Source organism: Microbacterium sp. NPDC078814 (assembly GCF_040702645.1).
Classification (GTDB): domain Bacteria; phylum Actinomycetota; class Actinomycetes; order Actinomycetales; family Microbacteriaceae; genus Microbacterium.
Genome location: NZ_JBFBLT010000003.1, coordinates 56,174 through 113,684, shown reverse-complemented (window position 1 = coordinate 113,684; position 57,511 = coordinate 56,174). Strand labels below are relative to the sequence as shown.

Here is a 57,511-nt window from a genome sequence, read left to right as displayed (position 1 = left end):
TCGGAGGGCGCGCATGCGTCCAGCATCGTCGGAATCGGTGCGCACCGCCAGCATCCCCTTCCGACACCTGTGCTTAAGCGATATAGTCAGGCCGCGAGTCGCGACGTCGCGACCCGATCTCGACAACGACGCCGAAGGAGAAGATCCCGTCATGAGTTCCTCACCCGCACGATCGTCCCGCCTGAGAAGAGGTATCGCGGCAGCAGCGGCGTTCGCCGCCGCCGGAGCCGCCGCCCTCGCCGCCTCGACCGCGGCGGTCGCCGATGCCGCCGCTGCCGACCCGAAGCTCGCCGTCTACGTCGAGGTGAACTCGAACGATTTAGCGAACGTCGCGGACTACACGCTCGCCGAGTCGGGCCGTCCCGCGGTCGATCTGGCCATGATCTTCGCCGCGAACATCAACTACGACGGGGAGCAGGCGGTCCTCCACCTCAACGACCGGGTCACCGAGACGCTGCAGGATGCGCAGAACCAGATCCGTCCGCTGCAGGCCCAGGGCACCAAGGTGCTGCTGTCGGTGCTCGGAAACCACCAGGGGGCCGGCTTCGCGAACTTCACGTCGTACGCGGATGCCGACGCCTTCGCCGCGCAGCTCGCCGACACCGTGACCGCCTACGGCCTCGACGGCATCGACTTCGACGACGAGTGGAGCAACTACGGGGCGAACGGCACCCCGCAGCCGAACCCGCAGTCCTTCGGCTGGCTGGCCTCTGCGTTGCGCGACCGGCTCGGGCCGGACAAGCTCATCACGCTGTATGCAATCGGCCCGTCCTACACGACCACGGACTTCGGTCTCTTCGACGCCGGCAGCGTGCTCGATCACGCCTGGAACCCGTACTACCCGACCTACGACGCTCCCACCGTGCCGGGCCTGGACGACCGTGGTCGGCTCGGGGCCGCGGCCATCGACCTCGCGAACACGAGTGCCACGACGGCCGCCGACTTCGCTCAGCGCACGGTGGCCGACGGGTACGGCGTCTATGTCGCATACAACCTCACCGCGACGAACCAGTCGGCCTACCTCTCCGGCATCACCGAGGCGCTGAAGGGCGAGGCGACCGTCTACCGCGCAGCGGCGCAGTGAGTCAGTCCAGATCGAAGAGCTCGATCTGACGGAGCGTGACCTCGGCCTCCGCGCGCATGCGGACGGCCGAGGTCACGACCCGCGTCTCCAGAGCGAACGGCGTCGTGCGATCGGGCGCCAGGTCTTCGAGGTGCGTCGTGGTGAGCGGGCGCCAGCGACCGTCGGCCCCCTCCACCTCCCCGCGCAGCACACCGGCCGCGACGGGCTCGCGGCTCGTGAGGGTGATGTCGGTGAGGCCGCGGGGCGAGGGGAATCGCCAGCCCACCCACGAGCCTTCCGACAGCCGGACGCCCTCGTCACCCCGCGGGTCGCCATCGTCGAACAGGTGCCGCGCCTCGCGGACATCCGCGGAGGCGACGGCCTCTCCCTCTCCGCCCGTGAGGTCGCGGTGCCACGGCTCCGCGTCGAGCGCGTCCTCCCCGCTCTCCAGCGCGCGCGCCGGGTCCGTGCCGAACACGAGCTCAAGCACCGCATCTCCCTGGAGCGCGTCTATTGGCAGGTCGGCGGTGGGCAGAGGGCGTCCGTCCAGCCGGGCGTCCTCCAGCACGTGGGCTTCGGGGGAGCTCCGTCGCGAGCGGATGCGCAGCGACGAGCCGTCTCCGCGCGCGACCCGGATGTCTTCCGAGAGGGGCGATCCGATGCGCAGAGACCCCGCCGCGAGCTCCAGGGGATACAGGCCGAGCGCGGCCCAGAGCCACCAGGCGCTCATCTCTCCGTTGTCCTCGTCACCGGGGAATCCCTGGCCGATGTGCGCACCGGCGAAGAGACGGCGCGCGAGGCCGTGCACGAGGCGCGCGCTGTGCCACGGCCGGTCGCTGAAGGCATACATGAAGGGGATGTGGTGGGCCGGTTGATTCGACAGGGCGCACATGCCCGACCGCTGGGCGCGGGCTTCGCGCTGCTCGTGGATGACCGTGCCGTACGCACCGCCGAAGCGCTCGTCGGCGGTCTCCGGCTCCGCGAAGAGGGCGTCGAGGTGCCGGCCGAGTCCGGTCCGCCCGCCGTGCAGCGCCGCGAGTCCCGGCCCGTCGTGCACCGTGCCGACCGACATGCCCCAGGCGTTCGTCTCGACGTTGTCGCCACCCCAGACCCGAGGATCGAAATCCGGCGCGAACGAGCCGTCCGCCGCGCGACCGCGGAAGAATCCGGACGCCGGGTCGAAGAGCACGCGCGCCGCGCGGGAGCGATTCGCGAAGTACCGCGCGAAGGCCCGATAGCGCGCGGCCTGGTCCGTCGCTGATGCCGCGAGCCGGGCGGCGAACCGCCCGAGGGCGGCGTCGCTCACGGCGTTCTCGATGCTCCAGCTCATCCCCTCCGGCACGTCGGACGGGATGAAGCCGAGGAAGCGCCCGCGGCCGATGCCCTTGCGACCCCGTCGCGGATCGGGTCCCGGCTCGCACGCGTGGCGCCACCCGCTCTCGAACGCCGTCTCCCGGTCGAAGGGAACGTCCCACCGCGCGGCGTCGGCGTAGATCTGGTCGCTGGAGGTGCCGACCATGCTGTCGACGTACCCGGGGGCGCTCCAGCGGGCCATCCAGCCGCCGCGGCGATACTGGGTGAGCTGCCCGTCCAGCAGGCGTCCGGCCAGCGCGGGGTCGAGGAGCGCGAGCGCGGGCCACTCGGTGCGGTACGTGTCCCAGTAGCCGTTGTTGACGACGAGCTCGCCCTCCGCGACCGGCGCCCCGGTGGTGGTCTCTCCGAAGGTGGTCCGGGGCGCGAACACGTCGGCGAACAGCCATTCCGGCGCGTCTGCGGTGCCCGCGTTCTCCGCCGCCGTGTTCGGATACAGGTGCATCCGGTGGAGTGCGGCGGCGATCCGGGCGCGCTGCTCCTCGTCGGCCAGGCCGCGGAACGGACGCTCTGCCTCGGGGAGCGGGGGGATCGTCACGCGACCGAGCACGCGGTTCCACGCGGCGGCCGCGCGGGCGCGGAGCTCGTCGAAGGGGACGGCGGGAGGGGCCTCGAGGGCGAGGCTGTGCCGAGCCTGCGCGACGGAGAGGAACGAGACCCCGACCCGCACCTCGACAGCACCCCCGGCGCGGACGAAGCCCGCGACCCGGGCGCGTCCGTCGTCGTCCAGGGCGCCGCAAGCGACGTCCGAGGCGCTGGGCACGGTGCCGGCGAAGTAGCAGCGCGGCGCGTTCCCCCAGTCCTCGGGCCCCTCGGGGATCCAGCCCTCGAAGCCGGCGTCGGTGAAGGTGAGTCGGCCGTCGTCCGTGAGCTGGTCGATCACGAACCCCACGGCGGCGTGCGGGTCGTCGCACCGCACGCGGAACGCGGCGGCATGCGAGGTCGCGGTCATCTCGACCTGCAGCCCGTCGCCGAGGTCCGCGGTGTACTCGTGCGGGCGGGCCCGCTCGCTCTCGGGGACGATCCAGCGACGCCGGGCCGCCCTGTCCGACGTCGGCGTCCCCCGGAACGGCATGAGGTGGAGCACCGAGCGGTCGCCGATCCACGGGCTGGGCTGGTGCGAGAACTGCAGGGCTTCGAGACGCCGCCCCGGGGGATCGTCATGCACGAACGGGCGATAGGGCCAGCGCGGATCCGCCGCGTCGGTCGCGGGCGTGACGAAGGTGAATCCGTGCGGCACGGCGACCGCCGGGATCGTGTTCCCGCGGGAGAAGCGGGGGCCGGAGTGGGAGCCGCGCCGGGTGTCGACCCGCTCGACGGGCGGGAGATCGCCGGGGCCAGGGCGCTCCTCGACGCGGACCTGGACGAAGCCGCTGACCTCGGCGGGCACATCCGGCGCGGTCGCGAGATCGGCGGTACCGAAGACGAGCTCGACCGTGCCCGTGCCCCTCCCGACGGCGAGGGGCGCGAGGGCGACGCTGTCGGCGTTCCACTGCTCGGGCATGCTCCACCGGGCGGCGAACTGCCCCTCGGCCGTGAGCGGGAAGTCGTAGCGGTCGCGGACGGCGGCGATGTCGCTCAGCCGGCTGCCGTCGGCGCTCCGCACGTCGACGGCGACCGCGAGCGCGGCCCAGGGGGCGAGGGTCGCGGCGGGGCCGTCGGCGTAGAACGCCCAGTGCAGCACGGTGTCCGGGGTGAGGGCGATGCCGTCGAGGCCGGGGACATCGATCCGCTGCGCCCCGCGGGAGGGGTCGAACCTGTACGCGAAGACCGGGCCGGGGAGCACTCCGGCGTTCGCGCGCGACGACGGAGGATCCGCGGGACCGGAGGCCGGGCGGAGCAGCGGCGCGTTCACCCCTTCAGTGCACCCTCCTGCACGCCCTTGAAGAAGAAGCGCTGCGTGAACGAGAACATGATGACGATGGGCACGAGCGCGATCATGGTGCCGGCGGCGATGAGTCGCGGATCGACCGAGAAGCTGCTGTTGAGGTAGGCCATGCCGACGGTCAGGGTGTACTTCGCCGGGTCGGAGAGCACGATGAGCGGCCAGAGGTAGTCGTCCCACGCGCCGATGAAGGCGAAGATCGCCACGACCGAGACCATGCCGCGGATGTTCGGCCACACGATGTGCCGGATGCGCTGCCACGTGGTCGCACCGTCGACGGTGGCCGCGTCCAGCACGTCCTTCGGGATCATGCGGCACGCGGTGGCGACGAGCAGCACGTTCATGGCGCTGATCGCTCCGGGGAGGAACACGCCCCACAGGGTGTCGGCGAGCCCGAGCGCGCGGATGGTGAGGAAGTTGCTGGTGACCGTGACCTCGCCGGGGAACAGCAGCGTGGACAGCAGGATGCCCATGACGATCCACTTCCCGCGGAAGCGCATGCAGCCCAGGGCGTAGCCGGCGAACGTGGCCAGGATCACGTTGCTGAGCACGGTGCCGAGCGAGACGAGCAGCGAGTGCCAGGCGTAGAGGTAGACGGGGACGATGTCGGCGACCCTCGTGTAGTTCTGCAGCGTCGGATCGCGGGGGATGAGCTCGGGCGGGAAGGAGTAGATGTTCTCCTGCGGTCCCTTGAACGAGGTGGAGAGCTGCCAGACGAAGGGGCCGATGACGAGGAACAGGACGAACAGCAGCAGCGCGTACCGGCCGATGAGTCCGCCGAGCGTGGGCTTGCTGAAGTCGCCGGAACCGCGGCGGCGGAAGATGCGTTCGCGGCCGGGCCGCGGTGCCTCCTCCGCGGGCGGAGTGCTCTCCACCGGGGGCGTCGTCAGAGTCGTCATGCGGAGACCTTCGCCTTCTTCTCGCGGTTCATGAACGCGATCGCCGCGAGCGGCACGAGCGTGAGGAGGAACAGCGCCACGCTGATCGCGGACGCGTAGCCGATGTTGCCGTTCAGGCCCGAGCCCACCTGCCGGATGAGCATCACGAGCGACATGTCGTAGCCGCCCGGGCCGCCCGTGCTCTTGGAGAGCACGTCGAGCTCGGCGAACACGCGCATGGCGGACACCGCGATGAGGACGGCGATGAGGAGCATCGCCCCGCGCACCGACGGGATCGTGACGGAGAGGAAGCGGCGGAAGGAGCTCGCCCCGTCGAGCATCGCGGCCTCGTGCAGCTCCTTGCCCACGTTCCCCAGGGCGGCGAGGTACACCACCATGTAGTACCCGAGTCCCTTCCACACCGTCAGCAGGATCGCGCAGCCGAGCAGCAGCCAGCGGTCGACGAGGAAGGCCATCGGCTGGTCGATGACGCCGAGGAACTCCAGGGTCTGGTTGATGATGCCGCGGCTGTCGAACAGCCAGGTCCAGATGAGGGCGACCACGACGACCGAGGCGATGACAGGGAAGTAGAACGTGGTGCGGAAGAACGAGATGCCGGGGAGCTTCTTCTGCACGAGGAGGGCGAGGAGCAGCGGGAGGATCGTGAGCAGCGGCACGCACACGACCACGTAGATGAGGCAGGTGGTCAGCGCGTTCCAGAACATCTCGTCGCCGAACATGCGCTCGTAGTTCGCGCCGCCGACGAACTCCGGGGTCCGCAGGGGGCGGGCGTCCGTGAAGCTGAGCACGACGGTGTTCAGGAACGGCCAGAGCGCGAACACCAGCACCCAGATCACGGCGGGGGCGAGGAGCAGCCACGGGGTGAACCACTTGTGGGATCTCATCGTCGACCTCCGCTGCCGGGTGCCGGTGTCCGCGCGCATGCTCACTGGTCCACGCGGTTCGCGTTGGCGTACTCGACGATCTTGTCGAGCTGCGTCTTGGCGTCGGCCTCGCCGTTCACGGCCAGGGCGATCTGCTGGGTCATGTAGGTGGCCATGTCCGAGGTCCACTGGAACGGCAGCGCCTTGGCGTCCTTCATCGCGCCGAACACGGTGTCGATCGCGGCGAGCTGCTTCTCGTCCGTGACGGAGGAGGCGATGTTCTCGACCACCTGGTCGCCGCCGTCGGCCGTGCCGGGGGCGGTGCCGACCGCGAGGGAGGAGAACGCGACCTGGTTCTCCTCGTTCGTCGCGAACTCGGCGAACGCGAGTGCGGCTTCCTTGTTGTCGGAGTCGGCGGAGACGTTGAGGCCCTGCACGTAGAGCGGGGCGACACCGAGGCGCGGGGTGGCGACGGTGTTCTCCAGCAGTGCCGGGGCGTCCTTCTGCAGATCGGTCGTGAAGCCGGTGCCGCCGGTCGTGAAGGCGACCTTCTCCTGGATGTACGCCTCCGCGTTCCCGCCGTAGTCGCCGGTCAGTGCCTCGGCGGGCATCGCGCCCGCCGCGTAGGCGTCGGCGTACTGCTCGATGATCGCGGCGGCCTCATCGGTGTTGAAGTCGAACTCGCCCTCGTCGTTGATGACCTCCATGCCGGCGGCGGTGAAGGTGTCGAGCGCCGGGATCGAGGAGAGGAGCTGGACCTTGCCGCCGGACTCCGTGGCGACGTCCTTCGCGAGCGTGAGCAGCTCGTCGACCGTCGTCGGGAGGTTCTCCTCGGTGACGCCGTACGGGGCGAGCTGGGCGAGGTTCCACCAGGACGCGTCGCTGGAGAGGTACCAGGGCAGGCCGTAGGTGCCCTCGACGCCGGGGTACTGGCTGTACGCGTCCCAGGCGCCGGCGTTGTACGCCGCCTTCAGGTCCGGATCCGCGGTGTCGAGGTCGACGAGCTTCCCCGCCGCGACGAGGGGGTAGGCGATGTCCGGCGGCAGGTTGAGCACGTCGGGCAGCGTGTCGGCGTTCGCCTGGCTCAGGATCTTCTCCTGGTAGCCGTCGCCGGGCTGGTCGAGCCACTCGACGGTCACGTCCGGGTGCTCCTCCTCGAACGCGGCGATGAGGTCTTCGAAGTACGGGGTGAACTTCTCGTTCTTCAGCGACCAGGTCTGGAACTGGATGGTTCCGCTGAGCTCGCCGGAGGTGTCGATGGGGCCGGCACCGTCCGAGGCGGCGCCGCCTCCGGTGCAGCTCACGAGCGCCAGGGCGCCGATCGTGAAGGTTGCCAGAGCGACAATGCGTGCGGGAACTTTCATCGTGCTTCTTCCTCGAGGCGGGCGAATCGGCGCGGTCCGACGGAGGGACTACAGCGCTTTAGCAGATGAAACCATCGGATCCGGTCGGTGTCAAGACATCCCTATCGAGGCTGATGCTCAAGCGTTATAGTGGTGCGACATGTCCTCGCGGGAGGGCACGGTCCGAAAGGTGCACACATGACGCAGCGCGGCGCTCTCGACGCCCCACTCCGCTTCGGGGCGAACTACACGCCGTCGACGGACTGGATGCACTCCTGGCTCGACTTCACCCCGGACGACGTGCGCCGCGACTTCGCGGCCCTCGCCGCGCTCGGCCTCGACCACGTGCGCGTATTCCCGCTCTGGACCATCCTGCAGCCGAACCGCACCCTGATCCGGACGAAGGCGATCGATGACGTGCGCGCCATGGTCGACATCGCCGCCGAGTTCGGGCTGGACGCGAGCGTCGATGTCATCCAGGGGCATCTGTCGAGCTTCGACTTCGTCCCGTCCTGGCTGTACACCTGGCACGACCGGAACATGTTCACCGATCCGAGCGCCCTGGACGGCCAGGCGCAGCTCGTGGAGCGGCTGGCCGGCGCGCTGCGGGACGCCCCGAACTTCCTCGGGCTCACGCTCGGCAACGAGACGAACCAGTTCTCCGCGCACACCCACCCCTCGCCGTGGCCGGTCACGACGGATGAGGCGGGCGCCTGGATCGAGGCGCTGCTCGCTGCAGCGGACCGGGGCGCTCCCGGGCTGCCGCATGTGCACAGCGAGTACGACGCGGTCTGGTACATGGACGATCACGGGTTCACGCCGGCGCATGCCTCCCGCCTCGGCGCGATGACGACCATCCACTCCTGGATCTTCAACGGCACCGCCCAGCGCTACGGCGGGCGCTCCGTCGCGGCGGACCGTCATGCCGAGTACCTCATCGAGCTCTCCCGCGCCTTCGCGACGGATCCCGCCCGGCCCATCTGGCTGCAGGAGGTGGGTGCCCCCTCGAACTGCCTCGACGAGAGCGAGATGCCCGGATTCCTCGAGGCCACCGTGCGCTCGGCTCTCCGCACCGAGAACCTCTGGGGTGTGACCTGGTGGTGCTCGCACGACGTGAGCCGGGAGCTCGCCGACTTCCCGGAGCTGGAGTACTCCCTCGGGCTGATCGACCAGGAGGGGGCGGCGAAGCCCCTCGGCCGCCGGTTCGCGGAGCTCATCCCCGAGCTGCGTACCCGCACCGCGGCTCCGGACCGCCCCACGGCGATCGTCGTGGACGTCGACGAGCAGGAGGTGCCGGTGAGCCGGGCGGCGCTGAGCCCCGGCGGCGCGGTCTTCCAGGCCTGGGTCGACGCGTGCGCCGCCGGCGACGACCCCGCGCTGGTGACCTCCCGCACCGCACAGGACCCCGCGGCGCTGGAGGCACGCGGCATCCGCCGCCTCATCCACCCCGCCCCGTCCGCGTCCGACGTGACGCGCTACGCCTCCGTCAACACCGTCGTCTGAGTTTCTTCCCGTCTGAGGCCGAGACCCCGGGTTGTCGTCGAGACCCCGGGGTGCGTGCGTCGAGAGCCCGGGGTGTCGGCGGGGAGGCGGGGTCTCAGCGGGGCGGAGGTGCCGTGCTCTCGCGAGCGGTGAGCACCGGGGTCGGGCCCTGGACGCTCGGCAGCGTGGTGCCGGCCTCGATCTGCTGCAGCAGGAGCGTGGCCGCCTGCTCGCCGAGCTCGAACGTGTCGCGGGTCATCGCGGTGATCGACGGATTGATGAGTCCTGCGATGACGGAGTCGTCGAACGACGCGAGGGAGACGTCGCGGGGAACCGCCCGGCCCATCTCCTGCGCCACGCGGAGGCCGGCGACGGCCATCACGTCGTTGTCGTAGACGATCGCGGTCGGGCGCTGCCGGCCGGAGAGCAGCGCGCGCGTCACGGCGGAGGCGCGGGCGGGGGAGAAGTCCGTCGTGATGACCTCGCCGGCGATGCCGTCCGCCGCCATCCGCTCCAGCACCTCGGCGCGCAGGCGGGTGTGCTCCAGTTCGGCCGGACCGGCGACGTAGGCGATGCGCGTGTGACCGAGGGCGGCGAGGTAGGAGAACAGGGTCTCCGCGACGGTGTCGTCGCCGATCCACACGCTGGGCACCGCGCCGTCCGGGGAGGGCTTCGAGCCGATCATGACGGCGCGGGCGTCCAGGGCCGTGATGCGCGCGCCGCGCGGGTCGTCGTCGCGCGGGTCGATGAGGATGATGCCGTCGACCTGATTCGACGAGCGCCACTGCCGATGCACCTCCATCTCCTCGTCGATGTCGGCGACGAGGCGGAGCTGCAGACCGACCTTGCTCTCGGAGAGGCGGGACTCGATGCCGGCGATGAGGTCGGTGAAGAAGGCCTCGGAGCCGAGGGAGCGCGCCGGGCGGGCGAGGGCGAATCCGACCGCGTTGGCACGGGCGCCGACGAGGGCACGCGCGGCGGAGCTCGGCTGCCAGTGATGCTCCTCGATGATCGAGAGGATGCGCTGCCGCGTCTCCTCGCTCACGCCGGGGCGACCGTTGAGGGCGAACGAGACGGCGCCGGGGGAGACGCCGGCCATGCGCGCGATATCCGCGATGGTCACGCGTTTCCCCGGGGTCATAGGCATCACCCTACTTGATCGGTTTAGCCTCTCGAAAGCAGCGGAGAACGTGCCGTAGACTCCCGTGCTAGATCGTTTTAGTAGCGACGCGCATCGAACCCCATCCCTCACCGTCGAGCCCGGAGAACCCCATCATGCATGACGACACCTCGCTCACCGTCGGCCGCGTCAAGCGGGTCCTCGACGAGCGCATCCGCCCCGCAATCCACTCGGCCGCGGTTCCCCTCACGGTCGAGGCGCATCAGCTCCCCGGAGAGCCCATCGCCCCGGCGGACGGCCTGGCGCTCTCCTTCGCCCCGGCCGCGGTCGGCGAGCTGTGGGGCCCGGCCTGGGGGACCACGTGGTTCAAGCTCACCGGTCGGGTGCCCGCGGAGTGGGCCGGGCGCCGGGTCGAGGCGCTGATCGACCTGGGCTTCGACGTGAACATGACGGGGTTCCAGTGCGAGGCCCTCGCCTACCGGCCGGACGGCACGCCGATCAAGAGCATCAACCCGCGGAACCAGTGGGTGCCGATCGTGGAGACGGCGGCGGGCGATGAGCCCGTCGAGCTCTACCTGGAGGGCGCGTCCAACCCTGTGCTCCTCGACTACCACCCCTTCCTGCCGACCCAGGAGGGCGACGTCCTCACCTCCTCGAAGGAGCCGCTGTACCGGCTGCGGCGCCTCGACCTCGCGGTGTTCGAGCCCGAGGTGTTCGACCTGTCGCTCGACCTCGAGGTGCTGTTCGAGCTGCAGGCGGAGCTCCCTGCCACGTCGCCGCGCCGCATGCGCATCCTGCAGGCCCTGGACGACGCGCTCGACGTGCTCGACCTGCAGCACATCGTGGAGACCGCCGGCGACGCGCGGGCACGGCTCGCGGACGTGCTCGCCGCTCCGGCCGAGGCGAGTGCGCACCGGATCTCGGCCGTCGGCCACGCGCACATCGACTCCGCCTGGCTGTGGCCGGTGCGCGAGACGATCCGCAAGGTCGCGCGCACCACCTCGTCCATGACCACGCTCATCGAGGAGCAGCCCGACTTCCAGTACGGCATGTCGAGCGCGCAGCAGTACGCCTGGATCAAGGAGCACCGTCCCGAGGTGTGGGAGCGGGTCAAGGCCGCCGTCGCCGCCGGACGCTTCCTGCCCCTCGGCGGCATGTGGGTGGAGTCCGACACCGTGATGCCGACGGGGGAGTCGCTCGTGCGGCAGTTCTCGCAGGGGCAGCGGTTCTTCGAGCGGGAGTTCGGCCTCCGGTCGAAGGGCGTGTGGCTGCCGGACAGCTTCGGCTACTCGCCGGCCCTGCCGCAGCTCATGCGCCGTGCCGGGTTCGAGTGGTTCTTCACGCAGAAGATCTCCTGGAACCAGCAGAACGTCTTCCCGCACCACTCCTTCCTCTGGGAGGGCATCGACGGCTCGCAGGTATTCACGCACTTCCCGTCGATGGACACCTACAACTCGCAGCTGAGCGGCATGGAGGTCGCGAAGGCCTCGCGGCAGTTCAAGGAGAACCGCCTCAGCTCGCGGTCGATCGCCCCGGTCGGCTGGGGTGACGGCGGCGGCGGCACGACGCGCGAGATGACGGGCAAGGCCGAGCGGCTGCGCGACCTCGAGGGCAGCGCGCAGGTGGTGTGGGAGCACCCGGACGTGTTCTTCGACGCCGCCAAGGCCGAGCTGCCGAACCCCGCCGTGTGGGTCGGCGAGCTCTACCTCGAACTGCACCGCGGCACGCTCACGAGCCAGCACGCCACGAAGGCGCTGCACCGGTGGGCCGAGCACGCGCTGGTGGAGGCCGAGCTGTGGGCGGCGACCGACGCCGTGCGCACCGGCGCCGCGTACCCGCAGGCCGAGCTCGACCGGCTCTGGCAGGCCGTGCTGCTGCACGAGTTCCACGACATCCTGCCCGGCACCTCGATCGCGTGGGTGCACCGGGAGGCCGTCGCCGTGCTGTCCGACGTGCTGTCGGATGCGCGCGACATCGCCGACGCCGCGCGCCGGTCGCTTGCCGGGGAGGGCGACCGCGAGCTGCGGTTCGAGCCGACCTCGGTGGGTCGGGGGCGCGCGCTCGGCGCCTCGTGGGTCCCTGAACCCGTCGAAGGGCCGGTCTCGCTCGTCGAGGACTCTTCGGCAGGCTCAGCGACCCACCCGGGATGGCGCCTGGAGAACGAACTCGTGTCCGTGCTGGTCTCGGCCGAGGGGCTGATCGTCTCGGCCGTCGACAAGGCCACAGGGCGGGAGACGGTCGCGCCCGGCAAGGCTGCGAACCTGTTCCAGGTGCACCAGGACTTCCCGAACATGTGGGACGCGTGGGACATCGACCGCTACTACCGCAACAGCGTCGATGACCTCACCGCGGTCTCGTCCATCGAGGCATCACTCGTGAACGGTGTCGCGCAGATCGTCGTCGTGCGTCCCTTCTCGGAGTCGACGATCACGCAGACCATCCTCCTCGCGCCCGACTCGCGCACGGTGCTGCTGCGCAACGAGGTCGACTGGCACGAGACCGAGAAGCTGCTCAAGCTCGCGTTCCCGCTCGACATCCAGGCGTCGCATACCGAAGCCGAGACGCAGTTCGGCTACCAGGCGCGCGTCACCCACACGAACACGAGCTGGGAGGCGGCGAAGTTCGAGACCTCGATGCACCGCTTCGTGCTGGTGCGCGAGCAGGACTTCGGTGCGGCCCTCGTGAACGACTCGATCTACGGGTACGACACGACGCGCGAGGTCGGCGAGGACGGGGTCACCACCACCGTGCGGCTCTCCCTGCTGCGGGCGCCGCGGTTCCCCGACCCGGATACGGACCACGGGCTCCATGAGATCGAGGTCGGCTTCGTGATCGGTGCCGACGCCGCGATCGCGACCGCCGAGGGTATCCGCCTCAACAGCACACCCACGGTGATCCGCGGGGAGCGCGAGGTCGAGCCGCTGGTGGAGGTGTCGGGCGAGGGGATCGTCGTCTCGGCCGTGAAGCTCGCCGACGACGGCTCCGGCGACGTCATCGTCCGGGTGTACGAGGCGCTCGGGCGTCGGGCGGTCGGCGAGCTCTCCGTCGGCTTCGACCACCGTGAGGTGCGCGAGGTGAGCCTGATCGAGGACGAGATCGAGGCGCCCCGTCTCGGCGGCGGGCTCCACCTCCGCCCCTTCGAGGTCCGCACGCTCCGCATCGCACGCTGAGCCCCCGGCCTCCTCGCGCCGGGTGCGCCGCACCGGATCAGAAACGCGCCTCCCCGCCCTTCGGGAGGCGCGTTTCTCATCCCGCCGGGCGGGATCGCTCTCAGGCGGGCGGGAGGCGGAGGACGTCGGGCGACTCGCCGCCGGTGAGGTCGTCGGCGATACGGAGGCTGCGGGCCAGCTCGTCGAGCGCGCCGATGAGCGTGCCGAAGCGTTCGCGGTCGCTGCAGACGGCCGTCAGGGTCACCAGGTGTGTACCGGTGTCCCACGTGTAGGTCGCGAAAGGTGGCGCCGAAGGGGAAGGCGGAGTCGGGACCACGAGCTTCTCGCCGACGCCGAGCCGGGTCGGGAAAGAGGTCGTGTCGTCGTACTCCATCGGCATCGACGCGCGGGCGATCCGGATGTCGGGGGTCAGCGCCTGCACGCTCGCCATCGCCACGACGAGGTCGGGCTCCGCCTTCCACGTCCACGCGAGGACCCGGCCGTCGGCCTTCTTCATGAGCATCGGCGCGGCCTGGCTCATCGCCCAGGCTCCGAACCGTGAACCGGGGCGCTCCGTCGCGCCGACCGCGGCGTTCACCTGGCCGAGCAGCATCCGGATCGCGGCCTTGCGATGCCGGCGTCCCCTCCACCCGAGCGAGTCCGTCACGGGGATCCACAGCTGGGGGTCGGCGTCGGCGTGCAGTCGCATGGCTTCACGGTATCGGCCGAGGCTGAAGGATGCCGGTATGGCTCGGCGTCGGGGACAGGGCCCTCGGGTAGAGTTGCCACCGCCCGACCAGGGCTTCTCCTTGGCCGCCACCCCGTTAGGCATCTCTGTGACCTCCTCCGACGATCCGATCGATGCGTCGCGCGACGCCACCGCCGTACAGCCCCGTCCGCTGAAGATCCTCCTCGGGTGTGACACGTTCGCCCCCGACATCAACGGCGCCGCCCGGTTCGCCGAGCGTCTCGCCGCCGGACTCGTGCAGCGCGGGCACGAGGTGCACGTCGTCGCCCCCAACCAGGCCTACCGTCGCACCGCGCCTCGCACCGAGGTCATCGAGGGGGAGCCGATGACGCTCCACCGCCTGCCCTCCGTGCGCTGGGCCCCGCACGACTGGCTGCGCTTCGTGTGGCCGTGGCGCTCCAAGCACTACGCCCGGAAGGTGCTCGACGCCGTGCAGCCCGACGTCGTGCACATCCAGTCCCACATCGTGATCGGGCGTGGACTCGCGCGCATCGCGAAGCAGCGCGGCATCCCGGTCATCGCGACGAACCACGTCATGGCCGAGAACATCCTCGACCACACGACCATGCCGAAGTTCGTCGACGACCTGGTGCTCAAGTTCGCCTGGGCCGACGCGAAGCGCACCTTCGACCTGACGCGGGCGATCACCACGCCCACGCGTCGGGCCGCCGACTTCCTGGAGAAGACGGTCGAGGTGCGCGGCGTCATCCCGGTGAGCTGCGGCATCGACCGCTCCCAGTACACCCCGGTCATCGCCCCGCGCGAGAAGAACCGGCTCGTGTTCGTGGGCCGGCTGACGGCGGAGAAGCAGGTCGAGGTCATCCTCAAGGCCATGACGAAGCTCGACCCGGCACTGAACACGACGTTCGACATCGTCGGCGGCGGAGACCAGCGCAAGCAGCTCGAGCACCTGACGGCACAGCTCGGGCTGTCGGACCGGGTCACCTTCCACGGCCGGACCACCGATGAGGAGCTGCGGGCGCTGCTGTCCCGCGCGAGCCTCTTCGTCATCGCGTCGATCGCCGAGCTGCAGTCCATCGCGACGATGGAGGCCATGGCATCGGCGCTGCCGATCGTCGCCGCGGACGCCGTCGCCCTGCCGCACCTCGTGCACGACGGCGAGAACGGGCACCTCTTCACGCCGGGAGACGTCGACGACCTCGCCGCGAAGCTCACCGCCGTGCTGACCGCCTCCCCCGGCGAGTACGAGCGGATGCAGAAGGCGTCCCTCGACGGGGTGGCCATCCACGACATCAACCGCACGCTCGACACCTTCGAGGCGCTGTACCGCGACGAGCCGCTGCCCGAGTGACGCGGATGCACGTCGTCTTCTTCGCCGATCAGCACCTCGACTCCCTCGGCGGGGCGCAGGTGTCGATGCGGCTGCAGCGGACGTTCCTGGAGCGCGCCGGGCACACCGTGACGGTCGTCGCGCCCCGTATGCACGCACGGCGTGATGACGCCGCACCGTCGGAGGGGAACGTCGACCTCCCGGCGCTGCCGATCACCCTCGACCGGGAGTACGCGATGACCTGGCCGGGGCGGGCGACCGACCGGGTCCTCGACCGGGCGATGGCACACCGTCCGCCCGTCGATCTCGTCCACGTGCAGGCTGACTTCTGGGGCGCCTTCATCGGGCACCGCTTCGCCGCCCGCCACGGGATCCCGGTCGTGCACACGATGCACAACCGCGTCGACGTGGGGCTGGCCGCGGTCACCCCGTTGCACCGCCCCGTGCTCGCCGTGCTCAACCTGTGGCGCCGCGCCGCCCTCCGCGGCATCGGTGTGCCGGTCGGTGGCAGCGACGGGTGGTCGTACCTCCGCGGTCTCGCGGCGGGCGCCGCTGCCGTCACGGCCCCGTCCGGGCACTTCGCGCGACGCCTGGAGCAGAACGGCGTCGCCCGCGTCGTCGACGTCGTGTGGAACGGCATCGACGATGACGTCCGTGCGCAGACCCTCGCAGCGGCACCCGCCGAACGGACGCCGGGGCGCCCGCGCTTCGTCTGGCTCGGGCGGATGAGTCCGGAGAAGCGCCTCCTCCCGTTCCTCCAGGCCTGGGTCGACGCAGGCATCGACGCCGAGCTCGAGGTGATCGGCGGCGGCGGACAGCGCGCGGCGGCCGAACGCATCGTCGCGGGGCGTGCGGACGTACGGTTCGCCGGCCGGCTCTCGTATGCGCAGACGCTCGAGCGGATCGCCGCCGCCGATGCGCTCGTGCAGACGTCCATCGGGTTCGAGACCCAGGGCATGACGCCGTTCGAGGCGGCCACCCTCGGCACGCCCTCCGTCGTGTGCGACCCCGACATCGCCGCGGAGCTCCAGGGCGGGCTCTGGGCGGTGCCGACGACGGACCCGGCCGCCCGCGGGCGAACCGTCGAGGCGCAACGGATCGAGGCCCTCTCCGCGACGCTGCGGCAGGCGGCCGCGGACATCGCGGACGGGACCGCACCCCAGCCGGTGCCCGCCGTGGCGGACGCCTTCCGGCAGTCGTCGCGGACGGCCGCCATGATCGAGGTCTACGAGCGGGTGCTCCCGCGATCCTGAGCGGTCAGAGGAACCCGTAGAAGTTCGACGAGAGCCAGCTCAGCACCATCGTCAGCAGGCCGGCGCCGGAGATGCCGACGGCGATCCCGGCGAGCAGCCGCGGCCCCGGTCGGCGTGCCGCGATGAGGCCGAGCACGAGCGCCGCCCCGTAGCCGAGGAAGGTGAGGATGCCCGACGCCCCCTCGATCAGGCCGATCATGCTGTAGGTCCGGTCCGACATGTAGACGAAGGGCCGCGCCAGGATCAGGAACAGATCGATCACCAGGGTCACGAGCGCGACGGTGAACGCGGCGCGGCCGAGGCCGTCGCCGGATGCGCCCGGGGCCGGGGTGCCGTAGGGCGGGATGCCGGCGGATCCGGGGACGAATCCGGGTGCGGTCGGTGACGGCTGCGGGCTCGCCGTGGGGAAGGCCTGCGGGGGCGCGGTCGGGAACACGTGGCCGCCGCCGGGAGCGGGTGCGTACGGTGCCCCCGGGGCGGGGGCCTGGGCGCGGGGGTACTGCGGCTCAGCCGGGAGCGACGGAGGGGGCGGGGCGGCCGGGTCGCCGGCGCCGTCGCGCGAGGGGTGTCCGGGCTGCTGCGGGTCGCTCATGCCCCCGAGCGTAGCCCTCCTCGCGGACGGTCGGGAGGTCAGCGATAGACGTGTCCGGGGTCGGCCTGCGACAGGGCGTCCTGTCCGGCGACGCGGCTCCAGTCGGTGGGGGTGCGACGGTAGCCGTCCCGACGCAGTTCGACGAACGTGGCGACAAGCGCCCAGATGGCGAGGGCGAGGAGGAGGATGAGGAGTAGCATGGCAGAAAAGCTACGCTCAGTGTGATGCTGCCACGAGTGGCGGATCGGGCACTGTGCGTAGGAAAACTGCCATTCCGGGAGATGTGATGAAGACCGTCGCGTGCGTGGTGCAGGACGGCTTCGCGCCGTTCGAGTTCGGGGTCGCCTGCGAGGCGTTCGGCCTCGACCGGTCGGCCGACGGGGTGCCGAACTTCGACTTCCGCATCGTCGCCCCGCGGCCCGGGGTCGTGCGCTCCAAGATCGGCTTCTCCATCAACGTGGAGCACGATCTGTCCTTCGCCGCGGAGGCCGACCTCGTCGTGTTCTGCCCGGTGCCGCGCGAGGTCTGGGGCGACATCGACCCGCTCCTCGTCGACCTGGCCCGCGAGGCCGTGGCGCGCGGAGCGTGGGTCATGAGCGTCTGCAGCGGCTCGTTCATCCTCGCCGCGGCCGGGGTCCTGGACGGACGGCGGGCCACGACGCACTGGATGTACGCCCACACGATGGCCGACATGTACCCCGCCGTCGACATCGATCCGGACGTGCTCTTCGTCCAGGACGGCCGCATCATCACGAGTGCGGGCACCGCTGCCGGCATCGACGCCTGCCTGCACCTGCTGCGACAGGAACTCGGGGCGGAGATCACCAATCGGATCGCGCGTCGGATGGTGGTGCCGCCGCAACGGGACGGTGGTCAGGCGCAGTTCATCGATCGCCCCATCCCGGTCGCGCCCACGGATTCGCTCGCCGTGGTGGCCGACTGGGCGGTGGAGAACCTCCGCGAAGACCTGACGGTCGACCAGCTCGCGGCCCGGGCGCTGATGTCGCCGCGGACCTTCGCGCGCCGCTTCAAGGCCGAGTACGGGGCGACCCCTGCCGCGTGGCTCGGCCGGCAGCGGATCATCCAGGCCCAGCGTCTCCTCGAGCGCACCGATCTTCCGCTCGAACACATCGCGACGGACTGCGGCTTCGGTTCCGCGGCCGTCCTCCGGCAGAACTTCGCCCGCGTGCTGGGTGTGACTCCCACCGCCTACCGCGCCCGCTTCTCCTGCGCCGACGCCCTCCCCGCCGCCTGACCCCGCCCTTCCCTCGGCGGTGCGGGATCAGTTTCGTGCCCCGTCTCCACGCATCCGGCCCACTTTCCGTCCCGCCACGGTCCCCCTACCGTCCCCCGCAGTCGTGCGGGATCGAAAACGCGCGTGAATGCCCCGCGTCCGGGGCGTTTTCCGTCCCGCTTCTGCCCGTCGGCCTCGCGACCGTCCCCCGCTGTCGTGCGGGATCAAGAACGCGCGGCACCGTGCCCCACCCGGAGCGTTTACCGTCCCGCATCAGGCCGAGCGGTCTCGCTACAGGCCGCGGCATTCTGGTCCAGCCCCGCCCGGCGGGCATCGCCCCCCAAGCTCCGCAGCGGATCTCGTCCAACCGAGGGCGGGGTCGCCCGCATCGGTGCGGGATCAGAAAGGTCCCGCGGGATGGGCGGTGTGGTGCGTTTTCGATCCTGGGCGGGAAGCGGCGGGGCGGGCGGGATCAGAAAGGGGCCGCGGGCGGACGGCGGGGGTGCTGTTTTCATCCCGCGGCGCGAGAGGGGGGGTGGGGAGACGGAGGGGAGTCAGTGCCAGTGGGCGGGAGAGGGGAGGGTGACGTCGCGGACGTCGACCCCGGCGGGCGTGACCGTGGCGACCGCGTAGAGGAGGGACTGCGTCGGGTACCCGTGCGGGCGGTTGTCGCGGATGATGGCGCGGTCGTCTTCCGGGGGCAGGGTCGCCGAGGATCCGAGGAGAGCGGTCCACTCGGCCGTCCAGTCGGCGCTCGCCGCGGCGGGCCCGAGCGCCCGGAATTCCGGGAGCCACGCGGCGATGCGCGGGGTCTCCTCGTCGTCGAGGTCGTCGTGGGCGATCATGTGTGTTCCGGGCTCGATCGGGGTCTCCCGCAACTCGGCACCGTCCCAGGAGAGCACTCGCGCGCCCTCCGGACCGACTTCGAGCAGATTGAAGCCGTGCATCGGCGGGGCTCCCTGCGGAGAACGCCCGGTGACCGCGGCGAGCGGAAGGGTGCCGCGGGAGACGGCCGCGGTCGCGGAGAGGTCCTGCACATCGGCGCGGTTGAGGAGTACGGCGAGGCGTCGTTCGGCGGGGTTCACGGCGAGCCAGGCCCCACCGGCGCGGCGGTCGCGGATGCCGATCACCCCCGGATACTCCTCGGGCCACCACGCGCCCAGGGCGTCCCACTCCCGGGTCGGGTCCTCGTCGCGGACGGCCAGCAGCCGCGCGGATCCCGGAGCCTCGACATCGATCACCACCGTGCACACGCCTCCGAGTCTAGGTCGGCCGGGGCGGGCGGGGACGGATCCGCCCGCGACGGCCCGGGCGTCCGGACCCTGGGGCAGAATCGAGGCGTGAACATCGTCGTGGGAGTCACGGGCGGCATCGCCGCGTACAAGACGGTGCACCTCGTGCGCCTGCTCACCAAGGCCGGTCATGACGTGACCGTCGTGCCCACGGAGGATGCGCTGCGCTTCGTGGGCCTGCCGACCTGGGAGGCCTTGAGCCGGCACCCGGTGACGACGAGCGTGCATGAGGACGTCGCCCGCGTCCGGCACATCGCCCTGGGGCAGGGGGCGGACCTCGTCGTGATCGCCCCGGCCACGGCGAACTCCCTCGCGAAGATGGCCGCGGGCCTCGCCGACGACCTCCTCGGCACGACGCTGCTCGCGACCGAGGCGCCGGTGCTCGTCGCCCCCGCGATGCACGCGGAGATGTGGCGGAACCCCGCCACGCAGACGAACATGGCGACGCTCCGGGACCGCGGCGTGCACGTGGTCGGCCCCGCCGACGGCGAACTGGCCGGCGGCGACAGCGGCCCCGGTCGCATGGTCGAGCCGGAGGAGATCCTTGCCGCAGCCCAGGCGCTGATGACGCCGGGCGACCTCGCGGGCGTGCGGGTCGTCGTCTCGGCGGGCGGCACGCGGGAGCCCATCGATCCGGTGCGCTTCCTCGGCAACCGGAGCAGCGGGCGCCAGGGAGTCGCGCTCGCGGCGGAGGCGGCGGCACGCGGCGCGGAGGTGACGCTCGTCGCGGCGAACGTCGCCGGGGACGTGCTCGCGGAGGCCCGCCACCCGAAGATCCGGATCGTCCGGGTCGGCACGGCTGCCGAGCTGTCCGCGGCGATGAAGGAGGAGGCGGCGACGGCCGACGTCGTGCTGATGGCGGCGGCGGTGGCCGACTACCGCCCGGTCGAGGTCTCCGCCCGGAAGCTCACCAAGGACCGCGGCGGCGTCGGCACGATCGAACTCGTCGAGAACGAGGACATCGTCGCCGCGCTCGTCGACACCCGGCGGGAAGGGCAGCTCATCGTCGCGTTCGCGGCGGAGACCCCGGAGGACGAGGCCGAGCTGCTCGCGCGCGCCCGCGGCAAGCAGGAGCGCAAGGGGGTCGACCTCCTGGTGGTGAACGAGGTCGGCTGGGAGCAGGGTTTCGAACGTGGCGAGAACGCCGTGCACATCCTCGCTCGCGGAGGAGCCCTGGCACGGACCGCGGCCGGGACCAAGCGCGAGGTGGCGGCGGCCGTCTGGGACGAGGTCGCCCGCGAGAGGTGAGAGGTGGTGGAGCCGCGCACCGCCGAATGCTAAACTTGAGTCAATCAAACTCAACTTTCAGAAGGAGCATCTCCAGGAGGAGCGCATGACCACCCCGCAGACCGGATCCCCGAACCAGGAACAGCAGTCCGCCCTCGAGCAGTTCGGCATCAACCTGACCGACCGTGCCCGCGAGGGCAAGCTCGACCCCGTCATCGGACGGGACAGTGAGATCCGGCGCGTCAGCCAGGTGCTCACCCGCCGCACCAAGAATAACCCGGTGCTGATCGGTGAGCCCGGCGTCGGCAAGACCGCGGTGGTCGAAGGCCTCGCGCAGCGCATCGTCGCAGGCGACGTCGCCGAGTCCCTCAAGGACAAGGAACTCGTCTCGCTCGACATCTCCGCGCTCGTCGCGGGCGCCATGTACCGCGGCCAGTTCGAGGAGCGCCTGAAGCAGGTGCTCAAGGAGATCACCGAGTCGGACGGCCGGATCATCACGTTCATCGACGAGCTGCACGTGCTCATGGGCGCGGGCGGGGGCGAGGGGTCGGTCGCGGCTTCGAACATGCTCAAGCCGATGCTGGCCCGCGGCGAGCTGCGGCTCATCGGCGCCACCACCCTCAACGAGTACCGCGAGTTCATCGAGAAGGACGCCGCCCTCGAGCGGCGCTTCCAGCAGGTGTACGTCGGCGAGCCGACGGTCGAGGACACGATCGCGATCCTCCGCGGACTCAAGGGGCGTTACGAGGCGCACCACGGGGTGACCATCTCCGACAGCGCGCTCGTGGCCGCGGCCTCGCTCTCCAACCGCTACCTGCCCGCGCGGCAGCTGCCGGACAAGGCCATCGACCTGATCGACGAGTCGATGTCGCGTCTGAAGATGGAGATCGACTCGTCTCCCGTCGAGATCGACCAGCTCAAGCGTCAGGTCGACCGGCTGAAGCTGGAGGAGCTCGCGCTCAAGCGGGAGAAGGACGCCGCGTCCAAGGAGCGCCTCGGAACCCTCCGCGAGCACCTCGTCGAGCTCGAGAAGGAGCTCGCCGGACTCGAGGCCCGATGGGCGCGGGAGCGGCAGGGCCTGAACCGGGTCGGGGAGCTGAAGAAGCAGCTCGACGACGCGATCACCCAGCGCGACCTCGCCATGCGCAACGCCGACTACACGAAGGCGTCGAAGCTCGAGTACGAGACGATCAAGCGCCTGGAGCGCGACATCGCCGAAGCCGAGCAGGCCGAGGCCACCGCCTCGAGCGAACCGCGCATGGTGAACGAGCAGGTCACCGAGGAGGACATCGCGGCCGTGATCGCGGCCTGGACCGGCATTCCGGTCGGGCGGCTGCTGCAGGGGGAGAGCGAGAAGCTGCTCCACCTGGAGAACGAGCTCGGCAAGCGACTCATCGGCCAGAAGGACGCCGTCAAGGCGGTGTCCGACGCGGTGCGCCGCTCGCGCGCGGGGATCAGCGATCCCGGTCGGCCGACCGGATCGTTCCTGTTCCTCGGACCGACCGGTGTCGGCAAGACTGAGCTGGCCAAGGCGCTCGCGCAGTTCCTCTTCGACGACGAGCACGCCATGGTGCGCATCGACATGTCGGAGTACGGCGAGAAGCACTCGGTCTCCCGGCTCGTCGGGGCCCCTCCCGGGTACGTCGGCTACGAGCAGGGCGGTCAGCTCACCGAGGCCGTGCGGCGCCGTCCGTACAGCGTGATCCTGCTCGACGAGGTCGAGAAGGCGCACCCCGAGGTGTTCGACGTGCTGCTGCAGGTGCTCGACGACGGGCGGCTGACCGACGGGCAGGGGCGCACGGTCGACTTCTCGAACGTGATCCTCATCCTGACCTCCAACCTGGGCTCGCCGATCCTCATCGACCCCGTGCTCTCCGTGCAGGAGAAGCGGGAGCAGGTGATGGCGCTCGTTCGCCAGGCGTTCCGGCCGGAGTTCCTGAACCGTCTCGACGACATCGTGATGTTCCAGGCCCTCACCGAAGACGACCTCGCGCAGATCGTGGAGCTGTCGGTCGATCAGCTGCACGACCGGCTGCGCGACCGTCGGCTCACGCTCGCGGTCACTCCCGGGGCGCGGTCGTGGCTGGCCGAGCGCGGGTACGACCCGGTGTTCGGCGCCCGCCCGCTGCGTCGCCTCATCCAGACCGAGGTGCAGAACAAGCTGGCGACCGCCCTCCTCTCGGGCGGCGTGCACGACGGCGACACCGTCCGGGTGGACGTGGCGGCCGACGGCACGGGCCTCGTGCTCACCGCGACGACCCCCGAGCCGGAGGTCGAGGACGACGACGTGATCGAGGCCGAGCTGCTCGACGACTGATCGGCATCGGCAGACGACGAAAGGCCCGGTATGCGCGACGCATACCGGGCCTTCCGTGTGTCGCTGCTCAGGCGCTGAGGACGACGGTCTCCGCGATCGGACGGCGCACGCGCGGGGCGACCTCGCGCTCCTGCAGCACCTCCGGCAGAGCTTCGATGTCGCCGAACTCGCCGACGGCGATGACGGTGGCGGGGGTGAAGCGGGGCTCCAGGTCGGCGAACTCGCGGACGACCTCGGGGTCGAAGCCGCTCATCTGGTGCACGACGAGGCCGTCGTGGTGGGCCTGCACGGAGAAGTGCGCCACGGCCTGGCCGAGGTCGTAGAACGCGTGGCTGATCGGCGTGCCGTCGGCGGTCGCGGTCTCGGCGATCGCGACGACGAGCACGGCCGCGTTGCCGGCCCAGGCCTGGTTGAAGCCCATGAGCGCGTCGACGATTTGGGCGTGTAGGGCGGTGCCGCGGCGGGCGACGATGAAGCGCCAGGGCTGGGTGTTGTTGGCGGAGGGGCTCCAGCGGGCGGCCTCGAGAGCGGTGGCGAGCTTGGCCTCGTCGATCGGGTGCTGCGCGTCGTAGGCGCGGGGGCTCCAGCGGCCGGCGAGGACGTCGAGGACGGGGTGCTCGGTCGGGGCGGTGCGGTCGATGACGGGAGTGCTCACAGAAGTGCCTTTCGGACGGAGGGGATCGGACGCCGTCGTCCGGGTACACGGGGGATGAACCGATGCATGTGCATGCATATTCCCGGAACCGTGTGCGCCGCGTCAGTCCAGGAGGTTGCGGGAGGCGGCGTCGGCGAGCGCGGCGCGGACGGCGCGGATCGACGGGGCGTCCGCGGAGACCCGACGCGCGGAGGAGAAGATCTCCCGGCGCGGTTCGTGCGGGAGCGGGGCGAGGTCGACCGTCGGGGTATCGCCGGCCCACACGAGCTCGGGGAGCAGCCCGACCGCGAGTCCCGCGTGGATGAGCCGGACGTGCGCGGTGAGGTCGGCGAGCTCGAAGCGCACGTCGGGCTCGAACCCGGCGGTGCGGCAGAGCTGCTCGGCCCACGCGCGGGAGGCGGTCCCCGCGGGTTCGAGCACCCACGGCTCGGCGCGGGTCGCCCACAGGGCCGCGACGGGATCGGCGGATTCCGACGCTCCCGGACGCCGGGCGAGGGCGATGGCGTCGTGGGCGAGCACCACGCGGTCGAGGTCGGCGTGGATGGGGCGCGTATGGCCCGGATACTGCTCCGCGAGGATAAGGTCGTAGTCGCGGCTGGAGACGCCCACCAGCCCGGACTCGGGGTCGCGCTCGGTCACCTCGACGCGCAGGGCGGGGTGGCGCGCGCCGAGGGCTGCGAGCGCGCGGGGCAGCAGGGAGTGCGCGGTGGACTGGAACACCGCGAGGCGCACGGTGCCGGTCACCTCGGTGAGCGACTCGGCGACGGCGACCTGGGCGTGCTCGAGCTGATCGAGGATGCCGATGGCCTCGGCCACCAGGACGGTCCCCTGCGGCGTGAACTGCACGCCGCGACCGACCCGACGCAGCAGCGGCACCCCGACATCACGCTCGAGCGCGGCGAGCTGCTGGGACACGGAGGCCTTGCTGTAGGACAGCGCATCCGCCACGGCGGAGAGGGTCCCGCGACGCGACAGCTCCACGAGCAGACGCAGGCGATGGACGTCGAGCACGGCGGTTCCGATCGTTCGGGAAGAGTGAACAGAATCCACTCGAATCGGTTGATAGACGGAGCCTACCGACCGGCTGGACAATGATCCAGCCGCACACGACACCCGGGTGTGCGAGGCCGAGGAAGGTACCCCGCTTCATGACCGTCATCGACGACACCACCCCCCGCACCGAAGAGGTCGCCGCGCTCGTGCAGCGCTGGCTCGCCGAGAGCGAGACCCACCCGGTCGAGCCGGCCGCGCAGCGCCTGTCCGAAGTGCTCAAGGATCCGAACGGCCTCGCCTTCACGGTCGGCTTCGTCGACGGCGTCATGCGTCCGGAGGATCTGCGGGTCGCCGGCCGCAAGCTCGCCGAGCTGTCCGACATCACGCCCACGCTGCTGCCCGGCTACCTCCGTGCCGCCATCAAGGCCGGTGGGTTCTGGGCGCCGAAACTCCCGAACGTCGTCGTCCCGATCTCGCGGCGCGTGCTGCGGGCCATGGTGGGCCACCTCGTGCTCGACGCCACGCCGTCCAAGCTCGGCCCCGCGATCGCCAAGCTCCGCAAGACCGGCAACCGTCTGAACCTGAACCTCCTCGGCGAGGCCGTGCTCGGCGAGCGCGAGGCGGGCCGCCGACTGCAGGGGCACGTACGACTTCCTCGCCCGTCCGGACGTCGACTACGTCTCGATCAAGGTCTCGAGCGTCGTCAGCCAGCTCTCCATGTGGTCGTTCGACGAGGCCGTCGCCGACGTCGTCGAGAAGCTCACCCCGCTGTACCGGCTCGCGGCGAAGGCCGAGGCGAAGGGCGCCCGCACCGGCACCCAGAAGTTGATCAACCTCGACATGGAGGAGTACCGCGATCTCGACCTCACGATCGCGGCCTTCACGAGCATCCTCGACCAGCCCGGCCTGGAAGACCTCGAGGCCGGCATCGTGCTGCAGGCCTACCTGCCCGATGCGCTCGGCGCCATGCAGCGTCTCCAGGAGTGGGCCGCCGCACGCCGCGCCAAGGGCGGAGCGCCGATCAAGGTGCGCGTGGTCAAGGGCGCGAACCTCGCGATGGAGGAGGTCGACGCGAAGGTGCACGGCTGGCCGCTCGCGACCTACGGCACCAAGCAGGACTCCGACACGAACTACAAGCGCGTGCTCGACTGGGCGATGACGCCCGAGCGGCTCGACGCCGTGCGCATCGGCGTCGCCGGTCACAACCTCTTCGACATCGCCTACACCTGGCTGCTCGCGAAGGCCCGTGGCGTGACCGAGGCCGTGGAGTACGAGATGCTGCTCGGCATGGCGACCGGGCAGGCCGAGGCCGTCCGCAAGGACGTCGGCCGCCTCCTGCTCTACACGCCGGTCGTGAACCCGGCGGAGTTCGACGTCGCGATCGCCTATCTCGTGCGCCGCCTCGAGGAGAACGCGAGCCCCGAGAACTTCATGTCCGCCGTGTTCGAGCTGGCGTCGAACCCGACTCTGCTCACCCGCGAGCGGGAGCGCTTCGAGCGCTCTCTCGCCGCGCTCGTCGCCGACCCGTCGGTACCCGCCCCGAACCGCACGCAGGACCGCACGGCCCCGCGCCCTGACGGCACCACGCACGGCTTCGCGAACGAGCCCGACACCGATCCGGCGCTCGCCGCGAACCGTGCCTGGGGCCGGGAGATCCTGCAGCGCTCGGTGTCGTCGACGCTCGGCCGGGACGCGATCGCGGCCGCCCGCATCGAGACCGACGCCGAGCTGGACGCCGTGTTCGCCGCCGCCACGTCCGCCGCCGAGAGATGGGCGGCGCTCCCCGCCGCCGAGCGCGCCGCCGTCCTGCACCGTGCGGGCGATGAGCTCGCCGCCCGCCGCGGCGAGCTGCTGGAGATCATGGCGCACGAGGCCGGCAAGACCATCGCGGAGGCCGACCCCGAGGTCAGCGAGGCGATCGACTTCGCGCACTACTACGCCGAGCGGGCGAAGGATCTCGAGGCCATCCCCGGCGCCGAGTTCGTGCCGTCGAAGGTGACCGTGGTCACGCCGCCGTGGAACTTCCCCGTGGCGATCCCCGCCGGCGGTGTGCTCGCCGGCCTCGCCTCCGGATCCGGCGTGATCATCAAGCCCGCGAAGCTCACCCAGCGGTGCGGTGCCGTGATGGTCGAGGCGCTGTGGGCGGCGGGCGTCCCGCGCGATCTGCTCGCCCTCGTCGACCTCGCCTCCCGCGACCTCGGCACCCGCCTGGTCGCGAGCCCCCAGGTCGACCGGGTCATCCTCACCGGGGCCTACGAGACCGCGCAGCTCTTCCGCTCCTTCCGGGCCGACCTGCCGCTGCTCGCCGAGACGAGCGGCAAGAACGCCATCATCGTGACGCCGTCGGCCGACCTCGACCTCGCGGCCGCCGACGTCGCCCGCAGCGCGTTCGGCCACGCCGGGCAGAAGTGCTCGGCCGCGTCGCTGGCGATCCTCGTCGGGTCGGTGGCCGACTCGAAGCGCTTCGAGCGGCAGCTCGTGGACGCGGTCACCTCGATGCGCGTCGGGCTGCCCGATGACCCCGCCACGCAGATGGGGCCGATCATCGAGCCCGCGAACGGCAAGCTCCTCACCGCGCTCACCACGCTCGACAAGGGCGAGCGCTGGCTCGTGGAGCCCCGGAAGCTCGACGACGAGGGGAAGCAGTGGACCCCGGGGGTGAGGACCGGCGTGCGCGAGGGCTCGTACTTCCACCTGACCGAGTTCTTCGGACCCGTGCTCGGCATCATGCACGCGAAGGACCTCGACGAGGCCATCCGGCTGCAGAACGCCGTCGACTACGGCCTCACCGCGGGGCTGCACTCGCTGGACTCCGCCGAGGTCGCGACCTGGCTGGACCGCGTCGAGGCCGGCAACCTGTACGTGAACCGGGGCATCACCGGCGCCATCGTGCAGCGTCAGCCGTTCGGCGGCTGGAAGCGCTCGGCCGTGGGCGCCGGAGCCAAGGCCGGCGGCCCCAACTACCTCTTCGGTCTCGGTGAGTGGCGTGCGGGCGAGCTGCCCGCCGCGGCTCCGGGGGCGGCGGTGACCCCCGCCGTGACCGGGCTACTGGAGGCGGCCGCGCCCGAGCTCGACCCCGTGGGCATCGAGTGGCTGCACCGCGCCGCGGCCGCCGACGAGCGGGCGTGGATCGACGAGTTCGGCGCCGTGAGCGACAAGTCCGGACTCGGGGTCGAGCGCAACGTGTTCCGGTACCGTCCGGTGGCGGTCGACGTGCGCATCGCCGAGGACGCGCCGCTGGCCGAGGGAGTCCGCGTGCTCGCCGCGGCCCTGCGCAGCGGCAGCCCGTTCACCGTGTCGGCCGCGTCGCTGCCGTCCCGCGTGGAGAAGGCGCTCAAGACCCAGGGCGTGGCCGTGAAGACCGAGTCGGATGCCGCGTGGACCAAGCGCTACGCGAAGGGCGCCCGGTCGTGGCAGCGGGTGCGGCTCGTCGGTGGCGATGCCGCCGCGCTGCACACGGCCCTCGACGGCAGCCCCGACGTCGCGGTATGGTCGCACGCCGTGACCGGAGCGGGCCGGGTCGAGATGCTCCCGTTCCTGCACGAGCAGGCCGTGTCGATCACCAACCACCGCTTCGGCAACCCCACCACCCTCTCCGACGGCCTCCTCTGACGCCGAGACCCCGGGTACACGTCGAGACCCCCTGCTGCACGCGCGTGCAGCAGGGGGTCTCGGCGCGAAAGCGGGGTCTCGGGATCAGCCGCGCAGAGCCTCGGCGAGCTTCACGCGCGAGCCCATCCGGAGCAGGGAGTTCTCGTAGATCTTCGCGCCGACGACGATCGCCGCGACGCAGCTCGCCAGGAGGATCGCGAGGCTCAGGAGCGGCTCCCACCACTGCGCCTCGCCGACGAACAAGCGCATGGGCATGCCGACCGGAGCCGAGAACGGCACGTACGACATGATCGTCAGTACCAGCGGGTTGTCGTTGAACACGATCACCAGCACGTACGGCGCCATGATGAGCATCGTGATGGGGGTCGTCGTCGAGCCGATGTCCTCCTGGCGGGACACCATGGAGGCCGCCGCCGCGAACATCGCCGCGAGCAGGATGAACCCGAACAGGAAGAACACCGCGAACCAGATGATGGGGGCGCCGAGGGTGGTCAGCACCTCCCGCTGACCCGTCACGATGAGGCCGATCGTGGCGACGGCCGCGAGGGCGAGGATCTGTCCCATCGCGAGCACCGTGTTGCCGATCACCTTGCCGGCGAGCAGCGTGCGCGCCGGGATCGCCGACAGCAGCACCTCCACGACCCTGGTCTGCTTCTCCTCGACCACGCTCTGCGCGATGGTGCCGCCGAACGTGGCCGCGGCCATCATGAAGACGAGCCCGAATGCGATCGCGATGAAGTAGCGCAGCAGCGGGTTGGTGGTGACCGGCTCGAGGATCACGACTTCGGGCGAGAGCGACAGCGCGGACACGAGCGATCCGGGCGCATCCTCCAGAGCGACGATCGTGTATCCGGCGGGGTTGTCGCCCGGGAGCACCGCCGCGTCGACGTCGCCGTCGCGGACCAGCTCCTCGGCCTCGGCGCGGGAGGCGACCTCGGTCACCTCAACGTCGGGCAGCGCGGACACGGCGCCTGTGGTCTCCGCGGTCACCGCGACGGGCATGGCGTCGGTGTTCTGACTCGCGAAGCCGCCGAACAGCACGCCGGCGAGGGCGAGGACGAGCAGGATGCCGGTCGAGATCAGGAACGCCTTGCTGCGGAGCTTGGAGCCGATCTCCCGCTCGGCGACCAGCCAGATCCCGTTCCGCGCTGGGGTCGAGGCGTTCACTGGATGACCTCCTTGAAGATCTGGGCGAGGGAGGGGTGCTTGGGCGCGAAGCTCGCGACGTCGCCGCGCGCGACCGCCGACTGCAGCACGCGCTGGGCGGTGTCGGGGCCGTCCGCATCGAAGAGCGCGTAGCCGCCCTCGAAGTCGACGACCGTGACCCCGGGTTCGGTGCGCAGCCACCCGGCGTCGCCCGCGGAGATGAGCTCGTACCGGTCGCGGGCGTGCTCGGCGCGGAGCCCGTCCCGGGACCCGGCGGCACGGATGGTGCCCCCGGCGAGGATGACGAGGTCGTCGCAGAGGCGCTCGACCACGTCGAGTTGGTGGGAGGAGAAGAGGATCGAGGCGCCGCGGGCCGCGCTGGCCTGCAGGACGCCGGCGACGACATCCACCGCGAGGGGGTCCAGGCCGGAGAAGGGCTCGTCGAGGATCAGCACCTCGGGGTCGTGCACGAGCGACGCGGCGATCTGCGCCCGCTGCTGGTTGCCCAGCGACAGCGACTCGATCGTGTCGTCGAGGCGCTCGCCGAGTCCGAGCTCCGTGAGCAGCGCGGTCGCCCGCTCCGTCGCGTCCGGCTTGCTGAACCCGTGGAGGCGCGCGAGGTAGACGATCTGCTCCAGGACCTTCATCTTCGGGTACAGTCCGCGCTCCTCGGGCATGTAGCCGAAGCGACGGCGGTCGGCGGTGGTGAGGGGCGCCCCGTCGAGGTCGACTCGTCCGCCGTCCGACGACAGCAGCCCGAGGATGATGCGCATGGTCGTGGTCTTGCCGGCGCCGTTGCCGCCGACGAAACCGGTGAGCCGGCCCGGCGCGACCGTGAACGACACGTCGTCCAGCACCCGGCGGCTGCCGTAGCTCTTGGTGATGCCGGAGAGTTCCAGCAGTCCGGTGGTCATGTCGTGGTGCTCCGTCCGAAGGTGATCCGCATGACCTTCACGCTATTGAGCACGGGCGGGGCAGGGCATCCCCCGCAGGGGGGACGGCCACGGATCAGCCGCGGGGCGGACGGCCGGCGTGCAGCACCGTGCGCACGAGCAGGCCGGCGACCAGCGCCCAGAATGCCGCGCTCACCCCGAGAACGGCGATGCCGGAGGCGGCGACGAGGAACGTGACGACCGCGGGGAGGCGCTCGCCGGGGTCGTCGATCGCCTGCTGGACGGCCGCGCCGAAGGCGCCGAACAGCGCGAGTCCCGCGACCGCCGGGATGACCGCCGTCGGGGCGAGCACGACGAGGGTCGCGAAGGCGGCGGAGAACGCCCCCAGCACGAGATAGGACGCCCCCGTGGAGACCCCGGCGAGCCAGCGCCGGTCGGGGTCGGGATCGGCGTCGGGGGACGCGGCGAGGGCCGCACTGATGGCGGCGAGGTTGATCGCGTGCCCGCCGGCCGGAGCGCCGAGGGCCGTGCCGAGACCGGTCACGAGCATCGCCGGACGCCACGGGACCTCGTAACCGAAGCTGCGCATGATCGCGATACCCGGCACGTTCTGCGACGCCATGGTCACGATGAACAGCGGCAGGGCGATGCCGACCAGGGCCCCGACCGTGAAGGCCGGCATCGTCAGCTCGAACCGTGGCAGGAGGACGGCCGGGTCGACCCGGGTCCCCGCGGAGACCAGCGACACGGCGACGACCGCGGCCGCGGCGACGAACGCCAGCGGCACGGCCCACCGGGGAGCCAGTCGGGCGAAGACCAGCCAGGTCAGCACCACCGGGACCACGCCCCAGGGGTTCGCGACGACCCCCGTGATCGGCGCGAGGCAGAGCGGCAGCAGCACTCCCGCCAGCATGGCCTGCGCGATCGACGGAGGGATCCGGGCGATCAAAGCTCCGAGCGCGGGCCAGAGCGCCGTGAGGAGGATGAGGGCCGCGGTCACGAGGAAGGCCCCGACCGCGGCGGGCCAGCCGCCCTCGACGCTACCGGTCGCCACGAGCAGGGCGGCGCCGGGGGTGGACCAGGCGGCCGTGATCGGCATCCGGTAGCGCCAGGCCAGCACGATGCAGGCGAGCCCCATCGCGAGGCTCACGGCGAGGAGTCCGCTGGCCGCCTGCGCCGCCGACGCGCCGACGGCATCGAGGCCCGTGAGCACCACCGCGAACGAGCTCGTGAACCCCACGAGCGCCGTGACGATCCCGGCGACGATCGGACGGGACACGGGGGCGGCGGCGGGCATGGCTCCGAGAGTATCGCGGGGGAGCGGTCCGCCTCCGGTCAGGCCAGCCCCATCCGATGCGCGAGCACGACGGCCTGCACGCGGTCCCGGGCGCCGAGCTTCTGGAGGATGCGGGAGACGTGGGTCTTCACCGTCGCCTCCCCGATGAACAGGGCGCGAGCGATCTCGGCGTTGCTGCGGGCGTCGGCGAGGAGGGTCAGCACCTCGGCCTCCCGCTCGGTCAGCGGCTCCGCGAGGACGGGAGTCGTGGGCGTCTTCGTCACCGCGCGGGCGGGAGCGGCGCCGGTCTCCGGAGTCGCTCCGGCGAAGCGGGTGAGGACGCGGCGCGTCACCTCGGGTGCCAGCATGCCGTCCCCGGCCGCGAGAGCGCGCACCGCGGAGATGAGATCCTCGGCGCCCGCGTTCTTGAGGAGGAATCCGCTCGCGCCGGCTTCGAGCGCCTGATAGAGGTAGTCGTCGCGATCGAACGTGGTCACGATCGCGATCGCGGCGCTCACCGTGGGGTCGGCCACGAGGCGGCGCGTCGCCTCGATCCCGTCCATGTCCGGCATCTGCACGTCCATCGTGATCACGTCAGGGCGCAGATCGGCGGCCTGCGCGATGGCCTCCGCCCCGGTCGAGGCCTCGCCGACGACGGTGATGTCGGGCTGGGTGTCGAGGATCGTGCGGAAGCCGGCGCGGAGGAGGGCATGGTCGTCGACGAGGAGCACCCGGATCGGCGCGGTCACCGTGCGGCCTCCGTCACGGGTGCGGCGAGCGGCACCCGCGCTCGCACCCGCACCCCGCCGGGCGCGCGCGGAGCGATCTCGAACGTACCGCCGGAGGCCGCGGCGCGCTCCCGCATCCCGAGCTGGCCGAGGCCGGGACGCAGCTGGGCGATGGCACGACCGGTGTTCACGACCTCGACCTCTACGCCGTCCTCGTCGTAGCGCACGCGCACGTCCGCAGTCGCCCCTGGCCCGGCGTGCCGACGGGCGTTGGTCAGCGACTCCTGCGCGATCCGGTACAGGTTCACCGCGACGAGCGAGGGCACCGGCACCGGATCGCCGATCACGGCGTACGCGGTGGGGAGGCCGGCCTCGGTCGATGCCTCCGCCAGGGCGGCGATGTCGTCGAGGGAGACGGTCGATGCCGGCTCGGTCGTGTCGCCGCCGGGAGTGCGCAGGGTCTCCAGCAGCTGGCGCAGCTCCTGGATCGCGTCCCGCGCGGAGGACTCGATCCCGGAGAGGATGCGCGCCGACTGCGCCGGATCGCTCTCGAGCACGAGGCGCGCGGCACCCGCCTGCACGCCCATCACCGATACATGGTGGGCGACGACGTCGTGCAGCTCTCGGGCGATCCGCACCCGGTCGAGGGCCACCGCCTGCGCCGCGGTGACCTCGCGCTCGCGCTCCAGCTCTCGGGTGCGCTCCTCCAGCACGGTGCGCTGCTCCGCCGCCGCCCAGGAGCGCTCGCCGAAGTAGTAGGCGCCGCCGAAGTACAGGACGTTGAGGAGGATCTGGATGAGCATGAAGGCCACATAGGGCGACATGGCACCGGCGACGACGTCCGCCTTGTCCGCCTCGCTGATGGCGTCGCGGTACATGGTGATGAGGAGCCACACGAACATGCCGACGATGATCGCGACACGGACGACCAGGGCCTTCCGGCGGTCGTTCATCCAGGCGCCGACCGTGTAGAGCGCGATGAACATCGCGATGTTGCCGACGTAGATCTCCGGTACCCGGATCGTCACCGCGGTGAAGTAGGCCAGCGACACCACGACGGCCACGGTGCCGGGCCAGCGCCGGCGGAAACCGAGCGGCGCCGCCACCACGACGGCGTAGACGAGGGCGGTCCATAGCGGAGCCTGTTCGTCGCCGTAGACCTGGGCGATGGAGGAGAGCGCCGCGCTGAGGATCGCGCCGACGAAGAGGACGAGCGCGAGGAGGAGGTCGCCGCGCTGGTCGCGCAGGGTCGGCGTCCGGGTGAAGGCCATCCCTCCACCGTAGGGCGGGGGCCGTCGTGCGGCATCCCCCGCGCGACGGAGACGGCCGCCTGTGATCTGCCTATTCCTTTCCGATGCGTCGATCGTCTACCTTCGGAGAAGGCGTTGCCGCGGGATCGGCAGAGCTCGAGGTCGACCGCGACAGCACCGGGCTGCGCCGGCCTCCTCCGGAGGGTGGGGACATGGCGCGACGACGCGCGTTCTTTCGGTCGATCATGGGCGGGGCCGCGGCCCTCGCACTCGCACTGGGCGGCGCGACCGCAGCCGATGCCGCGTCAGGGGGATCCCTGGCGGGGACGGTGACGGCGGCGGCGGACGGTTCGCCTCTCGCGGGCGTCACCGTCTCGGTGTCGACCGACGACGCGTCGGTCTTCGAGTCCACGATGACCGACGCCACGGGTGCGTACCTCGTGCCGGACCTTCCGGCGGGGGAGTATGTCGTGGCCTTCGATGCCTCCGGGACGGACTTCATCTCCGAGTTCTGGGACGATGCGTCGTCGCGGGAGGCCGCGCAGCGTCTCATCGTCGCCGAGGGAGAACCCGTCCACGGTGTCGACGCCGCCCTCACGCTCGGTGGGGCGATCGCCGGCTCCGTGATGCGGCAGGCCGACGGCTCGCCGCTCGAAGGCGTGACCGTGCGCGTGGACTCCGCCGACTTCTCCCGGTCGGATGTCGCGCAGACGGGCGCCGACGGGACCTATCGGATCGACGGTCTCCCTGCCGGCGATTATCGCGTCCGTTTCGATCCCGCCGAGCCGACGTTGGCCGGCGAGTTCTGGGACGACGCGTACGGAGACCGCAAGGCGACGGCCGTTCGCGTGACCGCGGGAGAGGACCGTGGGGGAGTGGATGCCCTCCTCGCCGAGCTCGGCGTCATCCAGGGGTCGATGACGTTGGCGATCGACGGCTCGCCCGTGGCCGGGTGGGTAACCGCGACCGACGACGCGACGGGAGCCTTGGCGCAGGCCGACGTCGCGCCGGACGGGTCGTACACCCTCTCCGTGCCGCCGGGGGAGTACGCGGTGGCGTTCGTTCCCAACGGCGGACGCGGCATCCCCGAGTACTGGAAGGATGCGCGGCAGGAGAAGGACGCGACCAGGATCGCCGTGGCCCCGGGGCAGGCCATCGCGGACATCGATGCGACTCTCGACGCGACCGGGATGATCACCGGCGTGGTGCGCACGTCGGGCGCGCTGTCCGGCGACGCGATCGTGGAGGCGTACAGCGGGGACACCCTCGTCAGCATGGCCTACACGCAGCCCGACGGCTCGTACCGCCTCGCCGTCCCCGCCGGGACTTACATCGTGCGAGCCACGGCGAACGTGTACGACATGATCTTCGCGCCGCAGTTCTTTGACGGCGTCGCGACCCGGGCCGAGGCGACCCCTGTCGTGCTGGCCGCGGGCGGCGATCGCGCGGGAGTGGACTTCGACCTCGCGCCGGGCGGCGCGATCGACGGGACGGTGTCGACCGCGGGCGGTGCCGCGGTCTCCGGGGCGACGGTCACGGCCCTGCTCTGGACGGCGTCCGGCTGGCGGGACGTGGCGACGCTCGACACGGAGGGGCGATTCACTCTGGGTGGGAGAGCGGATCCCGAGGCTCCCGGTGGGTCGCTGCCCGCGGGGGTCTATACGCTGCGGGTGGAGATGCCCGGTTTCTGCACCGGGTACTTCGGCGGCGCGCAGTCGCTCCTCGGGGCCGACACCTTCCGGGTGGAGCCCGGTGCCACCGTGTCGGGACGGGACGTCATGCTGTCCGCGGAGTGCACGGCGCCGTCAGTGTCGCCCACGCTCACCCTCTCGCAGGCCTCGATCCTCGCCGGAGAAGTGCTGACGATCTCGGGATCGGGCTTCGCGCCCGGTGAGGCGGTCACGCTGGAGATCCGGTCGGAGCCGGCCGAACTCGGTCGGGCCGTGGCGGGGATCGACGGGGCGTTCTCGGACGACTTCCGCATTCCCGCGGGGTTCCCGGCCGGAACGCACACCGTGGTCGCGCTGGACGCGCAGCGGAATGTGGTGGCGAGCGTGCGGCTCGACATCGTCCCCGGCGCCTCGGGAGGCACGTCGGGAGAAGCCGTGGCACCGCCGCGGAACGAGGAGAACCTCGCCGCGACCGGCGGCGAGTTCCCGTCCTTCGCGCCGATGGTGGCGGTCGTGCTTCTCCTCGGCGGAGGAGCACTGCTCCGACGCCGTCGTCGGCACGGCTGAGGGGGATGCCGGGCGGGGGCCTGCCAGGATCGAGTGTGACCTCCTCGACGCGCCCGCGCCTGGCACCGCTCTACCTCGCCGGCTTCACCACCGCGTTCGGCGCGCACGGCATCGCTGCCGCCCTCGGCGCCGAGACCGAGGACATCGGCTGGACGCTGCTGGCCTTCGGCTTCACGCTCGCGCTGTACGACATCGCCGAGGTGCTGCTCAAGCCGCTCTTCGGGGCGCTCAGCGACCGGGTCGGGGTGCGTCCCGTGATCCTCGGCGGTCTGCTGGCCTTCGCCGCGTTCTCGGTGGTCGGAGCGCTGGCCCCCGGCATGATCGGCCTCGTGATCGCGCGCTTCGGCCAGGGGGCGGCCGCTTCGGCGTTCTCGCCGGCCTCCTCCGCCGCGGTGGCGCGGTTGACGGACGAGGCGTCGCGTGGTCGGTACTTCGGCCGCTACGGCTCCTGGAAGAGTCTCGGATATGCGCTCGGCCCCCTGCTCGGTGCGGTGCTCGTGGTGGCGGGCGGGATCCCGGCACTGTTCTGGGCACTCGCCGTGCTCGGGCTGGCCGCGGCCGGATGGGTGCTGGTCGCCGTCCCGGCCGTGCCGGTGCTGCCCCGGAAACGGGTGACGCTCGTCGACCTCGGACGGGAGCTCCTCGCCCCGGGGTTTCTCGTCCCGACGTTGGTGCTGGCGGCCACGACCGGCGCGCTCGCCGTGGCCGTCGGCTTCCTGCCCCTGCTCGGGCGGGAGGCCGGACTCGGCACTGTGGGCAGCATGGCGATCGTCACGGTGCTCGCGGTCGTGTCGAGCATCGTGCAGCCCCTGGTCGGGGCGGCGCACGACCGCGGCCGGCTCTCGGTCCGCCTCGGCGCGGTCGGCGGGCTGCTTCTCATCGGCGTGGGCATAGGCCTCTCGGCCTTGTGGGTGACCCCGGTCGTGTTGTGCCTCACGGGTGTGCTGGTCGGTGCCGGGGTGGGGCTGGCCACGCCGGTGGCGTTCTCGCACCTCGCGGCATCGACGCCCGCCGAACGCATGGGACGCACGATGGGCAGTGCGGAACTGGGCCGGGAGCTGGGCGACGCGGGTGGCCCGCTCGTCGCGGGGGCTGTGGCGACGGCGACGGTACCGGCGGTCGGGATCGGCGTGATCGCGGCGCTCACGGCGGGGGCGGGTGCCCTGGCTCTCCTCGGCCTGCGACCGCCGAGTGCCGAGGCGCGTCCGAACGGGGCCGACTGACCGCGGTGGCCCGGTTCAGGGGCCGAGCAGGCGCTCGATCACGCGGGCCACGCCGTCTTCGTCGTTGGTCGCGGCGGTCTCGTCCGCGGCCTCCTGCACGACGGGTTCCGCGTGTGCCATGGCCACGCCGTGACCGGCCCAGCGGAGCATCTCGACGTCGTTGAGAGCGTCTCCGAACGCCACGACATCGAAGCGATCGATGCCGAGGTGCGTGCAGAGGCGCGCGAGTCCCGTGGCCTTCGTGACGCCCTGCGCCATGACCTCGACGAACGGGGCGCCGGACAGCGTGGCCTCGAACCCGGTGAGCCCGAGGGAGCGCAGGGTCTCGAAGAGTGCGGCGGGCGCGAGCTCGGGGTGCCGGATCACGAGCTTGAGCGTCGGCGCGGCCAGCACCTCGTCCAGCGGCACGCCGCCCATCGTCGCGGGGTCACGCTTGTGATCGGACAGCTGCGCGATCGCCGCGTACCCGTGCTGTGCGACGAATGTCTCGCCGCCCTCCCGCACGCTCGCGAAGAGCAGGCCGGGGACGCTGGCGCGCAGCGCGTCGGCGAGAGTGCGCAGCGTCGCGGGCGGCAGCTCCTCGGCGAACAGCATGCGGCCCTCGGTGAGATGTGTCGCGTACGCACCGTTGCCGCACAGCGCCCACCCGTCGAAGCCGGCGTCGGCGGCGATCACGCGCAAGCCGATCGGCTGGCGGGCGGTGACGGGCACCACCGCGACGCCCGCGTCCCGCGCGGCGTCGAGCGCGGCACGGGTGCGCGGAGACACCGCGGACGAGCTGTCGAGCAGGGTGCCGTCGAGGTCGGTCGCGATCAGCCGCACGGGGTAGGTCCCTGAGCCTGTCGAAGGGTCAGGAGAAGATCATCGGCAGGTCGTCGTCGGCGTCGTCGCCGCCGAAGTCCAGATCGACCACCACGGGCACGTGGTCGCTGGGCTGCTCGCCCTTGCGCTCGTTGCGGTGGATCGACGCCCCGGTGACGGCATCGGCGAACGTCTTCGAGCCGAGGATGAAGTCGATCCGGATGCCCTCGTTGCGCGGGAACTTCAGCCGCTGGTAGTCCCAGTAGGTGTAACCCTCGGGGAGCAGCGGGCGCACGACGTCGGTCACGCCCGCGTCGGTCAGCGCGAAGAACGCGTCGCGCTCGGCGGGGGAGACGTGGGTGGAGCGGCCGACCACGATGTCGGGGTCGCCGTTGTCATGGTCGAACGGGATGATGTTGAAGTCGCCGACGAGGGCGAGCGGAAGGTCGGGATTCGCCGACAGCTCGGCCGCCGTGGACTGCTTGAGCTGCTCGAGCCAGTGCAGCTTGTAGACGTAGTGCGGGTCGTCGAGCGAGCGGCCGTTGGGCACGTACAGGCTCCAGACGCGCACGCCGTCGACCATGACGCCCAGAGCACGCGCCTCCTGCGGGGCATCGGGGCCCTCGTGGCCCTTCGCGAACCCGGGCATGCCGTCGAAGGCGGTGCGGACGTCGGTGATCGGCAGCCGGCTGGCGATGGCGACGCCGTTCCACTGATTCAGGCCGTGCACCTCGACGTGGTAGCCGGCCTCCTCGAAGGGCGCATACGGGAACTGCTCCGGCTTGCACTTCACCTCCTGCATCGCGAGCACGTCGATGTCTTCACGGACGGCGAACTCGACGGTGCGGGTGACGCGGGTGCGGATGGAGTTGACGTTCCAGGTGGCCAAGCGCATGCGTCCAGCCTAGTTGCGAGATTCGACCCGACGCTTCCCTTGGCGATTTAGACGGCACCATAATCGGGAGATGCGTGCAATCGATGACCTGGCTGTGAAGGACCTCTCCGATGCCGTGGAATTCGCCGCCGATCATCCTCGACGGCTGCTGCCCGAGCGAGCGTGGGTCACCCCGGCGATCGAAGCCCACCGCGACGAGTTTGCGCAGATGGCGCACACACAGATCACTGGAGAATGGCAACCGAGCCGTGAGCGGATTGTCGGAGCGAGCAAGGCTCGGCATGGCGTGCGCCCGGTGGCGGTCTGGGACCCGGTGAGCCATGCAGCGTACGACGCCCTGGTCGCGCGGATCACGCCGTCGCTGCCTGAACTCGTGCGCTCCGGTGACGCATGGCGGGAGTTTCTTCGATCGCCGCTGAATGATTATGCGGCGCCATCAGCCAAGTACATCGTCGCTGCGGATATCGCGTCGTGCTATCAATTCATCGACCATGGGATCCTCGCGGCGGAACTCACCGGGCGATCAAACGACCGGACGGCCGTGCAATCCATCGTTGACCTGTTGCGTGAGACGGGAGATCGTCGCTACGGACTGCCGCAGCAATCGCGCTCGAGTGATGTCATCGCCGAGCCATACCTCGCCCGCTTAGAGCGAGCGCTCGTTCGTAAGGGACTCACTCTTTCGCGCTACAACGACGACTTCCGCATCGTCTGCGAATCGTGGTCGAAGGTTAATCGGGCGATCGAGGTGCTTTCGGATGAGGCTCGACAGCTCGGACTCACGTTGAACGACTCGAAGATCGTCACTTCGAAAAGAGGAACGTACGAGAAGAGTCTCGACGAAGGGGACAAGCTTCGAGATGAAATCGCCGGTGAGGTGGGCTTCGTCTTCGACGAATACGACGAGGACAGCGAGGCACGCGAAGACGAGGCCGCCACGGACGTTGCACTCACCATCCTTGATCGGTGGCAGAAGATCGCCGGGACCGGCGAGGTGGCGGAAGCCGATCAAGCCACCCATCGCTCGCTGCTCGACCTTATTCCACGAGCCTTAGGAACTCTACGAGCGCAGGCGCATGACGACCCCTTCGCGGTCGAGGTCGCGTTCTCGCTGCTCCGGTTCGAGCAGACGCTGACTCCCAACGCATGTAGATATTTGGCGACGGTGCCGACGAAGGGAACCGTCGTGAATGCGTTCGACACGTTCCTTCAAGGGGACCGCTACCTCACCGACTGGCAGGCCTGGTGGCTGCAGATTCCGCTTCGCGGCGTTGCTCTCGCCGATGGGGCGGGAGGTCCAGCGCGCTTGGATTGGCTCCAGAAGGTTTATCGATCGACGGAACATGCACCTCTAATACAAGCTGAGACGGCACTGACGTTGGCTACCTTCGGGCATCCCGAGGCCTCCGAAGAGGAACTGGTGCACCGCTACGACCGTGCGACGAGAGTCGAAAGGCCAACTTTCGTCGCCGCACTCGCGACCGCCGGAGCGAGTACAGCGATGAGAAACGCAGTGGTCTCTGACTCGCCTCTGCACGAGTGGATCTTCGATTCGGTCGAAAGTCGTGCCTGACCTGCCGAAGACTACCGCCGGAGAAGAATCGCTCGGTCGGCTGCGACAACGACTCGACGAGTTCGAGGTGGCCGTTGCGGTGCTAGCCGCACGACCCTGGCGTGGTCGGCATCAATCCGGGCAGTCCGATGAAGGGATACGTGCTAATGCCCTCGTGGACCTCGTCGCCATCACAGAGAATTTTTCCGTGCACCGGTTGCTCGGAGTCGCGCCGGCGCTGACCGACCGCCAGGTCGGTACCTGGTACTCGCGGAAGGATCACTGGGCGAACCACGGCGTCGATCACGAGACCGCGCTCGCTCACGTTTGGCCGCAGATGGATGGGTTCGTTGTGGTCCGCAACGCCTTTCAGCACGGCCTTGGCGTCCTGACGCAGCAGCAATTGACGCAGCACCGCGACGACGTACTTCGGGTGCTATCGCAGTGTGGGGTCTTTGTCGACGGCGCCCGCGTGCGGCTCGCGGACACAGACGTGCGACGCTGCGCGAGCACCTGCTTCGCGTACATTCTGGAGGTTGACAACCGCGCACTCTAGTCAGGACTGGCACGTGTGCCTCCTACACTGGATGCCGTGACCGCACTCGACGCAGACCGCCAGACCCTCCTCGCCCTCATCACGGACGAGGCGGTGTTCCACGGCGATTTCACCCTCTCCAGCGGCAAGAAGGCGACGTACTACGTCGACATGCGCAAGCTCACCCTCGACCACCGCGCCGCTCCGGCCATCGGCCGCATCATGCTCGACCTGATCGCCGATCTCGACGTCGTCGCCGTCGGCGGTCTGACGCTCGGCGCCGACCCGATCGCGAACGCCGTCCTGCATGCCTCGGTCGGCACCGACCGTCCGCTCGACGCGTTCGTCGTGCGGAAGGAGCCGAAGGACCACGGCCGCGGTCGCCAGATCGAGGGCGCCGACGTGAAGGGCAAGCGCGTGGTCGTGCTGGAGGACACCTCGACCACCGGGCAGTCCGCGCTCAAGGCGGTCGAGGCGCTGCGCAAGGAAGGTGCGGAGGTCGTCGCGGTCGCGGTCATCGTCGACCGCAAGACCGGCGCGCAGGCCGCCATCGAGGCCGAGGGCCTGGAGTGGCGCGCGGCCTTCGACCTCGACGACCTCGGACTCGACCCGCAGTGACCCGCTATGCGCTGGCCGTCGACGTGGGCGGCACGAAGATGGAGGCCGCCCTCGTCGCCGACGACGGCACGCTCGTCCCCGGCAGCCGCAGCCGGCAGCCCACCGGCCGCGAGGCGACGTCCGCGTCGTTGACGGCGGCGGTCGACGCGATCGTGCGGCATGCGCTCGCGGCCCTGCCAGCCGATGCGGAGCTCGTCGGCGCCGGGATCGGCAGCGCGGGTCCCGTGGATCGGACCCGCGGGGAGATCCTGCCGGTGAACATGCCCCTCGCGCGGGGGTTCGGCCTCGTCGATGCGGTCGCCCGTGCGGCCTCGACCGCACTCGGACGGGACGTCCCGGCGGTCCTGGGTCACGACGGCGGCGCGCTCGCGCTCGCGGAGTCGTGGCTGGGGGCGACGCAGCAGGCGGGAGCCTCCCTGTCGATCGTCGTGTCCACCGGCGTCGGCGGCGGTTTCGTCGTGGGCGGTGCGTATGTGCCCGGGGCGAGCGGCAACGCCGGGCACCTCGGGCAGGTGCGCCGCGAGGGCGGGCTCACTCTTGAGGAGATCGCCTCCGGACCTGCCAGTGCCGCCTGGGCGCGGGAGCAGGGCTGGTCCGGCGCGACCGGGGAGGACCTGGCCCGGGACGCCGCGGCCGGTGTCGCCGTCGCCCGCGCGGCGATCGAGCGCTCGGCCCGCGCCGTCGGGGAGGCACTGGCCGATGCCGCCACCCTCGTCGACCTCGACGTCGTCGCCATCGGCGGCGGCTTCTCGCGGGTGTCGGCGGACTACATCGACCTCGTCCAGCAGGCTCTCACCGCCAGCGCCGTGCACGAGTACTCCCGTCGCACCCGCGTCGTCCGCTCGGGCCTGGGCGACGAGGGGCCGCTGATCGGCGCCGCCGCCCTCGTCCTGCGCTGACGGGAGTGTCAGCCCCCTGACACGAGCAGGTGTCGCGGGGGCCCTTCGAGCCGGGCGACGGCGATCTTCAGATCCGTGACGTCCGCCGCCACCGCATCGATGCGTGCGGTGAGCTTCTCTTCGACGGTGTCGATGCGTGCGGTGAGCTTCTCTTCGACGGTGTCGATGCGTGTGGTGAGCTTCTCTTCGACGGAGTCGATGCGTGTGGAGAGCCGGTGGTCGACGGTGCCGAGACGCTCGTCGATGCGACGGATCATCCACGCCCCTGCCGCGAACAGGCTCGCGCCGAGGGTGAGCACGACGCCGATCGCGCTGACGATGATCGTGAGGGTGTCCGCGGACACGGTGCTCCCTTCCTCAGTGCGGGTGTGGCTTCGACGATACGTGGTCGCCGTGCGGGCGCCGGTCGGAATTCCGGCATCTGTGAAGAGGTCGCGTGCAGGCTCGATGGGGGAGGAAGAGTGAGTCACCGCAGCGCCGGGACGGCGCGCCCGGAGCGCGACGCCACGAGCATCAGCACGGGGATGACCGCGCACAGGACGGCGGACACGAGGAACGTGACGCCCGACGCCGGGTCGCGTCCGATCAGCAGGACGAGCGTGGGCACGAACGTGCCGCCGACCGCGCCGCAGGCCACGAGCGCCCCGGTGACGGCGGCGCTGCGGGCCGGATCGAGTCGGTCGAGCGCGAGTCCGAGGATGAGGCCGTAGCTCGGGGCCAGCAGGACCACCACGACGGCCAGGATGAGCAGCGCCGCGACCGGCTGCTCGCCGAGGAGCACCCCGGCGAGCACCAGGAGGAGGGCGGCAGCACCAGTGGCGGTCGCCAGCAGCGCGAGCGGCGGAACCGCCGCGCGCCGGAGAGCGGCGGCGCCGAAGCGGCCGACGGCCATCAGCGCCCAGAAGGCGGAGGTGCCGAGGGCGGCGGTGGCGGGCTCGATCGCGAGCGCCCGCTCCGGGATCACGGCCGACCAGCCCGACAGGACGGTCTCCACGCCGACGTAGAGCGGCAGAGCCAGCGCGAAGGGGAGGAGGACGAGCAGGGAGCGTGCGTCCCGTCGCGCCGGGGCCTCGGTCGCACGGGCGAGAGTGCTGGCGCCGGCGAGCACCGCGACGGTCGCCAGGGGTACGGTCGCGAGCAGCGCCAGGGCCGGACGGGCGCCGGCCCCGAGCGCGACCACGAGCGGTGTGACGGCGGCGCACACGGCGACCGTGCCCATCAGGGCGCTCAGCACCCCGGTCGCGCTCCCCGTGCTGGCGGCCTTGGCTGCCACGGAGCCCGCGGCCTCGACGAGACCGAACCCGAGCCCCGCGAGCGCGGCGGCCGCGATGAAGACGCCCGGATCCGTCGCGAGGGCGACACCGACGATGGCGGCCGCCTGGAGGAGGCTGCCCAGCACGAGCGTCGTCCGGGGCGGTCGGCGCACCAGGAGCGGGCCCGACAGCAGCACGCCCACGAGGAGTCCCGCGAAGAGGACGGGCACGGCGGCACTCAGGTCGGCATCCGTCGCGTGCTCTGCGGACGGAAGGACGGCCGGGACGAACGCCGCGGTCACGCCGAGGCCGCCGAACGCCGTGAACAGCCCGACGCGGAGTCGGCTCGCGCTCATCTCAGGCACCGCCCGCGCGCACGTGATGCACGGCGGCGAAGGTGTCGCGGAGGGCCTCCATCGAGCGATCGTAGTTGGACTGCGCGACCCCGATGAAGATGCAGTCGACGACCATGAGCTGGGCGATCCGGCTGCCCAGGGCCCCGGAGCGGAAGCCCGTCTCGCGCGCGGCGGTGGTCAGCACGATGTCGGCCTGACCGGCGAGCGGGGAGCCGGCATGGTTGGTGATGGCGATGGTCGTCGCGCCCGCCTGCCGGGCGAGCAGGAGGAACTCGATGGTGTCGGTCGTGGCGCCCGTGTGCGAGACGGCGATCGCGACGTTCCCCGGCCCGAGGGTGGCGGCCGAGGTCCAGGCGGCGTGCGGGTCGGACCACTCCAACGCCGTCCGCCCGATCCGGGTGAGCTTGCGCTGGAGGTCGAGCCCGACGATGGAGCTCGCCCCCACGCCGAAGATGTCCACCCGGGTGGAGGAGGTGATCGCCTCGACCGTGGCGCGGAGCGCGTCGGTGTCGAGCACCTTGGCGGTGTCGGCGAGGGAGAGCGTCTCGGCGAGCGACACCTTCGCGACGATGTCGGCGAGGGTGTCGTTGCGGTCGATGTCGCCGGACACGGCGGGGAGCGCGGCGGTGTCGAAGGTCTCGCGTTCGACCTCCCGCAGCACGTGGTTGCGCAGCTCGCGCACATGCTCGTACCCGAGACGCTTGCAGAACCGCACGACGGACGTGGTCGAGGTGTCGCAGCGGTGCGCGAGCTCGGCGACGGAGAGCCCGGCGGTTCCGGCGGGGTCGGCGAGGAACAGGTCGGCGATGCGCTGCTCGCTCGGACGGAGTTCTGGGCGCAGGGCGCGCATCCGCACGAGCACGAGATGGGTGCCGGCGTCGTCGCGAGCGGCATCGTGGGGCATGGGGTCTCCGATCGGTGTTCATAACACTAGAGGAACTTCTGTTACATGCGTAGATGCTTTCGTGTACTTTTGGTACTTACCCAGACCGACGATGTTCGCGGGGCATCAGGCAGCACCGCCTGATCCGAGCCAGGGCGACGCGGTCCCAGCCAGGAGGAAACAGCAATGAGCACAGCACGGTGGGCGTCTCTCGGCGCCCTCACCGCCACGGGCCTCGCCGCGGCGCTCGTCATCACCGGGTGTTCCGCACCGGCGTCGAACCCGTCCGACACCGGATCCGGATCCGCCGGCGGCGACCTGGTCATCGGCGTCACGAGCGATCCCGACACCCTCTTCCCGTGGAAGGCCACCCAGTTCCAGGCGGTCAACGTCCTGCAGAACCTGTACGGCACGCTGACCGAGTTCGACGAGGAGCTCAACGTCGTCCCCGGTCTCGCCGAGTCCTGGGACGTCTCCGAGGACGGCCTCACGGTCACCCTCCACCTCCGCGAGGGCGTCACGTTCGCGGACGGCAGCGCCTTCGACTCCGCCGACGTGAAGTACTCGCTGGACGCGATCGCCGATGAGGCGACCGCTGCCGTGGCCGCGAGCTCCCTCGCCTCGGTCGCCGCCGTCGAGGCCACCGACGAGAGCACCGTCACCCTCACCCTCAGTGCCCCCGATGCCGCGCTGCCCGCGAACCTCGCCGTCATCAACATGGCGATGCTCTCGTCGGACGACACCGAGGAGGCGCTCAACACCACCCCGAACGGCACCGGCCCGTTCGTGCTGGAGGACCGGAAGGCGAGCCAGTCGCTCACCCTCGCCAAGAACGAGGACTACTGGGGCGACACCGCGCTGCTCGACACCGTCGAGTTCCGCGTGATCCCCGACGAGTCGTCCATCGTCTCGGCGATGCAGTCCGGCAACGTGCAGCTGGCCGTGTTCGACGACCCGCTCGTCGCGCAGACGGCCGAGGGCGCGAACGTCGAGGTCGCCACCACCCCGCAGCTCAGCTACCACGCCCTGCAGCTGAACGCGCAGCGCGGCGACCTCGCCGACGTGAACGTGCGGCTCGCGATGCAGTGCGCGATCGACCGTCAGGAGGTGCTCGACACCGCCGCGCTCGGCGAGGGCGAGGTCACCGGTCCGATCACCTCTCCCGCGTTCAAGTCCGACCCCGACGCGCGCCCGTGCCCCGAGCGTGACCTCGACAAGGCGGCCGAGTACCTGAAGAAGGCCGGCAAGGAGGACGGCGTCACCGTCAAGACGATCGTGTCCCAGGGCGAGTACGCCACCTCCGTCAACGAGGCGCAGAACCTCAAGGCGCAGCTCGCCGACGCGAACATCACGCTCGACCTCGAGGTGCTCGAGTCCGGCGCGTTCGTGGACCGCTGGATCGCGGCCGACTTCGACGCCGCGGTCGCCCTCAACGGCGGACGCCCGGACCCGGACGGCATGTACGGCCGTTACTTCACCAGCACCGGCAACCTGAACCAGGTCGCGGGGTACTCCTCGCCCGAGCTCGACGCGCTCTTCGCCGAGGGACGCGAGACGGCCGACCCGGAGAAGCGCAAGGACATCTACGCGCAGGTCTCCGAGAACCTCGAGGACAACGCCGCCTGGATCTGGCTGTTCACCAGCTACACCTACACCGCGACGGCCTCGACCGTCGACGGCTTCACCCCGATGGCGAACGGCTCGCTGCAGTACCTGCGGACCACCTCCATCCAGTAGTGGAACGAGGGGGCGCGGACGTCCGCGCCCCCTCGGCTCCCCGACGACAGGCACCTCTCCCACGCGCATGTTCAGACAGCTCCTCCGCAACAGCGTGCTGCGACGCATCCTCGCAGCCCTCGGCACCCTCTTCGGCGTCGCCGTCTTCGTCTTCCTGATGCTGCGCGCCATCCCCGGCGACCAGATCAGCTCCGGCCTCGGCACCGAGGCGGCCGCGCTCACTCCGGCGCAGCGTGCCGCGCTCGAGGCGTACTACGGTCTCGACCAGCCGCTCGTCGTGCAGTTCTTCTCCTGGCTCGGCAACATCTTCACCGGCAACCTCGGCTTCTCCTCCCGGGCGCAGACCAGCGTGCTCGAGCTCACCGCCGCCGCGCTGCCGGTCACCTTCGAGCTCGCGATCTTCTCGATCGTCATCGCGCTCGCCATCGGCATCCCGCTCGGCATGCTGTCCGCCTCGAAGCCCGACTCGCTCCGTGACGGCGTCGGTCAGGTCGTCGGCCTCGCCGGCCTCTCGATCCCCGCGTTCCTGCTCGGCACGGCGCTGCTGGCGATCCTCGCGCAGTCCCTCGGCTTCAACCCGAACGGCCAGGGCTACGCGCGGCTCTTCGACGACCCCGCTCTGAACCTCCAGCAGATGCTCCTGCCGTCGATCGTGCTCGGCTTCGGCATCGCCGCGCCGATCATGCGCACCACGCGCACCGCGGTCCTCGAGATCCGTGCCAACGACTTCATCCGCACCGCGAAAGCCAAGGGCGTGCCGCCCCGCCGCCTCCAGGTGCGCCATGTGCTGGGCAACGCGCTGGTCCCCATCGTCACCATGACCGGCCTGCAGTTCGGCTACCTGCTGGGCGGCGCGGTCGTGGTGGAGCAGATCTTCTCGCTCCCCGGCATCGGCCGCCAGGTGCTGCTCGGCATCCAGCAGAAGGAGTACGCGCTCGTGCAGAGCACCGTCCTGGTGATCGCGCTCGCCTTCGTCATCGTCAACCTGCTCACCGACCTGCTCTACCGGGTCATCGATCCCCGGGTGCGTGCCGCATGACCGACATCTCTCAGACCCCGGCCCTCGCTCCCGGCGGCGGGCGCACCATGGAGCGCGTGCGTCTCCTGCTGCGCAGCCGCAGCGGTCTCGCCGGCCTCATCATCGTCGTCCTGCTCGCGGTGCTGAGCCTCGTCTCGGCGTTCGGCCTGCTGCCGTTCGACCCGCTCGCGCAGGACCCGCCGTCCCGGCTGCAGCCGCCGTCCGCGGTGCACTGGTTCGGCACCGACCAGTTCGGCCGCGACGTGTTCTCGCGGGTGGCAGCCGGTGTCGCCAACTCGGCGCTCATTTCCGTGGTCGCCGTGGCGTTCGCGACCGTGGTCGGCACGGTCTGCGGACTCATCGCCGGTTTCTACCGCGGCTTCTCCGACGGGGCGATCACGGCGGTCACCAACGTGCTGTTCGCGTTCCCGCCGCTGCTGCTCGCCCTGTCGCTCGCCTCGGTGTTCGACCGCAACTGGTTCACGATCGCCGTGGCCATCGCGATCGTCTACGTGCCGATCTTCATCCGCGTGACCCGCGGCCCCGTGCTGTCGCTGCGCGAGGTGGAGTACGTCAAGGCGGCCAAGAGCACGGGGCAGAGCCGCATGGCGACCATGTTCCGCCACGTCCTGCCGAACATCACCTCGATCATCATCGTGCAGGTCACGCTCTCCCTCTCGTGGGCGGTGCTCACGGAGGCGTCGCTGAGCTTCCTCGGACTCGGGACTCCGCCGCCCGCGCCCTCGCTCGGCTCCATGATCTTCGAGGCGCGGACCCTCGTGACCATCGCCCCGTGGACGATGATCGCCCCCGGCGTGGTCGTCGTGCTCCTCGTCGTCGGCCTGAACCTGCTGGGCGACGGGCTGCGCGACAGCCTCGACCCGCGGAACCGGGGCAAGCGATGATCGCGGAAGACCTCGGCGCCCTCGCCACCGAGGCGAGCGACCCCCGGTACGCCCGCCTCGATCAGATGAGCGTGGCCGAGCTCGCGCAGACCATGAACGAGGCCGACGCCACCGTGCCCGCGGCCGTGCAGCGCGCCCTCCCGCAGATCGTCCCGGCGATCGAGCAGACGGCCGCGCGCATGGCGCAGGGCGGACGTCTGGTCTACGTCGGCGCAGGCACCCCCGGACGCATCGGCGTGCTCGACGCCTCCGAGTGCCCGCCCACGTTCAGCACCCCGCCGGAGCTGGTGTTCGCGATCATGGCCGGCGGTCCCGGCGCGATCGTGAACCCCGTCGAAGGCGCGGAGGACGACGCGGAGGCGGGTGCCGCGGCCATCGACGCCGCGGACATCGGCCCGCTCGACACCGTGATCGGCATCGCCTCCAGCGGCCGCACGCCGTACGTGGTCGCCGCCGTCCGACGGGCGCGGGAGCGCGGGGCGCTCAGCGTGGGCCTGTCCTGCAACACCGGCACCGCGCTGAGCGCGGTCGCCGAGCACGGCATCGAGGTCGAGGTCGGCCCCGAGGTGCTCGCCGGCTCCACGCGCCTCAAGTCCGGCACGGCGCAGAAGCTCGTCCTGAACATGTTCTCGACCATCGCGATGGTCCGGAACGGCAAGGCCTACGGCAACCTGATGGTCGACGTGAAGGCCACGAACCACAAGCTCCGCGAGCGCGCGATCCGCATGGTGCGGACGATCGCCGACGTCGATCGCGACACGGCGGCCGCCGCGCTGGAGAGCGCAGGGTGGGATGTGAAGCTCGCCACGATCATGATCCGCCGCGGGGAGGACCTCGCCGCGGCCACCGACCGACTCGCGGCGGCCGACGGCCGTCTGCGCACCGCACTGGAGGAGAACTGATGCGCGTCCTGGGACTGATCTCCGGCACCTCGCACGACGGGATCGACGCCGCCGTCGTCGACTTCGCCACCAACGGGGGATTCACGGCGCACGGCGTCGACCTTCGGGGCACGGTGCTCGCGTCCACGAGCGTCCCCTACGATCCCGCGCTGCGGGCACGCCTCATCGCCGCGCTCCCTCCGGCGCAGACCACCCTGGCCGAGGTGGCCGAGCTCGACACCCTCATCGGGCAGGCGTTCGCCGATGTCGCGGCCGATATCGCGACGGAGGTCGGCGGCGTCGACGCGGTGTGCTCGCACGGCCAGACCGTTTACCACTGGGTCGACGGCGCCCACGCCCTCGGCACCCTCCAGATCGGGCAGCCCGCCTGGATCGCCGAGAAGGTCGGTGTGCCCGTCGTCTCCGACATCCGCATCCGCGACATCACGGCGGGCGGCCACGGCGCTCCGCTCGTGTCGTTCCTCGACGAGCTGCTGCTCCGTGGCCGCGCCGGCGTCTCGGCGGCGCTCAACCTCGGCGGCATTTCCAACATGACCGTCGTCCGCCCGGACGGCCTCGTCGCCTACGACATTGGCCCCGCGAACGCCCTGGTCGACGCGGTCATCGTCGCGCACGACCTCAACCCGCTCGGCTATGACGACGATGCGGCGATCGCCCGGACCGGACGGATCGACCAGGCGCTGCTGGACGCCATGCTCGCAGACCCCTACTACGCCCTCACCCCGCCGAAGAGCACGGGCAAGGAGCACTTCCACCTCGCCTACGTGCAGGAGCACCTCGCGGCGCAGGGACGTGAGATCGCGGTCGCCGACGTCGTGCGCACGCTCACCGAGCTCACGGTCCGCACGGTCGCCCGCGACGTCGAGGCCGCCGGGATCGGCTTCCTCGCGGTGTCCGGCGGCGGCTGCCGCAACCCGCTGATCCTGGACGGGCTGCGGACTGCGCTGCCGCAGACCGAGGTCGTCCTGGCCGACGAGCTCGGCGCCCCCGCCGACAGCAAGGAGGCTATCCTCCTCGCGCTCATCGGCTGGTCGACCCTGCACGGCGTCCCCGCCATCGTCCCCGGCGGGACCGGGGCGCGCGAGCCGCGCATCCTCGGCACGATCACGCCCGGCGCCGGTCCGCTGCAGATGCCAGAGCCGGTGGCGGCCATCGACTCCCTCGCCCTCACGGAGGCGGCGGGATCGTGACCGTCGTCGAGCGGATGCGCGTGCTGCGGGTGCCTTCGCCCCTGGCGCGTCCCTTCGTCACGGCCGTCCGTCGCACGGACCACCTCGATGTCGTGCTCGTGGAGGTGACCGACGCCGACGGTCGCCGCGGATACGGGGAGGCCGCGACGAGCTGGCGCGTCACGGGGGAGAGCCCGGAGAGCGTGACGGCCGTGGTCGCCGGTCCCTTCGCCGACGCCGTGCTCGGGCGCTCCGTCGACGACCCCGGGCTGCCGGACGCCCTCGCCGCGGCGGCCTGGGGCAACGCCGCTGCCCGCAGTGCGGTGGCCTGCGGGGTCGCCGACCTCGCCGCGCAGCACCGGGACGAGCCGCTCGCGCAGACGCTCGCCCCGCACGCAGACGCGCCCGCGCGCATCCGTACCGACATGACGCTGTCGGTGGCGGAGCCGGCCGCACTGGCCGCGACCGCGGTCGAGCATGCGGCGGCGGGATTCCGCTGCCTCAAGATCAAGGCGTCCCGCGAACACGATGCGGTCGCGGGGCTCGTGGCCGTCCGCTCCGCCGTCGGTGCCGACATCACCCTGCGCGTGGACGCGAACCAGGCGTGGGACGCCGAGACCGCGATCCGCGTCATCCGGGCGGCGGAGGACGCCGGTCTCGGACTCGAACTCGTCGAGCAGCCCGTCGCCGCGCGCGACCTCGATGCGCTGGCCGTGGTGACCGCCGCCGTCGACACGCCGATCATGGCGGACGAGTCGGTCCGCACCGCGCGGGACGTCCGGGACATCGCCGTGCGCGGAGCCGCCGGGCTCGTGAACGTCAAGCTCGCCAAGACCGGCGGGCTCCGCGAGGCGCTCGCGTGCGTGCAGGCCGCCCGCTCCGCCGGACTCGGCGTCATCATCGGCTGCATGATGGAGTCGCACGTCGGGGTGGCCGCCGCGGCGCACCTCGCCGCCGCGGTCGCTCCGGACGTCGTGCACGACCTCGACGCGGCATCGTGGTTGCGCCGGTCGCCGGTGACCGGAGGGCTGACCGCCGACGCGGGGCGGCTCACCCTCGCCGCGGCGGCGGGACTGGGGATCACCGGGATCGCCCCCGATGCCGAGGTGCTGCTCGACCGCTCCCGGACCGGAGCTCTCGTATGAGCGCCGCCGAGGCGATCGCCGCAGTCCTCGCCGGGCCGACCGCGCCGCGCGGAGCCGTCGCCGGTGTCGCCACCCGCATGGGCCGGGACACGGCCGCCGGCGGCCTCGCCGATCTCGCGGGGACGCCGGTCACGACGGACACGGCGTTCGACCTCGCCTCGGTCACCAAGGTCGCCGCCACCACCACCGCGATCCTCCGGCTGGTCTCCCGGGGCGACCTCCGGTTCGACGATCCGGTGGACCGCTTCGTCCCCGGAACCGCCTGCGCCCCCGGGACGACCGTGCGGCACCTGCTCCTGCACCGGGCGGGGCTCTGGGAGTGGCAGCCGCTCTACCTCGACGGTACGAACGACGGCGCGGCCGCCGCCGACACTCTCCCGCTCCGCTACGGCGTGGACGAAGGACGGCACTATTCCGACCTGGGTTTCCTGATCCTCGGACGGATCATCGCCGCCGCGACCGGCCTCCCCCTCGACGCCGCCGTGCGCGAGCTCGTGACCGGGCCCCTCGGTCTCACGCGCACGGGCTACGGGCCCGTCTCCGGTCGGGTCGCGTCATCCGCGGGCAACGGGGATGCCGCCGAGCGACGCATGGTCGCCACCGGCACGCCCTACCCGATCCTCACCTCTCGCCGGCACTTCCCCTGGCGTGAGGGGGAGATCACCGGGGTCGCCAACGACGGCAACTGCTTCCACGCCCTGCACGGCGTCTCCGGGCACGCCGGCCTGTTCGGCACGGTCGACGAGCTGCTGACCCTCGGCGTCGCGCTCGCCGCCCCCGAGTCGCACCCCGAGCTGTGGGATCCGGCGCTCGTGGCCGAGCTGTTCCGCGACGGCCCCGACCCCGGGCAGGCCCTCGGCTGGCGCAGCGACACCGTGACGGCGGACGGGCGCCCGACCCGGGTGCTCTGGCATCCCGGCTACACCGGATGCGCGCTGGGCGTGGTCCCCGCCACCGGAACCGCCGTCGTCCTCCTCGCGAACCGGCTGTTCGCCGACGAGATCGCCCCCACCGAGACCCTGTGGCGCGCAGCGCTGCCCGCACTCCTGGACCCCGAAGGAACGAGTACCCCATGAGCACCACTCCGCCCGTGCTGAGCATCGACGGCCTCGCGGTCGCCTTCCGGACCGGCTCCGAGCTGGTCACCGCCATCAGCGACATCTCGATCGACATCGCCGCCGGGGAGACGGTCGCCGTGGTCGGCGAGTCCGGCTCCGGGAAGTCCACCACGGCGGCCGCGGTCAACCGCCTGCTGCCGGAGAACGGCGTCATCACGGCGGGCAGCATCCGCTTCGACGGCCGCGAGCTCACCGACCTCCCCGAGAACGCGATGGTGTCGCTCCGCGGGGCCGGCATCGGCCTCGTGCCGCAGGATCCGATGTCGAATCTCAACCCCCTCCTGCGCGTGGGTGAGCAGATCGGGGAGGCGCTCGAGGTCCACGGGTACACGAGCGGCGACGCGACGAAGGCCCGTGTGGTCGAGCTGCTGGAGATGGTCGGGATCCCCGATGCCGCCCGCCGGGCGACCCAGTACCCGCACGAGTTCTCCGGGGGCATGCGGCAGCGTGTGCTCATCGCGATGGGGCTCGCCTGCAAGCCGCGGCTGCTCATCGCCGACGAGCCCACCTCGGCGCTCGACGTCACCGTGCAGCGGCGGATCCTCGACCAGCTCGACCAGCTGACCGACGAGCTGGGCACCGCGGTGTTCCTCATCACCCACGACCTCGCCCTCGCCGCCGAGCGCGCCGACCGCATCGTCGTGATGTTCCGTGGCCGTGTCGTGGAGGAGGGCACGTCGGCGGACGTCCTCGGCAACCCGCAGCACGAGTACACCCGGCAGCTGCTCGCGGCCGCGCCGAGCCTCGCGTCCCGCCGCGACGCCCTGCCTGCGCGCGAGGTCGCCGTCGACGCCGTGCCCTTCGTCGAGATCCGGGACCTGCGCAAGGAGTTCCCGCTCCGGAACGCGAAGGCCGGGGAGCCGCAGACCTTCACGGCGGTCGACGGCGTGAGCTTCTCGATCCGCCGCGGCACGACCGTGTCCATCGTGGGAGAGTCGGGCTCGGGCAAGTCCACCACGGCGAACATGGTGCTGGGACTGGAGGACGCGACCTCCGGGGCCATCCTCTTCGACGGCACCGATCTCACGACCCTCCGCCGCAAGGAACTGTTCGCGCTGCGCCGCCGCGTGCAGCCCGTCTTCCAGAACCCGTACGCCTCGCTCGACCCCCGGTACACCGTGGAGCAGTCGATCGCCGAGCCGCTGCGCGTGCACCGGATCGGCACCGCCGCTTCCCGGCACGCCCGCGTCCTGGAGCTCCTGGAGCAGGTCGCCCTGCCCGCGGCCATGGCCGAGCGGCTGCCGCACGAGCTCTCCGGCGGACAGCGGCAGCGCGTCGCGATCGCCCGCGCCCTGGCCCTGGAGCCCGAGCTCGTCGTGCTGGACGAGGCGGTCTCCGCGCTCGACGTGCTGGTGCAGGCGCAGATCCTCGACCTCCTCGCCGACCTGCAGAAGCGCCTCGGGCTCAGCTACCTCTTCATCAGCCACGACCTGGCCGTCGTGCGCATGATCTCCGACGAGGTGCACGTGATGCAGCGCGGCGTCGTGGTCGAGAGCGGCACCCCGGAGAGCATCTTCGACACGCCGCAGCATCCGTACACCCGGGAGCTGCTCGCCGCGATCCCCGGGGCGTCGCTCGCCTCCTGAGACCTCCCGGCGGCCGTCGGCTCAGCGCCGGCGGTCGTCGTCGTCCCAGGGGCCCTCCCACCAGCCGGCACGGTCGTCGTCCTCGCCGCCGCGGCGGCGGGAACGCACGAACTGCACCACGAACACGACCAGCGACGTGAGCATGATGAGGAACAGGACGAGGAACAGCAGGTCGCTCTGGTTCATGGGCGCTTCCCCTCCGCGGCATCCGCCACGATCTTCGCGATGCGCGCGGCCCTGGTCTCCGGCCGCTTGGCCATCGCGATGTGCGTGAGGCCGAGCTTCTTCACCGACTTCGGGAACGCATCCCAGTTCCCCCTCGCCGCGGGCACCGCGTCGAGGGCGGCCGTGAGCTCCGGCGGCTCGATGCCGGCCTCGGGGCCGTCGAGGACGGTCCAGGAGCCGTTCGCCTTCGCCGTCTCCAGCGCACGGATGCCGGCCGGAGCGAGGAGCCCCGCGGCCTCCAGCTCCGCGATACGGGCCTTGTTCGTCGCCGCCCAGCCGCTCCCCGGGCGCCGAGGGGAGAACCACTGGCCACCGGTCTCGTCGTCGAACGTGCGCACCGGGCCGTCGATCCACCCGAAGCACAGCGCCTGCCGGACGGCGTCCTCGTAGCCGACGCCGGTGGCGGATCGCCCGCGCACGCTCAGCAGCCACACCCCGGCCGTGCGTTCGTGGTTCGCCTCGAGCCAGGCGCGCCAGGCCGCGGCGTCCGCCGCCGTGACCCGCTCGCCGTCGTCGAGGGCGCCCACGTCAGTCCTCGTCGAGGGTGGGGATCGAGTCGGTGATGGTCGGCAGCAGGTCGGCGACCGAGTCGACGATCTCGTCCGGGCGGAAGGGGTACTGCTCGATGATCCGCTGGTCGCTGATGCCGGTGAGCACGAGCACCGTGTGCAAACCCGCCTCGATGCCGGCGACGATGTCCGTGTCCATCCGGTCGCCGATCATGCCGGTCTTCTTCGAGTGCGCGCCGATCTTGTTCAGGGCCGAACGGAACATCATCGGATTGGGCTTGCCGACGACGTAGGGCTCCTTGCCGGTGGCCTTGGTGATGAGGGCGGCGATCGCACCCGTGGCCGGCAGCACCCCGTCGGCGCTCGGGCCGGTGGCGTCCGGGTTGGTCACGATGAAGCGCGAGCCGTTGATGATGTGGCGGATGGCCTTCGTGATGGCCTCGAACGAGTAGTTGCGGGTCTCGCCGACGACGACGAAGTCGGGGTTCGTCTCGGTCATGATGAAGCCGGCCTCGTGCAGCGCGGTGAGGATGCCGGCCTCGCCGATGACGAAGGCGGAGCCGCCCGGGAGCTGCTGCGCGAGGAAGTCGGCGGTCGCGAGCGCCGAGGTCCAGATGCGCTCCTCCGGCACGATCAGGCCGCTCGCACGGAGGCGGGCCGAGAGGTCGCGGGCGGTGAAGATCGAGTTGTTCGTGAGCACGAGGTAGGGGATCTCGTTGCGCTCCCATCCGGCGAGGAGTTCGGAGGCCCCGGGGATGGCGTCGTTCTCATGGACGAGCACGCCGTCCATGTCGGTGAGCCAGCATTCGATGTCGTCACGGTGTGCCATGTGCTCAGCCTAGAGGCCCCACCTTTCCTTTCGAATCGCCTGATTGGTCCCATCCCCGGCCGGTTTGCCGCAAAGTGCGCGATTCGAAGCCGGGGTCAGGCCGACAACCACACCACGTCGCGGGCGGCGGGGGGCAGCGGCGGCTCGGTGCCGTCGAGGGCGATGCCGGACGGGGTCACCGTCACGGTCGTCCCGACGACGACCCCGTGGGAGTCGAGGGTCCGCAGGAGCTCCGGGTCGCGGTCGTCGACGCGGAGCACGCGGCCGGTGTGTCCGTCCGGGGCGTCCGCGAGCAGGACGAAGGGCTCCCGTTCGATGCGGCCCTCCGCGTCCGGGATGGCGTCTCCGTGCGGGTCGAAGCGCGGCCGCCCCAGGCGCTCGTCGATGCCCTCGAGCAGCCGGTCGCTGATGGTGTGCTCCAGCACCTCGGCCTCGTCGTGCACCTCATCCCATCCGTACCCGAACTCCTGCACGAGCCAGGTCTCGATGAGGCGGTGGCGGCGGACCATCGCGAGGGCTCGGGTGGTCCCCGCGTCCGTCAGCCGGACCGCTCCGTAGGGCACGTGCGACACGAGTCCCGCCGCGGCGAGCTTCTTCACCATCTCCGTGACCGACGACGGGGCGATGCCGAGCTTGGCCGCCAGGACCGAGGGGGTGATCGGCGCATCCTGCCACTCGGTGTGCGCGTAGACGGTCTTCAGATAGTCGTCAGCTGCCGGGGATGCCACCCCACCACCTTACGTGTCCGGGTCGGCCGGCCTCGCGGCCTGAGTCAGGCGCCCGCGGAGCCGAGCAGGATCACGGCCGCCTGCCCCGCGAAGAAGAGCACGAGGAATCCCAGGAGGGCGGCGGCGAGCGAGAGGCGCCCGTCGAAGCCCTCCACCTCGGCGATGCCCACCTTGCGGGCACGGAAGGCGAAGATCAGGGTCGCGACGCCGAGCGCGAGCTGCACCCACGGGCTGGCCGGGCCGATGACCTTCGGGAATGCGATGAGCAGACCGCCGATGACGCCGGTCGCGAAGCCGCTCCAGGTGAGGAGGCGGACGGTGCGTCGGGCGGAGTCTGCAGACATGATGTCGAGCCTATCCGGCGTCATGCCCCCGTCAGCACCAGCCAGAGCAGGGCGCCGTTCAGGGCGATGAGGAGCACGGAGGCCACGACGCCGGCGACCGTCGTCCACGGCCGGTTGACCCAGGCGCCGAGCGTGCGGCGCTGCGCGGTGAGGGTGACGAGCGGGATCAGCGCGAACGGGATGCCGAACGACAGCACGACCTGGCTGAGGACGAGGGCGAGCGTGGGGTCCACCCCGATGCCGAGGATCACCAGCGCGGGGATGAGCGTCACCAGGCGCCGGGCCAGCAGGGGGATGCGCACGTGCAGGAGGCCGTGCATGATCTCGGCGCCCGCGTACGCGCCGACGGAGGTCGAGGCGAG

At 71.3% G+C, this 57,511-nt stretch carries 50 protein-coding genes and 1 pseudogene (2 of these 51 cut by a window edge); 23 read left to right on the top strand and 28 right to left on the bottom strand.

Features of this window, described 5'->3' with window-relative positions:
• Positions 1-15: the 5' portion of a heavy metal translocating P-type ATPase gene (locus tag AB0300_RS06710; RefSeq protein WP_249520826.1), read on the bottom strand. 1,848 nt of this gene lie to the left of the window's left edge; the window shows 15 of its 1,863 coding nt (coding positions 1-15); the start codon lies at positions 13-15; its stop codon lies beyond the left edge, outside the window.
• Positions 16-151: 136 nt separating this feature from the next.
• On the opposite strand from AB0300_RS06710, the gene AB0300_RS06705 reads away from it, so the two are divergent.
• Positions 152-1,084: an endo-beta-N-acetylglucosaminidase H gene (locus tag AB0300_RS06705; RefSeq protein WP_025102639.1), complete on the top strand. Its 933-nt coding sequence runs from the start codon at positions 152-154 to the stop codon at positions 1,082-1,084.
• Position 1,085: 1 nt separating this feature from the next.
• On the opposite strand, the gene AB0300_RS06700 is transcribed toward AB0300_RS06705, so the two are convergent.
• Genes AB0300_RS06700 through AB0300_RS06685 form a run of 4 tightly spaced genes read right to left on the bottom strand, consistent with a single transcriptional unit; the run spans position 1,086 to position 7,445 of the window.
• Positions 1,086-4,289 (bottom strand): glycoside hydrolase domain-containing protein, encoded by a 3,204-nt coding sequence (locus AB0300_RS06700; protein WP_366215709.1) that lies wholly within the window; start codon positions 4,287-4,289, stop codon positions 1,086-1,088.
• Positions 4,286-5,218 carry a carbohydrate ABC transporter permease gene (locus AB0300_RS06695; protein ID WP_085605062.1) on the bottom strand — a complete coding sequence of 311 codons (933 nt, stop codon included), beginning with the start codon at positions 5,216-5,218 and terminating at the stop codon, positions 4,286-4,288. Before AB0300_RS06695 ends, AB0300_RS06700 begins: the two co-directional genes overlap by 4 nt.
• Positions 5,215-6,102, bottom strand: a complete 888-nt coding sequence (locus AB0300_RS06690; RefSeq protein WP_366215708.1) for a sugar ABC transporter permease — start codon at positions 6,100-6,102, stop codon at positions 5,215-5,217. Before AB0300_RS06690 ends, AB0300_RS06695 begins: the two co-directional genes overlap by 4 nt.
• Positions 6,103-6,143: 41 nt before the next feature.
• Entirely contained in the window at positions 6,144-7,445 is a 1,302-nt protein-coding gene (locus AB0300_RS06685; RefSeq protein WP_102209476.1) for an extracellular solute-binding protein, read from the bottom strand.
• A gap of 177 nt (positions 7,446-7,622) precedes the next feature.
• On the opposite strand from AB0300_RS06685, the gene AB0300_RS06680 reads away from it, so the two are divergent.
• Entirely contained in the window at positions 7,623-8,927 is a 1,305-nt protein-coding gene (locus AB0300_RS06680; protein ID WP_366215707.1) for a glycosyl hydrolase, read from the top strand.
• Positions 8,928-9,021: 94 nt separating this feature from the next.
• Here AB0300_RS06680 and AB0300_RS06675 read toward each other — a convergent pair whose 3' ends face one another.
• A complete protein-coding gene (locus AB0300_RS06675) occupies positions 9,022-10,047 on the bottom strand; it encodes a LacI family DNA-binding transcriptional regulator (protein ID WP_025102633.1) in 1,026 nt (341 codons plus the stop codon).
• Between the two features lie 134 nt (positions 10,048-10,181).
• Between AB0300_RS06675 and AB0300_RS06670 the strand changes: the two genes are divergently transcribed.
• The gene (locus tag AB0300_RS06670; protein WP_366215706.1) at positions 10,182-13,196 is read left to right on the top strand and encodes a glycoside hydrolase family 38 C-terminal domain-containing protein; all 3,015 of its coding nucleotides are present in this window, start codon (positions 10,182-10,184) and stop codon (positions 13,194-13,196) included.
• 100 nt (positions 13,197-13,296) lie between these two features.
• On the opposite strand, the gene AB0300_RS06665 is transcribed toward AB0300_RS06670, so the two are convergent.
• Entirely contained in the window at positions 13,297-13,884 is a 588-nt protein-coding gene (locus AB0300_RS06665) for a hypothetical protein (RefSeq protein ID WP_366215705.1), read from the bottom strand.
• Between the two features lie 121 nt (positions 13,885-14,005).
• On the opposite strand from AB0300_RS06665, the gene AB0300_RS06660 reads away from it, so the two are divergent.
• Both AB0300_RS06660 and AB0300_RS06655 read left to right on the top strand, forming a co-directional pair.
• On the top strand, positions 14,006-15,235 hold the full coding sequence (locus AB0300_RS06660) for a glycosyltransferase (protein WP_303709357.1): 1,230 nt from the start codon (positions 14,006-14,008) through the stop codon (positions 15,233-15,235).
• A 5-nt stretch (positions 15,236-15,240) separates the two neighbouring features.
• The gene (locus AB0300_RS06655) at positions 15,241-16,467 is read left to right on the top strand and encodes a glycosyltransferase (protein WP_366215859.1); all 1,227 of its coding nucleotides are present in this window, start codon (positions 15,241-15,243) and stop codon (positions 16,465-16,467) included.
• Between the two features lie 4 nt (positions 16,468-16,471).
• On the opposite strand, the gene AB0300_RS06650 is transcribed toward AB0300_RS06655, so the two are convergent.
• Together AB0300_RS06650 and AB0300_RS06645 are read right to left on the bottom strand one after the other, a co-directional pair.
• Positions 16,472-17,059 carry a hypothetical protein gene (locus AB0300_RS06650; protein WP_366215704.1) on the bottom strand — a complete coding sequence of 196 codons (588 nt, stop codon included), beginning with the start codon at positions 17,057-17,059 and terminating at the stop codon, positions 16,472-16,474.
• Positions 17,060-17,097: 38 nt separating this feature from the next.
• The gene (locus AB0300_RS06645; protein ID WP_164498183.1) at positions 17,098-17,259 is read right to left on the bottom strand and encodes a hypothetical protein; all 162 of its coding nucleotides are present in this window, start codon (positions 17,257-17,259) and stop codon (positions 17,098-17,100) included.
• A gap of 86 nt (positions 17,260-17,345) precedes the next feature.
• On the opposite strand from AB0300_RS06645, the gene AB0300_RS06640 reads away from it, so the two are divergent.
• A complete protein-coding gene (locus AB0300_RS06640; RefSeq protein WP_060923594.1) occupies positions 17,346-18,314 on the top strand; it encodes a helix-turn-helix domain-containing protein in 969 nt (322 codons plus the stop codon).
• 533 nt (positions 18,315-18,847) lie between these two features.
• Here AB0300_RS06640 and AB0300_RS06635 read toward each other — a convergent pair.
• Positions 18,848-19,546, bottom strand: a complete 699-nt coding sequence (locus AB0300_RS06635; RefSeq protein ID WP_303709355.1) for an NRDE family protein — start codon at positions 19,544-19,546, stop codon at positions 18,848-18,850.
• Between the two features lie 87 nt (positions 19,547-19,633).
• Here AB0300_RS06635 and coaBC point away from each other — a divergent pair, with 87 nt between their 5' ends.
• Both coaBC and AB0300_RS06625 read left to right on the top strand, forming a co-directional pair.
• Positions 19,634-20,833 carry a bifunctional phosphopantothenoylcysteine decarboxylase/phosphopantothenate--cysteine ligase CoaBC gene (coaBC, locus tag AB0300_RS06630; RefSeq protein WP_366215703.1) on the top strand — a complete coding sequence of 400 codons (1,200 nt, stop codon included), beginning with the start codon at positions 19,634-19,636 and terminating at the stop codon, positions 20,831-20,833.
• An 85-nt stretch (positions 20,834-20,918) separates the two neighbouring features.
• Positions 20,919-23,129, top strand: coding sequence for an AAA family ATPase (locus AB0300_RS06625; RefSeq protein WP_315108429.1), 2,211 nt, complete (start codon positions 20,919-20,921; stop codon positions 23,127-23,129).
• Between the two features lie 67 nt (positions 23,130-23,196).
• On the opposite strand, the gene AB0300_RS06620 is transcribed toward AB0300_RS06625, so the two are convergent.
• Together AB0300_RS06620 and AB0300_RS06615 are read right to left on the bottom strand one after the other, a co-directional pair.
• Positions 23,197-23,784 (bottom strand): nitroreductase family protein, encoded by a 588-nt coding sequence (locus AB0300_RS06620; RefSeq protein WP_366215702.1) that lies wholly within the window; start codon positions 23,782-23,784, stop codon positions 23,197-23,199.
• Between the two features lie 102 nt (positions 23,785-23,886).
• Complete coding sequence (locus tag AB0300_RS06615) at positions 23,887-24,795, bottom strand: LysR substrate-binding domain-containing protein (protein WP_366215701.1); 909 nt, start codon at positions 24,793-24,795, stop codon at positions 23,887-23,889.
• Between the two features lie 137 nt (positions 24,796-24,932).
• Here AB0300_RS06615 and AB0300_RS06610 point away from each other — a divergent pair.
• Positions 24,933-28,389: pseudogene (locus tag AB0300_RS06610) on the top strand (bifunctional proline dehydrogenase/L-glutamate gamma-semialdehyde dehydrogenase).
• A gap of 84 nt (positions 28,390-28,473) precedes the next feature.
• Here AB0300_RS06610 and AB0300_RS06605 read toward each other — a convergent pair.
• The 5 genes from AB0300_RS06605 to AB0300_RS06585 form a co-directional block, all read right to left on the bottom strand.
• Positions 28,474-29,556, bottom strand: coding sequence for an ABC transporter permease (locus AB0300_RS06605; protein WP_366215700.1), 1,083 nt, complete (start codon positions 29,554-29,556; stop codon positions 28,474-28,476).
• Positions 29,553-30,437: an ATP-binding cassette domain-containing protein gene (locus AB0300_RS06600; protein ID WP_338567254.1), complete on the bottom strand. Its 885-nt coding sequence runs from the start codon at positions 30,435-30,437 to the stop codon at positions 29,553-29,555. Before AB0300_RS06600 ends, AB0300_RS06605 begins: the two co-directional genes overlap by 4 nt.
• A gap of 106 nt (positions 30,438-30,543) precedes the next feature.
• Positions 30,544-31,725: a benzoate/H(+) symporter BenE family transporter gene (locus AB0300_RS06595; protein ID WP_085605660.1), complete on the bottom strand. Its 1,182-nt coding sequence runs from the start codon at positions 31,723-31,725 to the stop codon at positions 30,544-30,546.
• A 38-nt stretch (positions 31,726-31,763) separates the two neighbouring features.
• Positions 31,764-32,453: a response regulator transcription factor gene (locus AB0300_RS06590; protein WP_338566882.1), complete on the bottom strand. Its 690-nt coding sequence runs from the start codon at positions 32,451-32,453 to the stop codon at positions 31,764-31,766.
• The gene (locus AB0300_RS06585) at positions 32,450-33,703 is read right to left on the bottom strand and encodes a sensor histidine kinase (RefSeq protein WP_126894462.1); all 1,254 of its coding nucleotides are present in this window, start codon (positions 33,701-33,703) and stop codon (positions 32,450-32,452) included. Before AB0300_RS06585 ends, AB0300_RS06590 begins: the two co-directional genes overlap by 4 nt.
• Positions 33,704-33,894: 191 nt before the next feature.
• Here AB0300_RS06585 and AB0300_RS06580 point away from each other — a divergent pair, with 191 nt between their 5' ends.
• Entirely contained in the window at positions 33,895-35,919 is a 2,025-nt protein-coding gene (locus AB0300_RS06580; RefSeq protein ID WP_366215699.1) for a carboxypeptidase-like regulatory domain-containing protein, read from the top strand.
• A gap of 35 nt (positions 35,920-35,954) precedes the next feature.
• A complete protein-coding gene (locus AB0300_RS06575; RefSeq protein WP_366215698.1) occupies positions 35,955-37,142 on the top strand; it encodes an MFS transporter in 1,188 nt (395 codons plus the stop codon).
• Between the two features lie 15 nt (positions 37,143-37,157).
• Here AB0300_RS06575 and AB0300_RS06570 read toward each other — a convergent pair whose 3' ends face one another.
• Positions 37,158-37,964 carry an HAD family hydrolase gene (locus AB0300_RS06570; protein ID WP_249521125.1) on the bottom strand — a complete coding sequence of 269 codons (807 nt, stop codon included), beginning with the start codon at positions 37,962-37,964 and terminating at the stop codon, positions 37,158-37,160.
• A gap of 28 nt (positions 37,965-37,992) precedes the next feature.
• Entirely contained in the window at positions 37,993-38,838 is an 846-nt protein-coding gene (locus AB0300_RS06565; protein ID WP_085605648.1) for an exodeoxyribonuclease III, read from the bottom strand.
• Between the two features lie 70 nt (positions 38,839-38,908).
• Between AB0300_RS06565 and AB0300_RS06560 the strand changes: the two genes are divergently transcribed.
• The 4 genes from AB0300_RS06560 (at position 38,909) to AB0300_RS06545 (ending at position 42,442) form a co-directional block, all read left to right on the top strand.
• Positions 38,909-40,411, top strand: a complete 1,503-nt coding sequence (locus AB0300_RS06560; RefSeq protein ID WP_366215697.1) for an RNA-directed DNA polymerase — start codon at positions 38,909-38,911, stop codon at positions 40,409-40,411.
• A 154-nt stretch (positions 40,412-40,565) separates the two neighbouring features.
• Positions 40,566-40,946, top strand: coding sequence for a hypothetical protein (locus AB0300_RS06555; protein WP_366215696.1), 381 nt, complete (start codon positions 40,566-40,568; stop codon positions 40,944-40,946).
• A 36-nt stretch (positions 40,947-40,982) separates the two neighbouring features.
• Positions 40,983-41,543, top strand: a complete 561-nt coding sequence (pyrE, locus tag AB0300_RS06550) for an orotate phosphoribosyltransferase (protein WP_025104912.1) — start codon at positions 40,983-40,985, stop codon at positions 41,541-41,543.
• Positions 41,540-42,442, top strand: a complete 903-nt coding sequence (locus AB0300_RS06545; RefSeq protein ID WP_062637188.1) for an ROK family protein — start codon at positions 41,540-41,542, stop codon at positions 42,440-42,442. The genes pyrE and AB0300_RS06545 overlap by 4 nt, the downstream gene beginning before the upstream one ends.
• 8 nt (positions 42,443-42,450) lie before the next feature.
• On the opposite strand, the gene AB0300_RS06540 is transcribed toward AB0300_RS06545, so the two are convergent.
• The 3 genes from AB0300_RS06540 to AB0300_RS06530 form a co-directional block, all read right to left on the bottom strand.
• Entirely contained in the window at positions 42,451-42,786 is a 336-nt protein-coding gene (locus AB0300_RS06540; protein WP_366215695.1) for a hypothetical protein, read from the bottom strand.
• Between the two features lie 122 nt (positions 42,787-42,908).
• Entirely contained in the window at positions 42,909-44,051 is a 1,143-nt protein-coding gene (locus tag AB0300_RS06535; protein ID WP_366215694.1) for an MFS transporter, read from the bottom strand.
• Between the two features lies 1 nt (position 44,052).
• Positions 44,053-44,955, bottom strand: coding sequence for a MurR/RpiR family transcriptional regulator (locus AB0300_RS06530; RefSeq protein ID WP_085605640.1), 903 nt, complete (start codon positions 44,953-44,955; stop codon positions 44,053-44,055).
• A gap of 165 nt (positions 44,956-45,120) precedes the next feature.
• Here AB0300_RS06530 and AB0300_RS06525 point away from each other — a divergent pair, with 165 nt between their 5' ends.
• From AB0300_RS06525 to AB0300_RS06490, 8 genes are all read left to right on the top strand, one after another.
• Positions 45,121-46,671: an ABC transporter substrate-binding protein gene (locus AB0300_RS06525; protein WP_025104907.1), complete on the top strand. Its 1,551-nt coding sequence runs from the start codon at positions 45,121-45,123 to the stop codon at positions 46,669-46,671.
• Positions 46,672-46,738: 67 nt separating this feature from the next.
• Positions 46,739-47,710, top strand: a complete 972-nt coding sequence (locus AB0300_RS06520) for an ABC transporter permease (RefSeq protein WP_085605638.1) — start codon at positions 46,739-46,741, stop codon at positions 47,708-47,710.
• Positions 47,707-48,594, top strand: a complete 888-nt coding sequence (locus AB0300_RS06515; protein WP_085605636.1) for an ABC transporter permease — start codon at positions 47,707-47,709, stop codon at positions 48,592-48,594. Before AB0300_RS06520 ends, AB0300_RS06515 begins: the two co-directional genes overlap by 4 nt.
• The gene (murQ, locus tag AB0300_RS06510; RefSeq protein WP_085605635.1) at positions 48,591-49,496 is read left to right on the top strand and encodes an N-acetylmuramic acid 6-phosphate etherase; all 906 of its coding nucleotides are present in this window, start codon (positions 48,591-48,593) and stop codon (positions 49,494-49,496) included. Before AB0300_RS06515 ends, murQ begins: the two co-directional genes overlap by 4 nt.
• Positions 49,496-50,686, top strand: a complete 1,191-nt coding sequence (locus AB0300_RS06505) for an anhydro-N-acetylmuramic acid kinase (RefSeq protein ID WP_085605634.1) — start codon at positions 49,496-49,498, stop codon at positions 50,684-50,686. The genes murQ and AB0300_RS06505 overlap by 1 nt, the downstream gene beginning before the upstream one ends.
• Entirely contained in the window at positions 50,683-51,810 is a 1,128-nt protein-coding gene (locus AB0300_RS06500; protein ID WP_366215693.1) for an enolase C-terminal domain-like protein, read from the top strand. The genes AB0300_RS06505 and AB0300_RS06500 overlap by 4 nt, the downstream gene beginning before the upstream one ends.
• The gene (locus AB0300_RS06495) at positions 51,807-52,886 is read left to right on the top strand and encodes a serine hydrolase domain-containing protein (RefSeq protein ID WP_366215692.1); all 1,080 of its coding nucleotides are present in this window, start codon (positions 51,807-51,809) and stop codon (positions 52,884-52,886) included. Before AB0300_RS06500 ends, AB0300_RS06495 begins: the two co-directional genes overlap by 4 nt.
• Positions 52,883-54,514, top strand: a complete 1,632-nt coding sequence (locus AB0300_RS06490; RefSeq protein ID WP_366215691.1) for an ABC transporter ATP-binding protein — start codon at positions 52,883-52,885, stop codon at positions 54,512-54,514. Before AB0300_RS06495 ends, AB0300_RS06490 begins: the two co-directional genes overlap by 4 nt.
• Positions 54,515-54,535: 21 nt before the next feature.
• Here the strand turns inward: AB0300_RS06490 and AB0300_RS06485 are convergent, their stop codons facing one another.
• From AB0300_RS06485 to AB0300_RS06460, 6 genes are all read right to left on the bottom strand, one after another.
• Positions 54,536-54,700 (bottom strand): hypothetical protein, encoded by a 165-nt coding sequence (locus tag AB0300_RS06485; protein ID WP_366215690.1) that lies wholly within the window; start codon positions 54,698-54,700, stop codon positions 54,536-54,538.
• Positions 54,697-55,266: a YdeI/OmpD-associated family protein gene (locus tag AB0300_RS06480; RefSeq protein ID WP_366215689.1), complete on the bottom strand. Its 570-nt coding sequence runs from the start codon at positions 55,264-55,266 to the stop codon at positions 54,697-54,699. The genes AB0300_RS06485 and AB0300_RS06480 overlap by 4 nt, the downstream gene beginning before the upstream one ends.
• 1 nt (position 55,267) lies before the next feature.
• Positions 55,268-56,077, bottom strand: coding sequence for an HAD-IIA family hydrolase (locus tag AB0300_RS06475; RefSeq protein WP_025104898.1), 810 nt, complete (start codon positions 56,075-56,077; stop codon positions 55,268-55,270).
• A gap of 95 nt (positions 56,078-56,172) precedes the next feature.
• A complete protein-coding gene (locus AB0300_RS06470; protein WP_085605626.1) occupies positions 56,173-56,805 on the bottom strand; it encodes a metal-dependent transcriptional regulator in 633 nt (210 codons plus the stop codon).
• Between the two features lie 44 nt (positions 56,806-56,849).
• Positions 56,850-57,149 carry a hypothetical protein gene (locus AB0300_RS06465; RefSeq protein WP_366215688.1) on the bottom strand — a complete coding sequence of 100 codons (300 nt, stop codon included), beginning with the start codon at positions 57,147-57,149 and terminating at the stop codon, positions 56,850-56,852.
• Between the two features lie 20 nt (positions 57,150-57,169).
• Positions 57,170-57,511, bottom strand: the end of a protein-coding gene (locus AB0300_RS06460) for an Nramp family divalent metal transporter (protein WP_366215687.1). 942 nt of this gene lie beyond the right edge of the window; only the last 342 of its 1,284 coding nucleotides appear in the window; the start codon falls outside the window, past its right edge; the stop codon is at positions 57,170-57,172.

Coding starts and splice junctions, on each gene's coding strand:
- AB0300_RS06705 (WP_025102639.1), top strand. CDS start 152: ATGAGTTCCTCACCCGCACGATCGTCCCGCCTGAGAAGAGGTATCGCG.
- AB0300_RS06695 (WP_085605062.1), bottom strand. CDS start 5,218: ATGACGACTCTGACGACGCCCCCGGTGGAGAGCACTCCGCCCGCGGAG.
- AB0300_RS06690 (WP_366215708.1), bottom strand. CDS start 6,102: ATGAGATCCCACAAGTGGTTCACCCCGTGGCTGCTCCTCGCCCCCGCC.
- AB0300_RS06685 (WP_102209476.1), bottom strand. CDS start 7,445: ATGAAAGTTCCCGCACGCATTGTCGCTCTGGCAACCTTCACGATCGGC.
- AB0300_RS06680 (WP_366215707.1), top strand. CDS start 7,623: ATGACGCAGCGCGGCGCTCTCGACGCCCCACTCCGCTTCGGGGCGAAC.
- AB0300_RS06675 (WP_025102633.1), bottom strand. CDS start 10,047: ATGACCCCGGGGAAACGCGTGACCATCGCGGATATCGCGCGCATGGCC.
- AB0300_RS06670 (WP_366215706.1), top strand. CDS start 10,182: ATGCATGACGACACCTCGCTCACCGTCGGCCGCGTCAAGCGGGTCCTC.
- AB0300_RS06665 (WP_366215705.1), bottom strand. CDS start 13,884: ATGCGACTGCACGCCGACGCCGACCCCCAGCTGTGGATCCCCGTGACG.
- AB0300_RS06655 (WP_366215859.1), top strand. CDS start 15,241: ATGCACGTCGTCTTCTTCGCCGATCAGCACCTCGACTCCCTCGGCGGG.
- AB0300_RS06650 (WP_366215704.1), bottom strand. CDS start 17,059: ATGAGCGACCCGCAGCAGCCCGGACACCCCTCGCGCGACGGCGCCGGC.
- AB0300_RS06645 (WP_164498183.1), bottom strand. CDS start 17,259: ATGCTACTCCTCATCCTCCTCCTCGCCCTCGCCATCTGGGCGCTTGTC.
- AB0300_RS06640 (WP_060923594.1), top strand. CDS start 17,346: ATGAAGACCGTCGCGTGCGTGGTGCAGGACGGCTTCGCGCCGTTCGAG.
- AB0300_RS06625 (WP_315108429.1), top strand. CDS start 20,919: ATGACCACCCCGCAGACCGGATCCCCGAACCAGGAACAGCAGTCCGCC.
- AB0300_RS06595 (WP_085605660.1), bottom strand. CDS start 31,725: ATGCCCGCCGCCGCCCCCGTGTCCCGTCCGATCGTCGCCGGGATCGTC.
- AB0300_RS06585 (WP_126894462.1), bottom strand. CDS start 33,703: ATGGCCTTCACCCGGACGCCGACCCTGCGCGACCAGCGCGGCGACCTC.
- AB0300_RS06580 (WP_366215699.1), top strand. CDS start 33,895: ATGGCGCGACGACGCGCGTTCTTTCGGTCGATCATGGGCGGGGCCGCG.
- AB0300_RS06565 (WP_085605648.1), bottom strand. CDS start 38,838: ATGCGCTTGGCCACCTGGAACGTCAACTCCATCCGCACCCGCGTCACC.
- AB0300_RS06560 (WP_366215697.1), top strand. CDS start 38,909: ATGCGTGCAATCGATGACCTGGCTGTGAAGGACCTCTCCGATGCCGTG.
- AB0300_RS06535 (WP_366215694.1), bottom strand. CDS start 44,051: ATGAGCGCGAGCCGACTCCGCGTCGGGCTGTTCACGGCGTTCGGCGGC.
- AB0300_RS06530 (WP_085605640.1), bottom strand. CDS start 44,955: ATGCCCCACGATGCCGCTCGCGACGACGCCGGCACCCATCTCGTGCTC.
- AB0300_RS06525 (WP_025104907.1), top strand. CDS start 45,121: ATGAGCACAGCACGGTGGGCGTCTCTCGGCGCCCTCACCGCCACGGGC.
- AB0300_RS06520 (WP_085605638.1), top strand. CDS start 46,739: ATGTTCAGACAGCTCCTCCGCAACAGCGTGCTGCGACGCATCCTCGCA.
- AB0300_RS06515 (WP_085605636.1), top strand. CDS start 47,707: ATGACCGACATCTCTCAGACCCCGGCCCTCGCTCCCGGCGGCGGGCGC.
- murQ (WP_085605635.1), top strand. CDS start 48,591: ATGATCGCGGAAGACCTCGGCGCCCTCGCCACCGAGGCGAGCGACCCC.
- AB0300_RS06505 (WP_085605634.1), top strand. CDS start 49,496: ATGCGCGTCCTGGGACTGATCTCCGGCACCTCGCACGACGGGATCGAC.
- AB0300_RS06495 (WP_366215692.1), top strand. CDS start 51,807: ATGAGCGCCGCCGAGGCGATCGCCGCAGTCCTCGCCGGGCCGACCGCG.
- AB0300_RS06490 (WP_366215691.1), top strand. CDS start 52,883: ATGAGCACCACTCCGCCCGTGCTGAGCATCGACGGCCTCGCGGTCGCC.
- AB0300_RS06485 (WP_366215690.1), bottom strand. CDS start 54,700: ATGAACCAGAGCGACCTGCTGTTCCTCGTCCTGTTCCTCATCATGCTC.
- AB0300_RS06475 (WP_025104898.1), bottom strand. CDS start 56,077: ATGGCACACCGTGACGACATCGAATGCTGGCTCACCGACATGGACGGC.
- AB0300_RS06465 (WP_366215688.1), bottom strand. CDS start 57,149: ATGTCTGCAGACTCCGCCCGACGCACCGTCCGCCTCCTCACCTGGAGC.